Genomic DNA, 57671 nt, shown 5'->3' with positions numbered 1-57671 from the left:
TCTCAAGGACTGGAATCGCATCGAGCAGATGGCCGGCTTCGAAATGCCTGTGCTGATCACCACCGGTCAACATGATGAACTGACGCCAGCCTGTGCGATGCGCATGAAAATGGCGCTCAAGGATGTACAACTGAATGTGTTCCCCAACAGCAGCCACATGCCGTTCTACGAAGAGCCCCACGCCTACTTCCCGGTCCTGCTGGACTTTCTGCACCGCCATCGGAACTAGCCCATGAACCTGGCGCGCTACCGTTTCATACTGTCGCGCCCGCTACAGCTGTTGCCGGTGCTGTTTGGCATCAGCATGATCACCTTTGTGCTCGTGCGCTCGATCCCCGGGGACCCCGCCAGGGCGCTGCTGGGCTCGCGCAGCACGCCGGAGGCGCTGATCAGGATTCGCGCCCAGTACGGTCTCGACCAGCCCTTGTGGATGCAGTACTTCTACTTTCTCAAGAACCTGCTCAAAGGCGATCTCGGCCAATCGCTGCTCTACAAAGTCGACGCCTTGCAGCTGATCAGTACCCGCATTGAGCCAACCCTGTTCCTGGTGCTCGGCAGCGTACTGCTGGCGCTGCTGATTGCCGTGCCGCTGGCCACGGTAGCGGCACGCAACAAGAGCGGTTGGCAGGATCATCTGATTCGCCTGTTCACCACGGCAGGGCTCGGCATGCCGGCGTTCTGGCTAGGCATCATGTTGATCCTGCTGCTCAGTGTGCAGTTGGGACTGTTCCCGGTCTCAGGCTATGGACGTACAGGGTGGGACAAACTGCATCACATGGTTTTGCCGTGCCTGACCATTGCCTTGGCACTCTCCGCCGTTCTGGTGCGCAACCTGCGCGCCAGCATGCTCATGGAGCTACAAGCCGATCATGCCACCGCCGCACGGGCCCGGGGCTTGTCCGAGCGGGCGATATTTCGTCGGCATGTGCTGCCCAACTCCCTGGTACCGGCGGTCAACCTGCTGGCGGTAAATATCGGCTGGTTGATCAGCGGCACGGTGGTCATCGAAAGTCTGTTTGCCATTCCCGGCATCGGTCAATTGCTGGTACGCGGTATCTTTACCCGCGACTACATGGTGGTCCAAGGCGTGGCCATGGTGCTGGCCCTCGCCACCGTCACGGTCAATTTCCTCGCCGATGTGCTGACCGTGATGATTGATCCGCGGGTGAACATGCGATGAGCGGCCAGACCCTCAGTCCCGCCTGGCGTCTTGCGCTGCGCTTCGGCTTGCGCAACGGTCGCCTGGCCACCGTGCTAGGCCTGGCGATTCTGTTTGGCTGGCTGTTGCTCGCACTCTTGGCACCCTGGGTCGCGCCCTTCGATCCAATTGCCCAGGACACCGATATTCGCCTGTTGGGGCCGAGCCTGGCCCATCCGTTCGGCACGGACAATTTCGGGCGCGACGTTCTTTCCCGAGTGATCTGGGGTGCGCGCATCGACTTGCAGATTTCCGTGATCGGAGTGGTTTTCCCGTTCTTGATCGGCACTTGCGTCGGCGCCTTGGCCGGCTATATCGGTGGCCGGTTCGACACGATCTGCATGCGCCTGATCGATATTATTCTGGCCTTCCCCTTCCTGGTGCTGATGTTGGCAATCATGGCCATCCTCGGCCCCGGCCTGAGCAGCTTTTATATTGCGATGGCCCTGGTGGGTTGGGTGTCCTATGCACGGCTGATCCGTTCGCAGATCCTGGTGCTCAAGCACAGCGATTTCGCCCTGGCGGCCAAAAGCTTGGGCTTCGGCCATGGACGCATTCTGTTTCGGCACCTGTTGCCCAATGCCATGTTCGGTTCGATCGTATTTTCCATGTCCGATGCGGTACTGGTACTGCTCAATGGGGCGGCGGTCAGCTATCTCGGCCTGGGGGTTCAGCCCCCCACCGCCGAGTGGGGCACGATGGTCGCCGAAGGCCAGAGTTTTATCACCAGCGCCTGGTGGATCTGCACCTTCCCGGGACTGGCGATCGTTACCTTGGCCATGGGCTTCAGTCTGCTGGCCGACGGTGTCGCCGAGCACCTCGGAGAACGCCCATGAGCACACCAGTGTTGCACGTCGAGGACCTCAGCGTGATCGCCGGCCACGGTGAGGGCGAGGTCACGCTGGTGGATCGCGTGTCATTTGACTTGGCCGAAGGCGAAATCCTCGGTCTGGTGGGTGAAAGCGGCTCAGGCAAGACGATGGCCTGCCGGGCCTTGATGCGCTTGCTGCCCTCCGCAAACCTGCGGGTCCAAGGCAAGGCCGTGCGCCTTGCCGGCAAGGACCTGCTGACACTGGATGAAGCCGACATGCGGGGCATACGGGGTCGGCGGCTCGGGATGATTTTTCAGAATCCCGGCAGTCATCTTGACCCGTTGATGCGTATTGGCGAACAGATCGGCGAGGGCATACGCCTGCATCAGGGGGCGTCCAAACGTGAAGCACGGGCGAAGGCCATTGATGTGTTACGCCAGGTGGGCATTCCCGATCCGCTAACGCGGGTCGACAGTTATCCCCATGAGTTTTCCGGTGGCATGCGTCAACGCGCCATGATCGCCGTGGCATTGGGTTGCAACCCCCAGGTGCTGATCGCCGATGAGCCGACCACCGCCCTGGATGTCACGGTACAGGCACAGATCCTGCGCCTGCTCCTGGATTTGCGCGACCAACGTGGGCTGTCAATCATCATGATCACCCACGACCTGGGGATCGTCGCCCAGACCTGTGATTCCATCGCGGTGATGTACGCCGGTCGGCTCTGCGAGCACGGCAACAAGCTTGATCTGCTGGCTCACCCACGACATCCCTATACGGCGGCCCTGATCGACTGCCAACCGGCTACCAGCGCCGGCCATGCCATGCTCAAAACCATCGCCGGCCAGCCTCCTCTGCTGAATGCGCTGCCCACGGGTTGCCGCTTCAATCCTCGCTGCCTTCAACAGGGCAGCCAGTGCACGCGGCTGTTGCCACAGATGCAAGTCACGACAGAGGCACACCGAGTCGCCTGCCATTACCCGCTGCCTGTGGGAGCTTCGTCATGACTCTGTTGCATGTGAAAGATCTGCAGGTGCGCTTCGCCGCCCCTGGCAGTGGTCCGTTCGGAATCAACAGGCAATGGGTGAAAGCCGTCAACGGCGTGTCGCTGACTCTGGCCACCGGGGAGGTGCTTGGGTTGGTGGGGGAGTCGGGCAGCGGCAAGAGCACCCTGGGTCGGGCCATCTTGCGCCTCACTGAGGTCAGCGCCGGACAAATCCTGTTCGATGGCGTGGATATGGCCCGAGGCAAGCGGATCGACATCGAGCGACTGCGCCACGAAACCGCGATGATTTTCCAGGATCCCTATACCGCCCTCAATCCACGGATGAGCATTGGCGACACCCTGGCTGAAGTGCTGCGAGTACGCTGTGCGATTCCTGCCTCGCTGATTCGCCAGCGGGTCGATGAACTGCTGAACCTGGTCGGCCTGCGACCGGAGCTGGCCCACCGCAAACCGGGTTCGTTGAGTGGCGGTCAATGCCAACGTGTGGGGATCGCCCGGGCACTGGCCATCGAGCCACGGTTGATCATCGCCGATGAATGCGTGGCCGCGCTGGACGTTTCCATCCAGGGACAGATCATCAACCTGCTGCTGGAGCTGCGACAGCGCATGAACCTGGCGATTGTGTTCATCGCTCACGACCTGGCGATCGTTCGGCGGCTCTGTGATCGGGTCGCCGTGATGTACCTCGGCGAGATCGTCGAGCAAGGCCCCACGGAGGCCGTGTTCAGCAGCCCGCGGCATCCTTATACCGTCGCGCTGATCCAGTCCATTCCACACATCGACCCGACTCGACCGTTGCTGAGCGACCCCCTGCCTGGCGAGCCCCCCAGCCCCCTGAACCTTCCATCCGGCTGCGTTTTTCACCCGCGCTGCCGGTATGCACAACCCATCTGCGCGAAAACGCCGCCCCCCAGCCATGACATCAATGGACATCGTTATAGCTGCGTGCTCGGAGAGCCATTGCTCTAAAAAAATTCACCAATAGGGAGTTTGACCATGCGATCGAAATATTTGAAGTTGCTGACCGCCGCGACGTTGACCGCTTGCACACTGGCGGCCGGTGTCGCCCAGGCAGCAGGCGTGCTGACCATCGGTTGCCGTGAAGAAAGTACGACGTTCGACCCGATCAAAAGCGCGCAGAACCGTGATAACTGGGTGTTCTCCAATGTCTACGACGTATTGGTGCGCGTCGACAACACCGGCACCAAGCTGGTACCGGGGTTGGCCGAAAGCTGGCAGGTTTCCGACGATGGCATGACCTATACCTTCAAACTGCGCTCGGCCAAGTTCTCCGACGGCTCAGCGATTACCGCCAGCGATGCAGCGTTCAGTCTGTTGCGCATCCGCGACAACAAAGGGTCGCTGTGGAGCGACTCCTACAAGATTATCGACAAGGCCCAGGCAACCGACCCGCAGACACTGGTGGTGACACTCACGAGCCCTTCAGTGCCCTTCCTCGCGCAACTGGCGTTGCCCAACGTCTCCATCCTGTCGCAAAAGGCCATGGAGAAAATGGGTGAGGAAGCCTATGCCCAGGACCCCATCGCTTCTGGCGCCTTTATCGTCAAGGAGTGGCTACGCGGTGATCGCGTGGTGCTGGAGAAGAACCCCAACTTCTGGCAGGCCGACAAGGTGAGCCTGGATGGCGTGGAATGGATCTCCATCCCGGATGACAATACGCGGATGTTGAAGGTACAGGCCGGTGAACTGGATTCGGCGATCTTCGTGCCCTTCTCGCGCGTCGAAACCCTGAAGAAAGATCCCAACCTGGTCGTACACATGGATCCCTCCACCCGCGAGGATCATCTGCTGATCAACCATGAGCACGGACTGCTGGGCAAGCCTGAAGTACGTCAGGCCCTGGACTTTGCGATCAACAAAAAATCCCTGGTCGATACCGTGACGTTCGGCCATGGCCAGGTGGCTTATTCCTACATTCCCAAGGGAGCGCTTTATCACAATGCCGATAATCTGCAGCGCCCGTACGACCCGGAGAAAGCCAAAAAAATGCTGGCAGATGCAGGCGCTTCAGGCCTGAAGCTCAACTATGTGGTCAATGCGGGCAATGAAGCCGACGAGCAGATCGCCGTGCTGGTCCAGCAACAGCTCGCAGCAGTCGGCGTGACAGCCACCTTGCAGAAAGTCGACCCAACCCAGAGTTGGCAGATGCTGATCGACGGCGACTACGATCTGTCCGTGATGTACTGGACCAACGACATCCTCGACCCGGACCAGAAGACCACCTTCGTGCTGGGACATGACACCAACATGAATTACATGACCCGCTACAAGAACGACAAGGTCAAGGATCTGGTCGCGGCCGCGCGGGTAGAAGTGGACCCGACCAAGCGCAAGCAGATGTATACCGACCTTCAGGCAATCGCCAAGCAGGACGTCAACTGGATCGATCTCTACTACAGCCCGTACATCAATATTTCACGCAAGAACATCGAGCACTTCCAACAAAACCCACTGGGACGCTTCTCTCTTGAGGAAACAGTGAAGCGCTAGCGAGTAGTGGCTTTCATCCGAGTCGGATGGGGCCAGTGGCAACGCCTTGATCATGAATCGAGGCTTGCCGCGCAGGTCGAACAGAGGCCCCGCGCAGGCTTCGACCTTGGTACGCACGCTGATGCGTCTATCGGTTGACCGTTCCACCAGAAGGCCAGGGCATGACCCGCTTCGTGGAAGGCCGTGCTGCGCGGGCATTTGTTCATGATGGGGTCCGTCACGGCAGGCGCCGCTCATATCTGCCTCCCCCCCGGACGCCGATAAAAGTTTGTCCCTATCGAGCGTTAATACCGCGCCTATTAGCTATCTGCCAAAGGGGGACTAGCCTGAATTCAGGCTGGTGTAATCCGGCCCGTGAAACCTGACAAGAGATAGGAAGCGTTCAGAAACGTACTGGGCTTGCCGTGGGCCACCGCATTGGCAATTAGACGTTGCCGCGTGGCAGAACATGATCAGTTGAGCGAACTGTGAGCCCTGCGCCCTGTGTCATTTATTTCGCCTGTCGCTATTCGAAGCCCGCCGGGCCGGATAGCTGGATGAATACGACCAAAGGTAGCTTCTCATGGCAAACGAATCGAAATGCCCATTCAATCACGCCGCTGGCGGTGGCACGACGAACCGCGACTGGTGGCCGAACCAACTGAATCTGAAGATCCTGCACCAGCACTCCTCGCTGTCCGACCCAATGGGCGAGGATTTCAACTATGCCGAAGCGTTCAAGCGCCTGGACTTCCAGGCCTTGAAACAAGACCTGAATGCACTGATGACCGACTCGCAAGACTGGTGGCCAGCGGACTTCGGCCACTACGGACCGCTCTTTGTCCGCATGGCCTGGCACAGTGCAGGCACCTACCGCACCGGTGATGGACGTGGTGGGGCGGGTTCCGGCCAGCAGCGGTTTGCACCGCTCAACAGCTGGCCCGACAACGTCAGCCTCGACAAGGCGCGTCGGCTGCTGTGGCCGATCAAGCAGAAGTATGGCCGCAACATCTCCTGGGCCGACCTGATCGTCCTCACCGGCAACGTCGCGCTGGAGTCCATGGGCTTCAAGACCTTCGGTTTTTCCGGTGGTCGTGCCGATGTCTGGGAGCCGGATGAAGACGTCTACTGGGGTTCCGAAAACAAATGGCTGGGGGGCGATGTTCGCTACGGCAAGCCCGACAAAGCCGCCATGCAGGATCCCGGCGAAGGCCAATTAGTGGCCGAACCTGGCAACGAAGAAAGCCGCACTGACGAAGGACGCAACCTGGAGAACCCGCTGGCCGCCGTGCAGATGGGGCTGATCTACGTCAACCCGGAAGGCCCCGAGGGCCAGCCGGACCCGGTCGCCGCCGGGTTGGATATTCGCGAAACCTTCGCCCGCATGGCGATGAACGACGAAGAAACCGTGGCACTGATTGCCGGCGGCCACGCCTTCGGCAAGACCCACGGCGCCGGGCCTGCGGACAATGTCGGTGCCGAGCCCGAAGCCGCTGGCCTGGAGCTGCAAGGCCTGGGCTGGAAGAACACCTTCGGCACCGGCAAGGGGCCCGACACCATCACCAGTGGCCTGGAAGTCACCTGGACCACCACGCCCACCCGCTGGAGCAACAACTACCTGGAGAACCTGTTCGGCTTCGAATGGGAACTGACCAAGAGCCCGGCAGGCGCGCATCAATGGACGCCGAAGAACGGCGCAGGCGCGGGCATCATCCCCGATGCCCATGACCCGGCCAAACGGCGTAATCCAACGATGCTGACCACCGACCTGGCGCTGCGCTTCGACCCGATCTACGAAAAAATCTCCCGGCGCTTCCTGGAAAACCCGGAGCAGTTGTCCGACGCCTTTGCCCGCGCCTGGTTCAAACTGACCCACCGTGACATGGGCCCGCTCTCACGTTACCTCGGCCCGGAACTGCCCAACGAAGAACTGCTGTGGCAAGACCCTATCCCGGCGGTCGATCATCCGCTGGTCAACGACAGCGACATCGCCGCCCTCAAAGCCAAGCTGCAGGCCTCGGGCCTCACGGTTTCACAGCTGGTGTCCACGGCTTGGGCCGCGGCCTCCACCTTCCGTGGTTCCGACAAACGCGGCGGTGCCAACGGTGGCCGCCTGCGCCTGGCCCCGCAGAAGGATTGGCCAGCCAACCAGCCAGAACAACTGGCCCAAGTGCTGGCGACCCTGGAGAGGGTTCGGAGCGAGTTCAACGCCGCCCAAGCCGACGGCAAGAAAATCTCCCTGGCGGACCTGATCGTGCTGGCTGGCAGCGCCGGTATTGAACAGGCCGCGAAAAATGCCGGGCTCAGCGTGACGGTACCTTTCACGCCAGGACGCATGGACGCGAGCCAGGAGCAGACGGACGTCGAGTCGTTCGGTTTTCTCGAGCCCATCGCCGATGGTTTTCGCAACTACCTCAAGGGCCGGTATCGCGTGTCCGCCGAGGCGCTGCTGATCGACAAGGCACAATTGCTGACCCTCACCGCCCCGCAAATGACGGCACTGATTGGCGGCCTGCGGGTACTGGATACCAATGTCGGCCACACTGCGCACGGTGTCTTTACCCAGCGACCCGGGACCTTGAGCAACGACTTTTTCGTCAACTTGCTCGACATGGGCGTGGAATGGAAAGCCCTTTCCGACACCCAGGAAACCTTCGAAGCTCGCGACCGCAAAACCGGCCAGGTCAAATGGACCGGCACTCGCGTTGACCTGGTCTTCGGCTCCAACGCGCAGCTGCGGGCCCTGGCCGAAGTCTATGCCAGCCCGGATGCCCAGGAGCAGTTCGTCAAGGACTTCATCGCGGCGTGGGTCAAGGTGATGAACCTGGATCGGTTCGATGTGCGGTGAGAAGGGGCCAAGCCCATGACGTCGTGCAAGGACGCGGCCTCATGAACTTTTCTTCACCCCACGCCTGCGTGGGATTGGGTAAAGTCCCCTCGCTCATTCAAGAAACTAAGGTTTTAGCCCGCGCTCCCAGCGGGCTTTTTTTTGCCTGGCGTTCAGGCTGACGAACGTGTGCTGCCCAACGCAGGCAAGGCAGGCGTTGCCGTCGTTCGCTGTCGCGTCGACACAGGCTGCTCCAAGGCCGCTCGCCCATAAAACAGCAACGCCGTCAGCCAACAACTCAACCAGACGAAAATTCCCGCCCAGAACGTGTGGGACATGTAGTGCCACCCCTGCAGGACCCGGGTCGTGCCGTAGACAAACCCCAGGGCCAGCGCCCCATACATCAAGGCTTTCGAATGACGCCAGCGGTAGCGGCGGGCGACGAAATACAGCGCCAGCATCGTGAAGCCGCCGGACGCATGACCGCCGGGCCAGCAACGACCGTCACCGGCGACGTTCAGCAGGTCGAAGTTCTGGAACCATTCCTTGCGCTCGATCTTGCCGGCGTACTGGGTGGTTTCCACCGGGCAGTACACGCTGGTGTGGCCCTTGAGGTAATGGATCACCCCGGTACTGAGGGAAAAGGCGAAGACCACGTAGAGAAAGTCGCGACGATGCTTGTGGGCAAAACGTAATGGTTTGCCCAGTCGGGCCTTATCCAGCAGGCGAAGCAGCCCAGGGCGCTTTTCCGGTTTGAAGATCGGCCAGAAAAACGACAACAGCACCCCCACTATGGCCGCCTCGCCGGTCCAGTTCGGGACGACCCTCGCCCACTTGTGGGTGATTTGCTCGAAGAGCCGCACGTGCTCTAGCGGAAAGACCTGGTGCAGCGGATCGTAGAAAAGATCGCTGATGGCGATGTCGATGCGGGTCATATCGAACAGCAGGAACACCACGGCGGCACAGACCAAGGGAATTCCGAGGTTGAGTCCGTAGAAACGGGCGCGAGCAGACGTAAGCATGAGCGGTCCTAATCGTGGGAAAAATTACTGAAACGCCACCGAGTGCCAGTCAGAGGCCTCGATAAACCCAAGCAAGCGTGGCGCTTGGGGCTGGGCAGTGGAAACGAACAGCGAAGCGCCATAGCCGAACGCCGAAGTCGGGCGCTGGAGCGCGGTTTCCATGGCCTGCATGCATTCGCTGTGGGTGACCAGAATCAGGTTGCGCCCCGCCACCTTATGGGCCAGGGCATTACGCAGCAGGTCATGCCGGCAATTGATCAGCCAATCGTCACCGGTACTCACCTTGTTGAACATGTACCCCGCCGTCTGGGTCGCACGCACCAGCGGACTGTTGTAAAGGTCGACGTTGTCCAGGCCCAGTTGCTCGAACCGGGCACCGAGGCCCACCGCAACGGCACGGGCGCGGTCCGTGATGCCCTCGCGCTCATTCAGGCACGCGGCCTTGGAGTGGTCGCAGCGCTCGACATGGCGCACCAACACGATCATCTCGCCCTTGGCCCAGCCATCGGCCAAGGCCCGGGCACCGGCGATGTTGCCATGGGCCAGGTCCGGCACCGCTGCCGGGCTCAGCAGCCAGAAGGTCAACGGGATCACCAGCAGCGCCGAAGCCAGCACGACCAGAGTGTTTCGGTAACGGGCGAACCAGCGTGCATCGATCGAGCGCGTCAGGCCGAAAAGGCTCAGTCTCAGTTCCACATCAAGCCGCCCCGACGGCATCCACCCAGTCATTCGATGGCGCGACAGTAGAGAGGCCAACGTAGGCAGGCAGTGAAACCGATGTGAAAAAAAGCTTCAGATCCAGGCCCCCTCGCCGATACAGCCCTGCTACATGCTCTTGCTGGCTCTTAACAACAACAATCTTCCAGCCAATCGATGATCAAGCAGCACAACGTTTCTGGAGGAATTTGATGAATAGCTGGTTTGGCAACATTAGCGTCAACATGAAATTGGGCCTGGGCTTCGGCCTGGTGCTGGTCCTGACCTGCCTGCTGGCCCTGACCAGTTGGACCAGCCTGGGTGGGCTGATCGACCGTAGCAACTGGATGAGCGACATTACCCAGCTCAACGCCAGCCTGACCAAACTGCGCGTCAGCCGCCTGCAATACATGCTGACCAATGGCGACGAAACCGCTGCACAAAATGTGCAGACCACCCTCGATGGTTTCGTGGCACAACAGAACGCCCTGCTCAGCAGTTTCAAGAGCCCGGCAAACGTCAAGCTGCTCAAGGAGCAGAGCGCGGTCATCGGTGCCTATCAGGTGTCCTTGAACAAAATGCGCAGCGCCTATCGCGCCGGCAACAGCGCCCGCGATGTCATGGGCGCGAACGCCGAGGTCGCCTACAAACTGATCGAGGACCTCGACGCCGACGTGCGGCAAATGGCCCTCAGCGATGAACGTTTCACCCAGTTCCAGGCCATCACCGAGGCCAAACAGGCCTTCATGCTGGCCCGCTACGAAGTGCGCGGCTACACCGCCAACAGCAACGCCGACACCGAACGCAAGGCCATCGCCCAACTGGACGCCGCCATCGCTTCGCTCAAGCCGCTGAATGAACATTTCTCCAGCAGCCGCCAGGATGAACTGCGCCAGCTGGAAAACGCCCTGACCCAATACCGCAGCGCCGTGCAGGCCTTCAAAGTAGCCACCGCTGATGTGGTGCAGGCCCGCAAGGAAATGACCGACCAAGGCGCGACCATCGTGGCCTTGAGCGAACAGCTGTACCAGATCCAACTCGACCGCCGCGACGCTGAAAGCGCCGAGGCCCGCACCCTGCAACTGATCAGCACCTTGCTGGCGTTGCTGGTCGGCGTCATCGCGGCCGTGATCATCACGCGCCAGATCACCGGCCCGCTGCGCGAAACCCTGGCCGTGGTCGAACGCATTGCCAGTGGCGACCTGTCGCAGAATGTCATCGTCACCCGCCGTGACGAACTGGGTGTACTGCAACAAGGCATCGCACGCATGGGCGTGACCCTGCGTGACCTGATCAGCGGCATCCGCGATGGCGTGACCCAGATCGCCAGCGCCGCCGAAGAGTTGTCCGCCGTGACCGAGCAGACCAGCGCCGGGGTCAACAGCCAGAAAGTCGAGACCGACCAGGTCGCGACCGCCATGCATGAGATGACCGCCACGGTCCAGGAAGTGGCGCGCAACGCCGAAGAAGCCTCCCAGGCAGCCGCCGCCGCAGATGGCGAAGCCCGTGCCGGTGACAAGGTGGTCAGCGAAGCCATCGCCCAGATCGAACGCCTGGCCAGCGAAGTGGTGCGTTCCACCGACGCCATGACCGTGCTGCAACAGGAAAGCGACAAGATCGGCAGCGTCATGGACGTGATCAAGGCCGTGGCCGAGCAGACCAACCTGTTGGCGCTCAACGCCGCCATCGAAGCGGCCCGCGCCGGTGAAGCCGGGCGTGGTTTCGCCGTGGTGGCCGACGAAGTCCGTGGCCTGGCCCAGCGCACGCAAAAATCCACCGAGGAAATCGAAGGCCTGGTGGCCGGCCTGCAGAACGGCACCCAGCAAGTGGCCGCCGTGATGAACAACAGCCGCAGCCTCACCGACAGCAGCGTGGCCCTGACCCGCAAGGCTGGAGAATCGCTGGGAAACATCACCCGCACGGTGTCGAACATCCAGTCGATGAACCAGCAGATCGCCGCCGCTGCCGAGCAGCAAAGCGCCGTGGCCGAGGAGATCAGCCGCAGCATCATCAACGTGCGCGACGTGTCAGAACAGACCGCCGCCGCCAGCGAAGAAACCGCCGCCTCCAGCGTGGAGCTGGCGCGGCTGGGTAGTCAATTGCAGATGATGGTCAGCCACTTCAGGGTTTGATCATGGACAACGCCCGGTTCCGATGGGATACGGGCGTTATGGATGAAGCCCCCTTCAAGCGTTCCAGGGGTTGATGACTTCAACCCCTGAGCACTCGAAGTCTCGGGTATTGCGAGTTGCAATCAGCGCCCCATGAGTACGGCAAATAGCGGCAATCTGTGCATCAGCCAGGCCGGCCGTCCTCCCCTTGGCCTCGCATGACGCAACGAGGATCGCGTACTCAACCGCCGCATGGGCATCGAAAGGCAGGATCCTGCCAGCAAAATCCTCTTCGAACATTGCCATTGCATGGGCTTCAAGCTTTTGCTTGCGCTTGCCGGAAGGCAGCCGGGCGACACCATGAAGAATTTCCGCCACGGAAATAGCGCAAATGAGCAGTTCCATTGCAGGCTGCAAATCAACCCAGGCCAGGACCCTGGCGTTCGGCTCTGCACGCATGAACTCTGAAATCACGTTGGTATCGAGCACTATCATTCAGATAAATCCGCCGCATTGGCCTTTTCGTCACGCGCAGGCAGGTCCAGTTCCACACCGCCCAGGGCACTGAATCTGTTCCGGATGCGACTCCCCAATCCACCTTCAGGGCTCACTCTTGCCAAGGCACGCCCTAAAATCAGCCGAGCCTCTTCCTCCATGGAGTGGCCGTTATGGGCTGCCGCGATACGCAGTTGTTCCTTTATCTGATCGTCCAGGTTTCGAATAGTGAGGCTGGCCATAAAACACCTGCAATCAATGAAATCATTGATTTCAAGCTAGTTTAAAGCGCTCAACTTGTCTAGCGGCCACTCAGCCGCCCCCCGGGCCACCGTAATTAAAAACCGCCCACGCATCGCCCTTTCGTACACATCTTCCCCTGCTGTCCTACCGTTTTTTTCTGCGTGCTCCTGTACGGTTTTCTCCCGAAACGCACATTCCGTTCGAACAGGAGATAGACCCACATGGACGTTAGCAACGACTCGCTGTTGCACCGGCTCGTCGCCTTCCCTGCCGGCAACAAAACTTCAGAAACCAAATTCAGAACAGCCCTGCAGCACATGGGTGTGACGTCGGTATTCGACATCGTGCGCATGGACAAAACGCAGTTCGCCCTAGAACTCGCCAAGCACAGCGACGCGGATGCAGGACGGGTGTACGACAGCGCTGTGAGCTATGCCGGACAAATCAGCCGCCTGTACCAGGAGCACCGCGTATCACCCAGGAAGGACACCCAGCCAAGTTTCCGGCACAGCCTGGATTCGGATTCAACGCCAGCGTCCGTCGGTTATCAGGCACTCTTCGAAGAAAACTGGGATCAGTTCTGCAACGAAGGCGACATCGCCGCCATCGACTCACCGGTGGCGTATCTGCGCGCCCTGTACCTGTTCGCCCGGCAATTGGAGCAGCTACCGGCCCCTGTACAAGCGGCCAGGATCACCCTGGATGAGCGGCGCCCGGACCTCGGCAAGCTGATGCTCGATCGACAGAGCGCCTTCGCCACGCGCCCGATGCTCGACATCATCAACGACACCCTGCGCAGCAACATCGCGGCGCACCTGGCCAGTACCGGCAGGAACGAGACCGTGCAGCAGGTGCTGGCCGGTGAGCACTATCCCTTCTCGCTGCCCTACGACCTGCATCACCACCAATGTCTGCTTGGCTTGGGCGCAGGCAAACCCGCCCTCGGCGAGCTGAACTATCGGATCAGCCTGCAATTGCCATTTTCACGAGGCCCTTCGGCGTACGGGCGCGTCACGACGTCTCATCTCGATGCCCAAAAGCTGTTGTCCGGTCTCAGCCCGGAACAACAGAACCTGCTGCTCGCGCCAAGCGCTTCAAGCGCCAGGCCTGACGCGCTGAAGAAAAGCTATGGCACCCAGGACATCACACGCCTGGGTCAGCTCGATTTCTTCCAGGAACGCACCGGGCTGACGACGGACCAGGTGGAACAACTCTTGGCGCAAGGCCGCTACAGCCCTCGCAGCTCGGTCAACAGCCCGGACGCCACGCAGAGCGTTTATGGCGCCAGCTATATCAACGGGTCGGAAAGTACTCCCCCCCTGCGCATCGAAACCCAAGGGGCGTCGCGCGTCTTCCTGCACTATTCCGATGAACGTTTCGACCGTCTCCAGCGCATGATCCGCCTGCATCGCTGGACCGGTATCCCCGTGGCCGAACTGGACACACTGATCATCAACGCCCTGCGATCCGAGGGGAGCAACACGCTCAGTGCCAACACGTTACGAACCCTTGGCGTCTACCGGTACCTGAACCAACGTCATGGCATCGCGCCTGAAGAGTTTGCTTCTTTGCTGCACGACATGCCGGTTGAAGCCTGCGGGGAACGAGTCCCGTTGTTCGATCAGGTGTTCAATCGCACCCGCTTGCTTGAAAACCCCGTGTGGCAATACCCCAAGAAGCCACTGGCCGTCACCGACCAGCAAACCTTCAGCTACTTGAGTGCCGGCCTCGGATTGCCCATGACCCAGGACGCGTTGCTATTGCTTGCGCAACAGAGCGAACAATACCTGCCGGGGTTGGAACACGACCTGCCCACGGTTTCATCCCTCTACCGCCAGGCCCGCATCGCCCGGATGCTGGGCCTATCGCCGCTGGAGTGCACCGAGCTGGCCCGACTATTGGGCGGGGACGATTACGGCAAGGCACTGGCGACCGGACGACTGTCTCCCCCGGCATCCTCGACGCCCGACATTCTCGACGTACTGATGGCCCTGGATTGGGCCGTCGACTGGCTCAGGCAAAACGGTCTCGATGTGCTGCAGTGGTGTCGTCTGTTCGCTGAACCAGAAGCGGGCTTGCCGCTGAGCCAGAACCTTAAACAACGCCTGGCAAAACTTCGAGCGGACACCAACGCCGAGCACGACCCTCAGCACCTGATTGAAACCCTGCTGCATGACATGGCCGACCTTTCCACCGAGCTCGTCCCTCACGTGATGCAAATGGCCGACACCGATGCCGAGGCGCTTGTCGCGGCCATCAAGGCTGCCCCGGACATCATGCCGCAGGCGCTGGCAAAAGTACTTCGCACCGCCGAGGCTTGCCAGCATCTGCACCTGGGCAGCAGCACGCTGAACGCCTTGATGGAAAACCCGACATGGCTGGCCTCGAACACTTCCAGAGCCCTCACGCCCCAGACGCTGTATCTGCTCGAGCGCTTCAGTTATTGCGCCCGTCACCAGGCGCAGTCCGAAGAAAACCTGCTGCACTACCTGCATGTCGCCAACCAGAACGGCCAACAGGCGGAAAAAGAAGCCAACAGCCTGCTGGCCAGCCTCCTGAACTGGAACAGCGAAGAAGTGCAACGCCTCACGGCGCAATTGGAACCGCAACGTGCGACGTCAATGGAAACGCTGGACTGGGTCATGCGCTGCCAGGCGTGCTGCGTCAGCACAGGGTTGTCGGCAGAGCTGCTGCTCAAGGCAACCGCACTGAATACCCACAGCCCTGTTTCGGATTGGAAAACCGTCGGCGAAGCGCTGATCGCGGCCAGCCATTGACCACCCCACTTCAATATTCAAGGATCGAATATGACCGTTGCCCTGAAAAAGCAGCTCGATGAAAACCTGCGCGATGCCCTGCTGGCGTTTTACCTGAACAAGGTCGCGCCCGACCAGGCCACGACGAAAACCCGCCAGCTCAAGACAGCCCGGGACCTCTACGAATACTGGCTGCTCGATGTGCTGGTCAGCCAGGACGTGCCCACCACGCCCGTGGCCTGCGCCATTGCCAGCCTGCAGCAGTACATCAACCGCATCCTGATGAACCTGGAGCCCGGTTACGACCCGGCCAGTATCGGCGCCGAGCGTTTGAAAACATGGCGCGATGAGATGCATCAGTACCCCATCTGGGCCGCCCATCAAAAATTGCTGTACTTCCCCGCGACTTATCTCGACCCCGCCCTGAGGGCCAATAAAAGCGAGAACTTCCGGCAACTGGAAAACGAGCTCAGCCAGAACCAGATTCAACCCGATGCCGTTCAAACGGCGGTCATGGCCTACCTGACCCGCTTCGAAGAAGTCGCCAACCTGAACATTCTCAACGGCTACATCGACGGCTCGGACTTTGCCAACAGCACCTATTACTTCATTGCCAAATCCCGCTCCGAAAACAGCTACTTCTGGCGTTCACTGAACATGGCGCAACGCCCACTGGATGGTACGCCCCCGTCACCGCCAGCCAAAGCCCCCAAGCAGGACCAGCCAGATCCACACGCCTGGTCGGACTGGGAAAAAGCCGATGTGCCGATTCCCGAGAGCGCCGCCGAACAGACGATCCGACCGGTCTGGTTCAACAATCGGCTGTTCATTGTCTGGGCAGAATGCATTCATCAGGACCCATCAGCCGTCAGCACCGACGCCTCGAACGCCAACGCCGTTTCACCGACTGCAACCCATCCTCTATTACGCTTGAGCTATTGCTTCAAAAAGCAGGATGGCCGTTGGAGCACCGCGCGAGTTGGCCTACAAGGTTATTGCGACGTACTTGCCAGTCAGAGCCTGGAGGCAATCAGGCCGTTAATAGGTACCGTTGCGGTGCAGCTTCACAACACGGCACGAGACTCGCTCAGCCTCATACTGTGTGCCAAGCGCCCCAGTGCCGACGCCAACGCCACGTCGGTGAAGACTTTCAGTTTTAGCAAAATGGTTTGTGTCGATAAAAATCTCGGCCATGATCCGAACAACTCAGTATCTATCGAGCAAACGGAGACAGGAACAGAGCCCGGTCCAAATCGCAGCTCCGTTGGGGATGATCTCGTCGGTCTTCACGATCAGAGGATCCAAACCAAACTGTCCCTTGTGAAAATAGAAGGAGCTGACACAACCCTGCCAAAAAACATCGTTAATACGCTTCCCAACTTCGATGACCAGCTAAACGGCGTGATCGTCAGATCCGCCGACTCGACCCATTACCTGTCTTTCAACGCCGACAACGCATCGCTCCCCCCGACCGTGAGTAGAATTACACTCTACACAGGCACCATAAAGTTTAATCTAGTTCCGCCTCAAGAAAGCTTACCGTCCTCCGCCTATATTCCCCTGGTTGATGATTCGAAGCTCACGATGACACTCATCCCCGGGGCCTTCTATGACCAATATGTATTGTCCTTCGGCAATATGACGAATGTACTCATAGATGATGAAGAATCGCAGAGCCTTACGCTGCCATGGAATCGCGATTTAAGTGGCAAGCTCATTTCCGTCGCTGCGGTCCGATATTTGATCGCCGCCACCAAAAACAACCGTTTGGCTAATGTCCCTATGACCTTCCAAACACCAAAAGAGACTTTTAATATCCCGGCTATCGTTAATTACCAAGAAGAGCTTTTATATAGGAGATATCTTGTCTTCCGTCAGCCAGACACATTGGATCCCGACTCACTTACTTATGAAGACCTGAAACCTGTCGCGACGACGCCCTTAGTAACGCAGTTACCGGCTCTCTATGAATACCCGCTGCACATCGAAGAAATCACTGAACAGGGCGCTACTTTATTTTATGGGGTTGCGTTAGCCAGTCCTCGCGAACCGGAAAAAACAGTTTCCTTCGCCCTCAAAGCGATCACGCTCAACCTCGCCCCTGCACTCTCCCAGCCTCCCGGCATCACCTCCCTACCGACACCCAACCTGGGCACTACCCAATTCATCGATTTTTCCAAGTCCGCCATCAAGAACAGCGACGGCAGTAGCCAAAAGCGCCAACCGATCAGGCTGAACACCGTATTCGCCGAAGAGTTAATCCGGCGTACCGAAAACAGCCTGGACGAACTGTTTGACTGGACGACTCAACACCTGCCGGAACCCACGCTGCCCGATGCCCCAAGCAACAGAATGGACTTCCATGGGCCATACGGTCGTTACTTCACCGAACTGTTTCTCTACGTGCCCTGGCTGGTCGCCCATCGCTTGAACGCCGAGCATCGATATGAGGAAGCTGAACGGTGGCTCCGCTATGTCTTCGACCCGGGTCGCAAGAAGGCCGAATGCTGGAGAAGCGTCCCTTTGCTCGACGGTGACATACCGTCGTATTCCCACCAGGCCCCCCAAGATCCCCATCAGATTGCTCGCAGTCATCCCGTGCACTTTCGCAAGGCCCTGTACTTCCTGTACCTCGACATCCTGATCAACCGAGGCGATGCCGCGTACCGCGAGCTGACAACGGATAGCCTCAGTGAGGCAAAGCTCTGGTACGTCCGGACACTGGACTTATTGGGGCCACGTCCGACCGTTCAACCGGCCGATCACTGGACGGCCGTCAGCCTTAACGGCTTGAGCACCTCGAATAATGATGACCTACGCCGCTTTGAAAACCGGCTGCCCCTACCAACCGCCAGCCCGCCGTCGCTTGCGCAGGAAGGCCATTCGCAAGCGGCCTTGGCGGCGATCGATAACCCGTATTTGCGCGTGCCGTTCAACCCACAACTGCTCAAGCGCTGGGAGACGGCAGAAAGTCGCCTGTACAACCTGCGGCATAACCTCGACATGGCCGGCAAGCCGCTGCATTTGCCGATCATCGCGGCACCGCTGGACCCGCGCGCCCTCTCCAGCGCCAATGCCCTGAGTCTCTCGGACAGCCCATCGACAGGCCTGCCGAGCGTCACCATGCCCCACTATCGCTTCACCGTCATGCACAGCCATGCCCAGAACGCCGTGGAAAGCCTCAGCCAATTCGGCACCCTGCTGCTGTCGCTGATCGAGCGCAAGGAACAGGCCCAGTTGCAGGAGCTGCAACAACAGCAAGCCTGGGACCTGGCAAAAATCTCCGTCGACCTGCAACGCCAGGCCTTGATCATCGATCAGCACAATCGCCAAGCCTTGCTGGCCAGCAAGGCGATTGTCCAGGGCCGGATCAATCACTACCAACAATTGCTGGACAACGGTATCAGTGGCGCCGAGACCCTGGCCTGCCAGTTGTACTTGAACAGCGGCGCCTCCGAGCTCTCGGCATCGGACGCCCAGGTCACGGCTGGCGGCCTGATGATGGCTCCGAACATCTTTGGTTTCAGCAATGGCGGCATTCGCTGGGAAGGTGCCATGCACGCGGCTACCGCACTCGCCCAAGGCGCCGCCATCGACGATCGTACCGCGGCGGCTCATCTCGATCGCACGGCACAGTTCGATCGTCGCGGGGAGGAATGGACCCTGATTCGTGACCAGGCACAACTCGAACTGGCCCAGATCGACGCACAACTGGCACAATTCACCGAGCAGCAAACCGCCACTCGCCTGCAACTGCGGCTGGCCGAATCGACCCTGGGCCAAGCCAAGGCCCACTACGACTTCCTCAGCAAACGCTTTACCAAGGCACAACTGTATCAATGGCTCAACAGCCAGTTGGTCGCACTGTATCGCCAGGCCTACGACGCGACATTGAGCCTATGCCTGGCCGCCGAAGCCTGTTGGCAGTATGAAATCGCCGACTTCGACACCCGCTTCATTCAACCTGGCGCCTGGCATGCGACCTATCGCGGGCTTGGCGCTGGCGAGCGGCTGAAGTTGAACCTGTTGAAGATGCACGCCGGGTACCTGCAACGTCACGAGCGGGAGCTGGAGATCCGCAAGACAATATCCTTGCGACAACTCAAGGGCAAAACCGCTGCCAGCTTTCTCAACAAGGAGTGGGCGCAGTTGCACGCAGACCTGAAACAGGGCAGATGCGAGTTCGAGCTGACCCATCAATTGTTCGAAGACGACTACAAGGGCCAGCGACATTACCTGCGGCGCATCAAAACCATCAGCGTGACCCTGCCCACCGTCGTCGGGCCCTATGAAAACATTCGAGCCACGCTGACCCAGACCGCCAGCACCGTGTTCCTGTCGCCGGACGATCAAGGAGGAGCCATGGAGAGCTGGCGCGCCAACCAGCAGATCGCCCTTTCGACGGGTGTCGACGACAACGGTCTGTTCACCCTGAACTTCAACGATGATCGCTACCTGCCGTTTGAATACACCGGCGCGATTTCCAAGTGGCAGCTGACCTTCCCGAACCCCGAGGCCCAAAAAGACCTGCTGGAGTCGCTGACCGACGTCATCGTGCACGTGAGCTATACCGCCAGGGTTGGTGGAGGTGTGCAATGAATGAATACGCCCCGCTGCCTGTCACCGCACCGTCCCTGCCCAAGGGGGGCGGCGCCATCCAAAGCATCGGCAAAGGATCGAGCCCCGTCGGCGCCCACGGTACGGCCTCCTATGAGATTGCCCTGCCCATATCCCCAGGGCGTGGCTTTGCGCCGCCCTTGACCCTGAGCTATCTCAGCTCGCTCGGCAACGGTGTGTTCGGCATCGGCTGGGGATTGTCGTTACCCAGCGTGACGCGACGCACCAGCAAGGGTGTACCGGCGTATACCGAAGATGACGAGTTCGTCGGCCCCAGCGAGGTGGCGTGGCTAGCCGAACGCGATCCACAAGGTGTCATCACCGCCATCTACATCGACCGCTACAACGGTCTGGACCTGGGCACGCGCTATACCGTTACCCAATACTTTCCCAGGATCGAAAGCCACTTCGACCGAATTGAGCATTGGTCCTCGCAAGACGATAAGACCGGTTTCTGGCTGGTGCACGGTGCCGACGGCAGCCTCCACCTGTTTGGCAAGCACCTGTCAGCACGGCGCGCCGATCCCCAGGATACGAGCCGTGTCGGCGAATGGCTGCTGGAGGAAAGCCTGAACGCCCACGGCGAGCACATCCTTTACCAGTACAAGACAGACACCACGGCCCAACGCTATTTGAGCCAGGTCAGCTATGGCAATTTCGAGGCCGATGCACACCTTTACGGGTGGACAGCGGATCGGCTCGCGAACGTGCAATGGCACTTCGAACTGGTGTTCGACTACGGCGAACGGACCACCGCCTACGCAGGAAAACCGTCTTATGAGGGCCAGCAGTGGCAAGCCCGTGGCGATGCATTTTCCAGCTTCGCCTACGGTTTTGAGTTGCGCACCGAACGGCTGTGTCGCCAGGTCCTGATGTTTCACCGCTTCCCCGAGGAGTTGGGCACCGCCCCCGTCCTGGTGCGGCGCCTGCTGCTGGATTATCACCAGACATCTCTGGGTTACCCGCTCCTTAGCGCCGCCCATGATCAGGCGTTCGGCGAAGGTGAAGCCGCCGAAAGCCGGCCGCCCGTGGAATTCAGCTACAGCACCTTCCAGCTTGCGCCTGAACCCCGTGCCTGGCGGCGTTTCCAGGACATGCCGGGGCTCAACGATGATCGTGCCTATCAACTGGTGGACCTGTACGGCGAGGGACTGCCGGGGGTGCTCCATCGAACCGACAACGGCTGGCATTACCGCGAGCCCATGCGGGCCAATACCAAAGGCAACGACGTGACCTACGGCCCGTGGCGAACGCTGCCCCACATCCCGGCGACCGACACCGCCACACCGGTGCACCAGGCCCTGAGTGACTTCACGGGTGACGGTCGTTTGGACTGGCTCGTCGCCCAGCCGCAAGTGAGCGGCTTTTTCGCCCTCGATGCCGAACGAAGCTGGTCGGGCTTCGCCACGTTCAATGCACTTGCGCCAGAGTTTTTCAGCCCCCAAGGGCAGTTGGCCGACCTGATGGGTGCCGGGCTCGGCGACCTGGCGGTGATCGGCCCGCGCAGTGTTCGTCTGTACGCCAACCAGCGGGAACACGGCTTTTCGCCCCCCGTGGAAGTCCCTCGCGAGGAAAACGAAGACGCCCTGCCCCCATTCAGTGCCTCAGCCGGCGAACTGGTGGCTTTCAGCGATGTATTGGGCAGCGGCCAGCAGCACCTGGTGCGCATTCGTCACAACGAAGTGAAGTGCTGGCCCAACCTCGGCCGAGGGCGTTTCGGCAACGCCAGGGTGCTGGACTTCCCCGGGCTGGCCTACGACAGCTTCGACGCCGCGCGTATCCGCCTGGCGGACCTGGATGGCTCCGGCGCTGTGGACCTGATCTACCTGCAAGCGGACCGGGCCCTGATTTTCATGAACCGCTGCGGCCATGGTTTCAGCCCTGCGGTCGCCCTGCCCTGGCCGGAGGGCCTGCGCTACGATCCTCTGTGCCAGGTCAGCATCGCCGACCTGCAAGGGCTTGGTTGTTCCAGCCTGATCCTGAGCGCGCCGCACATGACGCCGCGGCATTGGCGCTACGACTTCGTCAGCGCCAAACCGTACCTGCTCACCGGCATCCACAACAACATGGGCGCCGACCAGCGCATCCGCTACCGCAGCTCGGCCCAGGAGTGGCTGGATGAAAAACTGCAGCGGATGACGGCCGGCAAACCCCTCACCTGTCGCTTGCCCTTGGCCCTGCACCTGGTTTGCGCTCAGACCCAAGTGGATGAAATAACCGGCAATCGACTGACCCAGGCATTCTCCTATCGCCAGGGTTACTACGACGGCATCGAACGTGAGTTTCGGGGCTTTGGCCTGTTGCTGCAAACCGACACTGAAGCGAGCCCCGGCGACATCGACGTCCAGGCCTTCACCGCCACCTGCCTGAAAAAGACCTGGTTTCACACCGGACGAAGGGTGAACCTGCCACGCAATGGCTATAGCCGCGCAGACAAGGAAGCCGTGCCGCTGGGCAAGACCGTGCTGTGCCACTGTCCGCCAGAGTCGTTGCAGGATCGCATCATTGCCTCGCCAGACGCGGCGACCGAACTGGAAATGGCTCGCGCCCTATGTGGCCGGGTATTGCGCAGCGAGGTCTTCGGCATCGACAGACAGTTGAAAACCACCCGTCTGTACTCGGTGGAGGAAAACCGTTATGGGCTGCGCCTGCTGCAAGCGCCCGACAGCGTTCGCCAGCAGGCCCGAATGTTGCCCCTGCTGCTGGAGTCCATCCGCTACCAGTACGAAGGCATTACCGATGACCCGCAATGCCGGCACACCCTGAACCTGCAACACGACCGGTACGGCGCGCTGACCCACAGCGTGGACATCCATTACGCCCGACGAAAAACCGCCAGCGATACACCACCGTTCAGCGAAGCCGACCCGCAACAGTGGTGGCGCGATGCGCATGACCCGGCGCAGCAGCTCTACTACCTGAACGAAACCCGTGCCGAATTCATCCACCTGCAGACACCCCAGCAATGGCGACTCGGCCTGCCTTATCGCCAACGCACCCAGGCGTTGCAGCGCCCCAAGCGCCCTGCGGACGAGGGGTTGACCCCACGGGACCTGTCTTTCGAAACGCTCAGCGAACTCACGCAACAGACCACCTGGAAAACCCAAGGCGTGCTGACCGGCCTGTCCGTGCAGCGCTACAGACACGCGTCGAGCGCAGCGACCCTGCCGGACGGCGTCGCGGATTTTCAGGCCCTGGTCGACCATCTGGAAAGCGCCGAGCTGGATGAAACCGCCCTGGGCGCCTTCCAATTACTGCCACAGGACAGCCGGCCCAAAGGAAAACTATTGGAGCGAATGGGTTATCACCGAATGAGCGATTTTCTTCTCGACACCTCGCCGGAGAAAAAACTCTGGTCAGTCAAAAGCGCTTTCACCACCTACGCGCCATTGGCGGGCTTCTACAAAACCAGAACCGTACAACCGAGCAAAAGCCAAGGCATATACGAGATGAGCCATGACCCGTACGCTTGTCTTGTCACCACCTTCAAACTGCCCGACGGCTGCACCACCCAGGCGTTTTACGATTACCGCTCACTCCAGCCCCTGCGCATCATCGACCCCAACGGTAACGTACAAGAAGGTCTGTTCGGTGCGTTCGGCCAAGTATTGGCCACCTCTTTTCATGGGGACGAGCACCACACGCCCGTGGGTTTCAAGCCGCTCGCACAGTTCAAACGGCCATCGTTCAGCAGCCCGGCAGACGCTATCAACCAAAGCAGGGATGCTCTGCAAGATGCCGCCATGACCCTCTATTACGCGCCCTTCAGTTGGATGGGACGTGTTTCGACGGTTGCCCGGTCGGACAGCGACTGGCTGGCGCGTTGCGTGGACAACGGCGACCTGCTGCCCTCCGGCCATATCCGCGCATCGGCCCGAGCCCGCCTGGCGGAGCTCCAGACACCCTCCGCCAACGACCTCAAGCTGAAACACGAAGTCGAGGCCGCGCCCCGTGAACCGATACACATCGCCACGCTGGTCGCCGACCGCTTCCCGGATGCCCCCCGAAGACAAATCCGCATCGCCGTCAGTGGCTTCGATGGCTTCGGGCGAACCCTGCAAAGCAAGCAACTCGTCGAACCGGGCCAGGCTTACGTCGTCGACGCCAAGGGCGATCTGACACTGACGGATGGAAAGCCCAAGGAGCAGATCGCAGCCAGGCGCTGGCGTGTCAGCGAACGGGTGGAATACAACAGCAAGGGCCTGGCGGTGCGTATCTACCGCCCTTATTTCGCCGACCGGCACAGCCACATCAACGATGCGTCCTTGCGCCAGTCCGGGCATTTCGATCAACACTTCTACGACCCACTCGGACGCCCCAGCCACGTGTTACTCGCCAAGCAAAATGGCCTCGCCTACATGCGTCGGCATACACGTCATCCCTGGTACACCGTGGACGAGGACGAGAATGACACGCTGCAGGAAGTCCTGTCCGAACACGCCACCAAGACCGGAGGTGGCGCATGAACCCACGCCTTCATCACAAGACGCCCACGATCAATGCCCTCGACGGTCGTGGCCTGCCCGTGCGGCAAATCGCTTACTACCGGCGCGACGCCCAGGCCCCCTCCCAGGCGCGCATTGTCCAGAAAGACTATGACGCGGCGGGACGAGCGGTGGCGCAGCGTGATCCCCGACTGTTTGCTATGGCGACCGGCGGAGCGAACCTGCGGACGGTCTTCAGCTTGTCCGGCAAGACGCTGTTGCTCGACAGTATCGATGCTGGTTGGCGCCTGTACCTGCCTGGCGATGCCGGACAGCTATCGCACTGCTGGGATCAGCGAGGCACCTATTGGCGAACCACCTACGACACGCAACTGCGCATGACGGCCGTTCATGAGCAAGCGGCCGGCGACGTGCCGCGCAGGGTCGAATGCCGGCACTACGGCGACAATTCGCCGGAGTCTGCGGTGCATAACCGCTGCGGTGCGCTGATCCGTCACGATGACAGCGCCGGCACCCTGCTGATCCATGACTATGGGCTTTGCGCCAAACCTCTCAGCCAGACCCGGCACCTGCTGGCCACCGCCGAACGCCTGGATTGGCCGGCGCAGGAGATAGACCGTGATCGCTTGCTGGAACAGGGGAGCGGCTACACCACGAGCTGGCGCTACGACGCCCTCGCCGGGATCATCCAGCAGACCGATGCCGCCCAACACCAGCAGCGCTACTCGTTCGATATCGCCGGTCAGCTCAAGTCCGTGGGCCTGCTGTTAAGCAACACAGCGACCGAAAAAGTCATCATGAGCGATCTGGTCTATAACGCGTCCGGCCAGATCGAATCCCAGACGGCCGGCAACGGGGTCGTCAGTCGCGCCGTGTTCGATCCGGCCAACGGTCGATTGACCGCCCTGCGCACGTCGCGGGCGGCCAGCACCTTGCAGGATCTGCGCTACACCTACGACCCGGTGGGCAACGTGACGCATCTCGAGGACAAGGCCCAACCGGTGCAGTTCGGCAGTAACCAGCGGGTCGAAGCCGCCAGCACATTCACCTACGACAGTCTTTACCAATTGATCAGCGCAACGGGCCGCGAGGCCGCCGGATTGACCGGCCCCCCGGACCTTCCAGCCCCCGGCAAAACACCCATCGACCCGAATCAGCTGTTCAACTTCACCGAACACTACGAGTACGACGCCGGCGGCAACCTGATCGAATTGCGCCATCGTCGCGACGGCAACCACTACACCCGGACCCTGAACGTGGCCGCCGCGAGCAATCGCCTGCGTGCTTGGAACAAAGGCCAATCGACGCCCGACATAGCAGTGGACTTCGATGCCAACGGCAACCAGCGGACGCTTGCCCCGGGCCAGGCGCTGACGTGGAACCTGCGCAACCAGCTCGACGGCGTGGTGTTGGTGCGGCGTGAAAACGCTGCCGATGACATCGAGCGCTATCGCTACGACAGCGGCGGCCAACGGGTACGCAAGCTCCAGACAACCCTGGGCGCAACACGAATTCATACCCGGGAAGTCCGTTATCTGCCGGGCCTCGAAATTCGCACGCGCGATAATGAACGCCTGGAAGTCATTACCCTGCAAGCCGGTCGCTACAATGTGCGCTACCTGCACTGGACCGAAGGCCGACCGTCCGGTATCGCCGCCAACCCGATTCGCTATAGCCTTGGTGACCACCTGGGCTCCAGCTCACTGGAACTCGACGACCAGGGCGGCCTGATCAGCCAGGAAAGCTACCTGCCCTACGGCGCAACCGCTTGGCAGGCCTCCCGCTCGGCCGTGGAAGCCGACTACCGGACCCTTCGCTACTCCGGCAAGGAACGCGATGCCAGTGGCCTGTATTACTACGGGCAGCGGTACTACGCGCCGTGGTTGCAACGCTGGATCAGTCCCGACCCGGCAGGAGCGGTCGATGGCTTGAACCTGTATGGCATGGTGGGAAACAACCCCCTCAGGTTTGTCGACCGTCAAGGGTGGATGAAGGAGGATTTCATCCAATGGATGAAAGAGGATGGCCACGCCCGCTCCCTGAAAATGATGCAGCCGCCACCGACGAAACACGCTAAAAAACGTGCCGGCACTCATCAGGAAGGTCCTCCAGACCCCGACGCCAGCCCCAGTTTCAGCAAAACCAAACGCAAGGAGCTGGTCGTTCACTCCCATGGCTTGGTCGAGGGCTTGGGCGTGGGCCTCAACGAGTTCTACAACCTCACCGGGCCTAAATCCGGCCCGGAGGGATACCGTGGCGTAGACAAGACGTATGGCGGCACCGCCCAAAGCGAAAGCTTCTACCTGAAGTTCGGCAGCTACAGGATTGGCAATACCCATGAATACCTGGCCGACCTGGCCGAACGATACAGCGCGACGAAAAACGATCCGATCCATAAAATCGAACTGGACCTTGACGAGTTAAAGAGCGACCCGACGCTGAGCAGGACTGTCGAGGACGTCCATGAACTTCAGCAATACACCCAGAACCTCATCGCCAAGCACATCGAGAAATCCGACAACATCATTCCCACGCTCACGGGCGGGCCAGGGGCGCACGGAGAAGTCCGCCTGATCAACTCGGTCGTTGCGCTCTACCCGGGTCAAGCTGAAATGAAGCTGTCGAACACGCAACTGTTCACCCACAAAATAACCGGCGTGGACGAACCGAAACCTTTCATTGCCTGTTTCAATTGCAGCGGCATCATCCCGGAAAGCGTCAGTATCCAGACGGGACGCCACGCTATGGACTATGCGAAATACAACGAGCATGTCTTGGCTATCAATCGTGCTCCGCGCCCTGGTCTCGGTCCCTGACTGCACCTGGCCAACTCAAACCCGCTCGGATCCTGCCAGGCCTGGGGAATTCGAGCGGAGGCGCCTCTCAGACAGTGATCGCATTGGTAAACACCAACCGGTTCCCAAACGGATCGACCACCGTCATGTCCTGGCTCCCCCAGGGCATGGCCTGGATCTGGGGGTGAGCGTAGCGATACGCCTTGTCCTGCAATTGCTGCTGGAACGCCTCTAGCTCATCGGTCTCGATCCGCAGGGCCGAGCCCGGCGTGCAATCGCCATGGTGCTCGCTCAGGTGCAACACGCAGTCGCCACGGGAAACTTGCAAGTACAACGGGAAGTGATCACCGAAGCGATGTTGCCAGTCGACGGTAAAGCCCAGGAAGTCGACATAGAACGCCAACGCCTTGGTTTCATCGAAGATCCGCAGGATCGGGGTGGTTTTACCGAAGCTCATGGGTTGCTCCCTGGCTGAAAAGACCCAGTTTAGAGGGTTGACCCCAATGCTTCGGCCTTGGGTCCGGCTTCTTTAGTGTCGCAGTGCCATTATTGTGACGTCAATTTACACAATATCAGCCGCTTACACGCCATTCGCGGGACCAAACCCCCGGCGCAAGTCGCCTTCCCGCGCCAGGAATCGCCCTTTCCGGCACCCGTTTGCCTGGCCTTCGCGGTAGCTCAAGACACCATTGACCCACACGCCATCAATCCCTTCGGCAGCCCGTTGAGGTTGGTTGAAATCGGCCACATCGCGAATGGTGTGTGGATTGAACAACACCAGGTCCGCCCAATGGCCTTCGCGGATTTCCCCCCGTTGCTTGAGGCCGAAACGCGCCGCTGAAAGGCCGGTCATCTTGTGCACGGCGGTGTGCAACGCAAACAGCCCGACATCACGACTGAAATGGCCCAGCACCCGTGGGAATGCGCCCCACAAGCGCGGATGGGGAAACGGGTCTTCGGGCAATCCGTCGGAGCCGACCATGGACAGCGGATGGGCGAGGATCCGGCGGACGTCGCCTTCATCCATGCCGTAGTACACCGCACCGGCCGGTTGCAGGCGCCGCGCCGCTTCCAACAGCGACACCGCCCATTCGCGGGCGATGTCGGTCAGGTCGCGCCCGCCCATTGACGGGTGCGGTGTCGACCAGGTGATGGTGATGCGATGGGCATCGGTCACTTGCTTGAGATCCAGGGTCGAGGAGCTGGCCGCGTAGGGGTAGCAGTCGCAACCGACCGGATGGGTTTTCGCCGCGTTCTCCAAGGCCGCGAGCACCTGCGGGCTTCGCCCCCAATTACCGGCGCCCGCGCATTTGAGGTGGGAAATGATCACCGGGCTCTGCGCATGACGACCGATCTGGAACGCCTCGTCCATGGCCTCGAGCACCGGCTCGAATTCGCTACGCAGGTGGGTGGTGTAGACCGCGCCGAATGCACTCAACTCTTCGGTCAGTTGCATGACTTCGTCGGTGGACGCCGAAAATGCGTTGGCATAGGCCAGGCCGGTGGACAAACCCAGTGCACCGGCCTCCAGGCTTTCGCGCAATTGCCGACGCATGGCAGCGATTTCTCCCACCGAGGCAGTGCGCAACAAATCATCCATGTGATTGCTGCGCAACGCCGTGTGCCCGACCAACGCGGCCACGTTGACCGCCGGCTTCGCCGCCTCTACCGCCCCACGATAATCTCCGAAGCGCGGGTAGGCGAACGCCTGGGCCGTGCCGAGCAGGTTCATCGGGTCCGGTGGATCGCCCCGCAGGCTCACCGGCGAAGCGCTGATGCCGCAGTTGCCGACGATCACCGTGGTCACGCCCTGGCTGAGCTTGGGCAGCATCTGCGGTTGGCGAATCACCACCGTGTCGTCGTGGGTGTGCACATCGATGAACCCTGGCGCCAGCACGCGGCCGCCGGCGTCGATTTCTTCAAGCGCCCGGGCATCATCCAGCTCGCCGATGCGTTCGATGCGCCCGGCGCGAATGCCGACGTCGGCGTGGTAACCGGGGCTGTCGCTGCCGTCGATGACCAGCGCATTGCGGATAAGCGTGTCGTACAGCATGTCAGTCTCCCAGCGGCAAGTGATCGTCGCCGCCGCGGTAATCGTCCAGGGCGAGTTTGACTCGCCGCAGGCGCTCTTGATTGTCTTCGGGGTGGGCCAGCGCCAGCTCGGTGGCGAGCACGTCGATGGCCAGCAGCATGCCGTAGCGCGCCGCCGTGGGTTTGTAGATGAACGAGGTTTCGGCGCCTTGCAGGGGCAGCACGCAGTCGGCCAGTTGGGCCAGTGGCGAGTCGGCGCGGGTGACGGCCAGGATCGCCGCGCCGTAGCTGCGGGCCAATTCAACGGCACTCAACAGCTCCGGCGTGATACCGGTCAGTGAACAGGCGATGACCAGGTGCTGGTCACTCAGCGAAGTGGCGGTGATGCGCATCATCACCGGGTCGCGACAGGCGGCAATCGGGTAACCGAAACGCACCAGCCGTACCTGCAACTCCTCGCCGCACAGCGCCGACCAGCCACCGAGGCCGAACGCATGGATCATTCGCGCCTTGCCGATCATCCGCACGGCATCGCCGAACCGCGACTCTTCGAATGCCGACAGATGCTGGCGCAGAGTCGCTTCGATATCGCCAACGATCTGTCCATAAAACGCCGATTGCTCCGGCGCACCGGCCGGGTCGAGGAAACGGCTGCCGACACCACTGGCCTGGGCCAGTTGCAGGCGCAGGTCGCGAAGATCGCGGCAACCGACAGTACGAGCGAAGCGCGACAGGGTAGCGCTGCTGACTTCCGCCCGTTGGGCCAGTTCATCGAGGCTGGCGGAGGCGGCGAAGCCGACGTCTTCGAGCATCAGCCGGGCGATTCTTCCTTCGCCGGCGCTGAAGGAATCCTGGCGGGAACGGATCTGGTAGAGGATGTCCATGGCGGCTCCTGTTGGGGTGCGTTGCGCTCAAAGCAAGCGTGAAAGCCCGAGGGTCAAGGCGAACGCGACCACGGAAATCAGCGTTTCGAGCACCGTCCAGGTCTTGAAGGTTTGCGTGACGGTCATATTGAAGTATTCCTTGATCAGCCAGAAGCCGCCGTCGTTGACGTGGGAAAAGATAACCGACCCGGCCCCGGTGGCCAGCACCAGCAGTTCGGGGTGGGGATAACCCAGGCCAATCGCCACAGGCGCGACGATGCCCGAGGCCGTGGTCATCGCCACCGTGGCCGATCCGGTGGCAACGCGCATCAGCGCGGCGAACAGCCAGCCCATGACCAGCGGTGACAACTGGAACTCCTGGGCCAAGCCGACAATCTGTTGCGTGACCCCGGCGTCCACCAGGATCCGGTTCAAACCACCGCCGGCACCCACCAGCAAAGTGATGCTGGCGGTCGGCGCCAGGCATTCGTTGGTGAACTTGAGGATCGATTCACGGTTGAAGCCCTGGGCCAGGCCGAGGGTCCAGAAGCTGAGGATGGTCGCCAGCAGCAAGGCGATCACCGAGTTGCCGATGAACAGCAGGAACTGGTTGAAACCGCTGCCCGGCGTGGAGATCAGGTTGGCCCAGCCGCCGATCAACATCAGGATCACCGGCAGCAGAATGGTCCCCAGGGTCACGCCGAAACCCGGCAGCCTGGCGCGCGGCTCGCGGTCGAGGAATTGTCGCTCCAGCGGGTTCTCGACCGGTAGCTGGATGCGCGGCACGATGAATTTGGCGTACAGCGGGCCGGCGATGATCGCGGTGGGAATGCCGATCAGGATCGCGTACAGCAAGGTCTGGCCCACCGAGGCCTGGAATGCCTGCACCGCCAGCATCGCCGCCGGATGGGGCGGCACCAGGGCATGAACCACCGAAAGCCCGGCGACCATCGGCAGCCCCACCATCAGGATCGACACGCCCACACGCCGGGCGACGGTGAAGGCGATGGGCACCAGCAGCACGAAGCCGACTTCGAAGAACAACGGCAAGCCCACCAGGAAGGCAATGCACACCATCGCCCAGTGGGCGTTGCGCTCGCCGAAGCGTTCGATCAGGGTCTGCGCCATCCGCTCCGCCCCGCCGGACTCGGCCATCATCTTGCCGAGCATCGTGCCCAAGGCCACCACCAGCGCAATGTGCCCCAGCGTCTTGCCGACACCCGCCTCGTACGCCCCCACCACACCCGACGGCGGCATCCCGGCCAGCAACGCCAGGCCAATGGAAACCAGGGTAATCACGATGAACGGATTGAGCCGATAACGGGCGATCAGAACGATCAGCGCAATGATGGCGATGGCCGCGTAGACCAGTAGCCAATAACCGAAAGCAGGGGCCATGCGTTACTCCTCGAATGGGGTCACGTCAATGTGTTGTGAAACTCATAAATCATTTCGACGAGGATTCTTCAAACCCACTGAAAGTAATTTTCGCCCACAGGCAAGAAATGTCGCTAATGGACATCGCGATGCAGCCGCTATGAAAATCCAGCGCCGGACTTTCATACAGAACCCTTCTCTTGTGGCGAGAGGATAAATCCCCTCACCACAGACGGCTGGCCGCCCCGCACTCAATTCCGTACCATCCGCAGCTGTTTTCGCACCACGCCCCGGCAGCCGACGCTCCACCGGCGCCCAGTCAGGTAAATCATGAAACCAGCACGCCTTCGCGCCGATGCCCTCGCCGGCCTTACCACCTCTTTCGCCCTGCTCCCCGAGTGCATCGCCTTCGCCCTGGTGGCTCACCTCAACCCGCTGATGGGGCTGTACGGCGCGTTCATCCTCTGCACGCTGACCGCGTTGTTCGGCGGTCGCCCCGCGATGGTGTCAGGCGCGGCGGGATCGATGGCGGTGGTGATCGTCGCGCTGGTGGTGCAGCACGGCGTGCAGTACCTGTTGGCGACCGTGCTGCTGGGCGGGCTGATCATGATGGCGTTCGGATTGTTGCGCATGGGCAAACTGGTGCGGATGGTGCCGCATCCGGTGATGCTCGGCTTCGTCAATGGCCTGGCGATCGTCATTGCCCTGGCCCAGCTGGAACACTTCAAGAATGGCGAGGCCTGGCTGAGCGGCCCGCCGCTGTACCTGATGGCCGGCCTGGTGGCGCTGACCATGGCCATCGTCTACCTGCTACCGCGCCTGACCCGCAGCGTGCCGCCGGCGCTGGTGGCCATCCTCGGTGTTGGCCTGGCGGTCGACCTGCTCGGCCTGCCGACCCGAACGCTGGGCGACATGGCCCACATCGCCGGCGGCTTGCCGACCTTTGCCCTGCCGGACATTCCCTGGAACCTGGAGACCCTGCAAATCGTCGCACCCTATGCGGTCATCATGGCAATGGTCGGTTTGCTGGAAACCTTGTTGACCTTGAACCTGACCGATGAAATCACCGAGAGCCGCGGTTATCCGGACCGTGAGTGCGTGGCGTTGGGCGCGGCCAACATGGCCTCCGGCTTGCTCGGCGGCATGGGCGGTTGTGCCATGATCGGCCAGACGATGATCAACCTCAGCTCGGGCGGACGCGGGCGGTTATCGGGCGTGGTGGCCGGGGTGATGGTGTTGCTGTTCGTGTTGTTCCTGTCGCCGCTGATCGAGCGCATCCCGCTGGCGGCGCTGGTGGGGGTGATGTTCGTGGTGTCCCAGCAGACATTCGCCTGGGCCTCGTTGCGGGTGGTCAACAAAGTGCCGGCCAACGATGTGCTGGTCATCGTCGCGGTGACGGTGATCACGGTGTTCACCGACCTGGCCGTGGCCGTGCTCTGCGGGATCATCATCGCGGCGCTCAACTTCGCCTGGCAACAAGCCCGGGAGCTGTACGCCGACACCCACGAGGAAGCCGACGGCAGCAAGCTTTATCGCTTGCACGGCACGCTGTTCTTCGCCTCGTCGACGCCGTTCCTCAACCAGTTCGATCCGGCCAACGACCCGGCCCTGGTGACCCTCGATTGCCGTCACTTGCGCTTCGTCGACTACTCGGCCGTCGCCGCGCTCAAGACCCTGCGCGAGCGCTACAGCAAAGCTGGCAAGCACCTGCGGGTGTTTCACCTGTCCGAGCGCTGCAAGCAAATGCTCAAGCGCGCAGGCGTGCAGCACGACTGAAGCAACACCCAACAAAAACCTGTGGGAGCGAGCTTGCTCGCGATAGCGGTGGGTCAGCCAACTTCAGTACTGACTGACCCGACGCCATCGCGAGCAAGGGTGCTTATTCTGCTGGCACCATCGATGTCACTCACACCATCTCATCAAGAATCCACTCCACCACCGACGTCCGCTTCGGCGTCCAGCCCAGCAGCTCACGGGCGTTCGTGCCTCGCACACGGCTGTTGGAACCCAGGCCATAGTTGGCCATTTCGTAACCCCATTCGGCCTCGGCTTCGGCCAGCGGCCAATCCTGCGGCTCGCCCAGCCCCAGCGCTCGGGCCATGGCAGTGGTCATGTCGATGAACGAGGCCTCGCCGCTTTCAACGAAATAGAACGTGCCGGGTACGTTACGGGTCAGGGCCAACGTGTACAGCTCGACCACGTCTTCGATGTGCACGTTGGACCAGATGTTCTGCCCCGGTCCCACATGCCGCACCACCCCGCTTTTACGCGCCTGCTTGAGCAGGCGTGGCAATTGCACACTGTCACGCTTGACCCCCAGGCTGTGGCCGTAGATCAAGGTGTTGCAGATCACCGCCGAATTCACGCCTTGCTGGGCGGCATTCAGGACAAGATTGTCGATGGCGACACGGGCCGCTTTGTCGATGGTGGGTTGCGGCAGCTTGCCTTCGTAGTAGATGTCCTCGCTGGAGCGACCGCCCGACGCATCGCCGACAATGCTCGAACCGCTGGTGTGCAGCAGCACTTTGTTCGAACCCTTGAGCCCTTCGATCAAGGCCTCTGCCGCACCGCGGTGATCGCTGCTGGCGGCATTGATCACCGCGTCGGCAGCACGTGCCTGTTCGGTGAGCAGCTTGCTGTCTTCGAGGGTGCCGATGACCGGCTTGATGCCCAGTGCAGTCAGCTCGCCCGCCTGTTCGGCGCTGCGCACCAGACCGGTGACTTGATGCCCGGCACGTACCAGGCCGGTGGCGATGGAACCGCCGATAAAACCGGCAGCGCCGGTGATGAATACGTTCATGGACGAACTCCTTGGCAAATCAGTGATGGGACGAGTATCGGGGACCGATCCTTGGCGAAACAGTCCACATTGCCCAAATCACTCTTGCCTGGAAGTCACGAATCAGCCCTTGAATTCCCGCGAGGCGTATTCAGCGAGCTTGCCCTGGATGAAGTCCAGGAAACACTGGATCCGCAACGCCAATTGCGAGTTGCGGTAGTACACCGCATTGATCGGCTGGCGGTATCCGCTGTTGGCGTCGGCCAGCAACACCTTCAGCCGACCGGCCTGGATGTCGTCACGGGTCATGAAATCCGACAGGCAAGCGATGCCCTGCCCTTGCAACGCCAGGTGGCGCACGGTTTCGCCACTGGAGGCGCTGATGGCGGGTTGGATCGGCCAGCGATCGCCGTGTACATGGCGCAGCGGCCACTGATTGAGCACCTCGTTCTGGGCAAAGCCCAACAGCGCATGACCTGCCAGCTCGGCGACGCTCGAAGGCGTGCCGTGCTGCTTCAGATAAGTTGGACTGGCCAGGATGTGCAAGGGGCTGCACCCCAGGGACCGGGCATGCAGCGTCGAGTCAGTGAGGGTGCCGATACGAATGGCGATGTCGGTGCTTTGCTCCAGCAAATCGATGATCAGGTCGTTGCTGTTGAGTTCGAGCTGGATGTCCGGGTAGAGCCGGCGAAACTCTTCGATGTGCGGGACGATGGCGTGCAGCATGAACGGTGACGCCGCGTTGATCCGCAAGCGTCCCGCGGGATTTTTCTGGCGGGACGACAAGCGTTCTTCCAGTTCATCCATCTGGTCGAGGATGCCTTTGGCCTGTTCGAAGAAATATTTTCCCTCCTCGGTCAGGTCCATGCGCCGCGTGGTGCGGTTGATCAGCGTGATGTCGAGCTTGGCCTCCAACCGCGACAGCGTGCGGCTGACCGCCGATGGCGTCTGCCCGACCTGTTCGGCGGCAGCGGAGATCGATCCGCACTCGATCACGCAGACGAAAATCTGCAACTCGTCGGATCTGGCTTTCACAGGCGTCCTCTCATGACATGCAACTCAATGTGGCAGGGCTTGCCACAGATGCATCATTGCCTTCAGGTAGGTCCCGATAGTAGCCGGATTACCGCGAAAGGCCGAACACCTCGATCAAATGCCGCTCATACCGCGCCACATCCTCTTCGATGTTTGGGCGCTTCATCACGTCCACGCACAGGAAGGTTGGCAGGCCGGTCATGCCGAGGAACTGATTGGCCTTGTGGAACGGGAAGTACACCGCGTCCACGCCCTTGGCTTCGAAGAAGTCGGTCGGGTCGTCGAAGGCTTGCTGCGGGGCGTTCCAGGTCAGGGACAACATGTACTGCTTGCCCTGGATCAGGCCGCCGCTGCCATATTTCTGGGAGGCATCGGAACGGGTCCGACCGTCGCTGGCATAGAGGCTGCCGTGGCCTTCGGTGAAGACTTCGTCGATGTATTTCTTCACGGTCCACGGTGCGCCCATCCACCAGCCTGGCATCTGGTAAATGATCACGTCGGCCCAGAGAAACTTGGCGACTTCCTCCTGGACGTCGTAGCCGCCGTCGATGAAGGTGGTTTTCACATCGAAACCGCCACGGTCCAACACGCTGAGCGCCGTGTCGTGGAGGGTGGCGTTATAGCGACCGTCGGAGTGGGCGAATTGTTTGCCGCCGTTGAGCAACAGGACTTTTTTCATGGGGAGCCTCATCGGGTTCCACGGCGTGGGCCGTTGGAGGGCCGCTGCATGGAAAGGTTGAAAATGATGGCGGCAGGGTACCGACGAGCTTCGCGCGGAATAAGCACCGCAACGGCAAAACTGATTTGACCTATACGCAAGAATGGAAGGCCGATTATTGCCGTAAGCTCCGACACCTCTTTTATTCAGGAGCCCCCTCGATGAGCGAACTGCACGGTTTCATCCTGCATGCCAAGACCCGCCCGGAAAAAGCCGAAGCCTTCGAAGCGCTGTTTCGCGCCTACGTCGAGCCAAGCCGTGCCGAGCCCGGTTGCATCGAATATCACATGCTGCGGGACCAGCAGGATCCAACGCTGTTCATCTTCTATGAAATCTGGGCATCCCAGGCGCACCTGGAGGTGCACTCGAACCTGCCGCACATGCGGCAATTCTTCGAGCGACGCATGGAGTATCTGGAGCGCGACTTCGACATCCGCCGCGTCGACATGCTCAGCCCGGCCTCGGCTAGCCGCTGATCAGCAGATGGCCGCCGAGCACGCCAAGGCCAATGAAAAATGCCCGTTTGAACCACACGGCGCTGATCCGCTGGCGCAACCATTGCCCCAGCCACATCCCCAGCAGCGCCGGTGCCAGCGCCAGTAACGAAGCGCTCAATTCGCCGCCGCCCAGTTCGCCGCGCCACAACAGGCCGGCGGCCAGGGCCAGTGTAGAAACGGTGAAAGACAGGCCCAGGGCCTGCACCAGTTCATCCTTGCTCAAGCCCAGCGCTTGCAGATAGGGCACCGCCGGAATGACGAACACACCGGTGGCGGACGTGATCAGGCCGGTCAGCAGCCCACAAAGCGGAGCGATCCACGATTCGGCATCGGGACCGACCCGCAGCGTTGGCAGCAACAGCCCGCTCAATGCATACAGCAACAACGCCCCGCCCAAGGCCCGCACGACCCAAGCCCCGCCCGTCATACCGAGCCACAGCGTACCGAGCCCGGTGCCCATGAAAATCGCCAGCAGCAGCGGCCACAGGCGCCGGATCAGGGCTTGCAGATGACCGCCGAACGCCAATTGCCAGAGATTGGTCAGGGTTGCCGGGATAATCAGCAACGCCGCAGCCTGCGCCGGTGCCATAGCCAGCCCGAGCAAGCCCATGGAGATGGTCGGCAGCCCCAGGCCGATCACACCCTTGATGGTGCCGGCCAGCAGGAAGGTGACAAGGACCAGCAGGGAAAGGGCCAGGCCGAGGTTTTGGTAGAAAGCGACGAGTGTGTTCATGGGGGTATCGTGCGCCCCGGCACCTGGCTTGAAAATCTGCCATATACTGAGGCTGCCTCTCTTGTGGCAAGAGGCTGTTCATTCGCTGATGCTGCCGACGCTATCGCGAGCAAGCTCGCTCCCACAGTTTGAAATGCAATCCCACTGTGGGAGCGAGCTTGCTCGCGATGACGATGTACCAGACACCAGACAAACCCGGCACAGGATCACCAGCCCATGCACTTCGACCTCACCGACCTGCGCCTCTACCTGCACATCCTCGACACCGGCAACATCACCGCCGGTGCGGCCCGCAGCCATTTGTCCCTGGCCGCGGCCAGTGCGCGGGTCCGGGCCATGGAAGCTTCCCTGGGCATCGATCTGCTTGAGCGCGGACGGCGTGGCGTAACCCCAACGCCCGCTGGCAGGGCCCTGGCCGAGCACGCCCGGGCCCTGTTGCAACAGGCCGAACGCCTGCAACAGGACCTGGCCGAATACGCCAAGGGCGTCAAAGGCCGGGTGCGATTGTTGTGCAACACCAGCGCCATGACCGAGTACCTGCCCGAACTGCTGGCGGGCTTTCTCAAGGCCCATCCCCACCTCGACATCGACCTGCAGGAATTACCCAGCTCACGGATCACCCATGCGCTGCGCCAGGGCGCGGCGGACCTGGGGATCGTTTCCGACGCGGTGGACACCAACGGCCTTCAGGCCTGGCCGTTTCGCGACGATCCACTGGTCTTGATCCTACCGACCGGGCACCCACTGGCTGACGGTCGAGCGGTGCGTTTCAGCGAGACCCTCAGCCACGACTATGTCGGCCTGAACGCCTCCAGTGCCCTGGCGATTCACCTGGAAGAACAGGCCCTGCACATCGGCTCGCGCATGCAAATCCGCATTCGCGCCGATGGTTTCGACGGCATGATTCGCATGGTGGCCCATGGTGCGGGCATTGCCATCGTGCCGAAGGCGGCCATCGACCGGCGCCCGCCCGAGCCTTCGTATCACTGCGTCCCGCTGCAAGAGGCCTGGACCCACCGGGCGCTGCTGCTGTGCGCCCGCAATTTCGACGGTTTGCCGGCCTACGCCAGCGCCCTGGCTCGACATCTGGCCGATTGATGCGCGCTTCTGGATAGCTCGATGTCGACCACAGGCATCTACCCGCCCGGGCCACGCGTTAGGGTGCCTGTTCTCTTCCGCCCTTTCGGAGTTCACATGACCGCCCCCATCACCGTCCTGCGCGACACCCATCCACTGCCCGTACTCGATGCCTGCAAATGGGAAAAACTCGAAGGCGACCCGCACACCGTCAACCTCAACGCCTACACCAGCGAAGACGGCAGCAAGATCATGGGCACCTGGATCTGCACACCCGGCAAATGGTATGTGGAATACGTGAAGTGGGAGTACTGCCATTTCCAGGAAGGCTACTGCATCATCACCCCAGAGGGCCTGGAGCCGATCCATCTGCGCGCCGGTGACATCTTCGTCATCGAGCCAGGCATGAAAGGCACGTGGGAAGTGGTCGAGACCGTGCGCAAATATTTCGTCTTCGCCTGAAACAAAAAACCGAGAGACCACCCGACATGGTCTCTCGGAAAGCAACTTCTGGAATGCATCTCTCGCCACAAAAGCTTCAGAGCACCGCAGGTTTATTGCGGCTTGCGATAGCTGTTAACAATCGCCGAAAAATCCTTGCCGCCCTCGCCTCGCTGGCTCATCGCCTGGTACAACTGCTGCGCCACCGCCCCCAGCACCACTGGCTGATGGACCTGCCGCGCGGCTTCGGTCGCCAGGCCAAGGTCCTTGAGCATCAGGTCGGCGCCAAAGCCACCCGTGTAGCCACGGGACGCCGGCGCCGTTTCGATCACGCCCGGCCACGGGTTGTAGGTGTCCGAACTCCAGCAACGACCCGTCGAGCTGTTGATGATCCCGGCCAGCACCTGGGTGTCGATCCCCAAGGCATCGCCCAGGGCCATGGCCTCGCTGACGCCCACCATGGAAATGCCCAGCAGCAGGTTGTTGCAGATCTTGGCGATCTGCCCGGTGCCGACTTCGCCACAGTGCACGATGTTGCGGCCCATTTGTGCCAGTACCGGTTGCAAGGTGGCGAACAACTCAGCCGTGGCGCCGACCATGAAGGTCAACGTGCCCGCCGCCGCACCGCCGGTGCCACCCGAGACGGGCGCATCGGCCATCGCCACCCCTTGTTTCGCAGCGGCAGCCGCCACGTCGCGAGCGGTCTGCGGATCGATGGTGCTGCAATCCACCGCCGGCGTGCCAGCGGCGATACCGGCCAGCACACCGTCCTCACCCAGCCAGACGCTACGCACATGGGCGGCGGCCGGCAGCATGGTGATCACCAGCCCGGCGCCCTGGGCCGCGTCGCGAGGCGAGGCGCTGATCGTACCGCCCAATGCCGCCAGCTCGGCCAGCACCGTCTGGTTCAGGTCGAACAGGTTCAGCGAATGGCCGGCCTTGAGCAGGTTGCGCGCCATGGGGGCGCCCATGTTGCCCAGGCCGATAAATGCGATGTTCATGTCCGGCTCCTTAACGCAGATTGATGGTGGTGTTCACACCGTCATTGACGCTGTCATCATCGAACCAGCGCGCGGTCACGGTCTTGGTCTGAGTGTAGAACTGCACCACTTGTTTGCCGTACGGGCCAAGGTCGCCGAGTTTCGAACCGCGGGAACCGGTGAAGCTGAAGAACGGCACCGGCACCGGGATCGGGATGTTGATGCCCACCTGGCCAACGTCGATTTCGCTCTGGAATTTGCGCGCCGCCGCACCGCTCTGGGTGAACAGGCCGGTGCCGTTACCGAATGGGTTGGCGTTGACCAGGGCAATCGCCTGATCCAGGGTGTCGACTTCCAGCACCACCAGCACTGGGCCGAAGATTTCCTCGGTGTAGATGCGCATCTCGGTGGTCACACCGGAAAACAGGGTCGGGCCGACAAAGTTGCCCTGCTCGAAGCCCGGCACGCTGATGCCACGGCCATCGAGTTCCAGCTTCGCGCCTTCCTTCACGCCGCTCTCGATCAACTCGAGAATCCGTGCCTTGGCCCGCTTGGAAATCACCGGGCCGACGTCGGTGCCCGGCTCACTGCCGGCGTTGACCTTGAGTTTCTGCGCCAGGGCCTTGAGCTCCGGTAACCATTGTTTGGCCGCGCCCACCAGCACCACCACGGAGGTGGCCATGCAACGCTGGCCCGCCGCGCCGAAACCGGCGCCGACCAAGGCGTTGAGGGTCTGCTCACGATTGGCATCGGGCAATACCACCGCGTGGTTCTTGGCGCCCATCATCGATTGCACGCGCTTGCCATGGCGACCCGCCAGGTCATACACGTGGGTGCCGACCGCCGTCGAACCGACGAAGGAAACCGCCTTGATGTCCTTGTGGGTGCAGAGCGCATCCACCACGTCCTTGCCGCCGTGTACCACGTTGAGCACACCCGCCGGTACGCCGGCCTCGATGGCCAGCTCCACCAGCAGCATGGTCGACAGCGGATCCTGTTCCGACGGCTTGAGCACAAAGGTGTTGCCGCAGGCGATGGCCATCGGGAACATCCACAGCGGAATCATCGCCGGGAAGTTGAACGGCGTAATGCCCGCGCACACCCCGATCGGTTGGCGCAGCGTGTAGGTGTCCACGCCACCGGCGACGTTCTCGGCGAACTCCCCCATCTGCAGGGTGCCGATGGAACAGGCGTGCTCGACCACTTCCAGGCCGCGGAAAATATCGCCCTCGGCGTCAGCGATGGTCTTGCCCTGTTCGGCGCTGAGCACCGCGGCGATGCGCTTGGAATGCTCGCGGATCAGCGCCTGGAGCTTGAGCATGATGCGCATCCGCGCACCGATGGGCGTCAGTTTCCAGGTCTGGAACGCACGCTGGGCAGCGGCAATGGCGGCATCGACTTCCGACGCCGTAGCGAATGGAACCTTCGCCAGCACCTGCTGGGTAGCCGGGTTGACGATGTCGTGCCATTCGCTGGATTGGGATTCGACCCACTCGCCATCGATCAACAGTCTGACGGTTTGCAGGGTGGTGTCGCTGGGCGTAAGGGAAACGTTCATGCTGGCCTCCGGGATTGTTCTTATAGAGAGCGCTGGTTCAGCAAAGACCAAGGTGCATGGGCACGCATGGTGATGAGACGGTTTTTGGAGTATAGATGTGCAAACTTCTAATAAGAATGCACATAAAAGCCGGTCCATCATGCAAAAAAACATCACCTCCCTGGGGTCGCTGAATTGGGACGACCTCAAGTTTTTCCTCGAAGTGGCCCGCACCCGCAAGGCCAGCACAGCCGCCAAGCGCCTGGCTGTCGACTACACCACGGTGTCGCGACGCATCAGCTCGTTGGAAGCCTCGCTGGGTACGCTGCTGTTCGAGAAATCCCGGACCAACGGTTTTGTCTTGACGGCCGAAGGCCAGCGCCTGCTGGGTTACGCCGAATCGATCGAAAGCACCCTGCACATGGCCTGTGAACAGGTCTCGGGCTCTGGCGTGGCGCTGTCCGGCCATGTACGCATGGGCTGCACCGAAGGCTTCGGCAGCTTCTTCATCACCCCGCAACTGAGCCATTTCGTCGACGCCTACCCGGCCATTTCGGTGGACATCCTGCCGCTGCCGCACTTCATCAGCCTCTCCAAGCGCGAAGCCGACATCGTCATCGCCCTCGAACGCCCCGAACATGGCCCCTATGTGTGCTGCAAATTGTGCGACTACCGGCTGCAGCTCTATGCCACCCAGCCCTACCTGGACAATCACCCACCGATCCAGCGCCCGGCCGACCTGAGCAAGCATTCGTTCATCAGCTACGTGGACGACCTGGCGTTCAGTTCCGAATTGCTCTACCTGGCCAACGTCCTGCCCGGCGCCAACGCCCACCTGCGCAGCACCAGCGTGATCGCGCAATTCGTGGCCGCACAGCAAGGGCGCTCACTGGCGATCCTGCCCTGCTTCCTCGCCGCCCAGGACCCACGGCTATTGCCGGTGCTGCCGGAGGAAATCACTGTCACCCGGCAGTTCTGGATGTACTGCCGGGAAGACCTGCGCAAGCTCAAACGAATTACGTTGTTGTGGGATTACATCCGCGAGGTGACCGAGCAGAATCAGCCATTGTTGATGGGCGACAGCCGGGAGATGGTATTCGCCGATTAAAAATTTTCAAGGAATCAGGTACCGACATACTAATTAGGTCAACCGGCCCTTTCCAGCAGCTTGTAACAGGAATTGGAACGTAATTTGTAACACAGAGAGACCTTCGCAGACACCGGAATGGAACAACCTCAAGGAGACCCTCCACTAGCGCAATAAGGCTCCGAAATGGAGACGCCTGATATTGCTCAGGAGCAAAGCCCGCATTAGGCGGGCTCTGGTGTGAAAAGACTTGTGATTTTCAGCACGTCTTTAGGGCACTATGGAGAGCTTACAAGGTTACACTTCGGATCAATCAATTACCTAATAGATAGCCAGACAGAACAACGCCTCATTAAACAGCGTAACATTTCTTTATTAATCACTAAACTTGGGTTGTTAGCGACCACCTTGCACTAGGCCCATTACCTTTTCGATTAACATACGATGCCTCCCGAAGAAATGCACTAGTATGAGTGGCGCTTTTATGCCCAAGCAATTCGGTAATATTTTCGTTTGACGCCTCTTTAAACTCATGCAAGTAGTCAAATAATTTTACATGCTTTGCTGATGTCTGGCTAATCTTTAGCGCTTTTCGGACTTGAAAGAAATTTGCCCAAACCGGCTTGAACCTTACAAAAACCCCTTTATTCGTGCCGCACAACTCGAGTTCGCCATGCTTAGATACAGAGTTTTTTATCGCAGTCCAGCCATTAGCTTCTAACCCAGAAATTCGCTTCATTATCTCAGTGACATCCATGTAGCCGACCCGATATAGGCTATTAAAGATAATAAGATCAGCCAGATTGAATTTTGTGGGATTGCCTTGAACTCTTACGAAAATCTCAGGAATTATCGCTTTTGCTGAAAGAGTAACCTCAACAGTATCATGCACCTCCTTAAAGACAGGAAATTCTCTGCCGTAAGCAAGTGACCCGAAACTCATCCTTTTAACACCCATCCCCGCCCTGTCAACTAACTGGTAATTCATCAGAAGCTTCGCGAGAGCTTTGTTTCTATGGCGTGGCTGATGGGTATTGATATTTTGAGCGGTTACTCCGCCGTAGAATACTCCGGGGTTAGTTACAACCATTCTCTCATAATTGTAATCTACCACCACCATTCCTTCTATGGAGTAGTCTCTATGAACCAAAGCATTCATGAAACCTTCATGAAAAGCTGGAGCGTCGAATGTTTTGCAGGTGTATTCCTTATCTTTATAGTTGACCTTCACATCCTTATTGCACCGACCAAATAACTTCTTTGTTCACTCAATTGTTTCCCAAAGATTCTCATCCCAAACTTCATTATGAACCAGCTCTCCTACCTGATCACGCCATGTGAAGCGATATTCGTAGATACCAAGCCATTTCGAAATTTCTTGAGGTTTGCCTAAAAACAGTAATCCCGACTTCGTCAAGCAGCCATTGGTAGTGGCACCGATGGCTTCTAAAAAAGCTTGTGTGCTGGGCAGTTGCTCTTTAGTGTATTCCTTTCTACCACAGTAGTCGTCATAAGCAGCTTGGACGGAAGAGAGTTGCAGGGATGACTCGTTCAGGTTTTCCATAATCTCGGCTGTCCAGTCGTAATTAACTAGACCTGAAACGGCAAGTCTGATCTCTTCAGGCTGCATCGGCCTGCTAGAGCGACCATCTCTTATGCATGTTTTACCACTTGATGTAGAGACAAGTGTATCCCTACGAGTAGGAATATGGATGGCTAAGAAATGCTTTCCATCTAAGGACAAATACTGGGCTTTGATATCGAGTAAGGGCTTCAACTTGCCTTTGATTCTTTGCTCGACTTCCAAAGTGTCAGCCAATTCGAATCCTACTAGCTGGGATGCCCATTGTTTGTTATTGACGTTACTACCGTCTCGAATTCCGACGATCAGAACCCCTCCTCGCTTGTTGGCGATTGCGGATATTTCTTCCGCGAGCTCCTTGCTGCCATGAAGACTGGTTAGACTGTTGAACTCTTTGAATTCAATTTCCTCGCTTTCAAGCATCTCACTATCTACGTGCTTACACGCTTCGATAATTTTTAGGATATCTTCTTCAGTCTTCATTAACATTTGTCAGTCTCCTTTTGCAGTACAGATGTCCATATGGCGATATGCTGACATCAAAATGACAGCATCTCAAATTTCATTATGGGATGCAAGCTCACTCGCTACCCATAACGACTGCAATTAAATTGAGGAGTTATTCTTTCATCGTAGTCACAGGAGCTGTGCTCAACATAACCATCTTGTTCGCGCTCCAAGTCCAAGCATCATCTATAAGGGGCCACAAAATCACACACCCTGCTGGTGCGATTACAGGTACGGATACCGAAGCCCCTTCTTCGGATTTAAAAGGACGTAGAAACCTGCTCACGGAATCGGAATGGCTATCATGCAATGCTCCCCACACTTGCGTTACACCGCGACGCCCAGACTCAAACACCTCCTCTGAGACCAAGCGGAAATATTCCTTCAGTTCGCTCCAATGAGCGTCCGGGTTCTCCAAATGAAACGCCCTGACAAGCCTTGTTAGCTGCTCTGAAGCGTCCAGTGCATCACGCCTGTTGATGGTCTGAAGAGAAACCGCAGCAGCCTCAGTGGCGCTACCCGTAGCCCTGAGACGCATGTAGTAAATACCGTTGCGTCTGTAGTGATAGGGCTTAGCGAGCCTTGTGGTCGGCTTCGAGGGAAAAGCGAGGGTTGTAACGGTACTTGTAACAGCAGGTCGAACTTCAAAGATACTCATGGCGGTTAGCCCCCGTAATCATTGGGTTAACCTGAATTCCTTGAAGTTCTGGATGTACTGCCGGGAAGACCTGCGCAAGCTCAAACGAATTACGTTGTTGTGGGATTACATCCGCGAGGTGACTGAACAGAATCAGCCACTGCTGATGGGTGATAGCCGAGAGATGGTGTTCGCCGACTAGTCGGCGATGACCACGATGGCGACGCGGCGGTTTTCGGTGCGGCCGCTGGCCGTGTCGTTGGAGGCGACCGGTTTGCTGCTGCCCAGGCCGCGCAGCTGGACGTTCTCTTCGCGCATGCCAACGCTTGTCAGCACCTTGCCCACGCTGGCGGCCCGGCGCATCGACAGTTGTTCGTTGTAGACCTGGGAACCCGATGCGTCGGTATGACCATCGACGCGTACCCGCTCGATGCCCGCCTCCAGCAACGCCTTGCCGATGCGCTCGACGATTTCGGTACTGGCCGGGTTGAGGTTTTCCACATCGCTGCCGAACAACACCTTGCCCGACAAACCGAAGGCCCAGCCATCCTCAGTCAATTCGAAGCCTTGTTGCTTGAGTACGGCAATTTGCGCCGGGGTCAGGCCTTTCGGCGGAGCCGTCTGGCAACCGCTCAGCGCCAAGATGGCAAGCAAGAAAAGCGCCGCGAACCAGCGCAGGGAAAATTGAGGGTATGAACGCACGAGTCAGCTCCTGGTTTGAAGATCAGCGACGGAGTGATCCGACCCCGCCGTATGTTGACCGCCTCGAGCGAGGCGTTTGGCTTGATACATTGCCGCGTCGGCGGCGTGGAGCAGGGTGCCCGGTGTGGCACCATGATCCGGGTAGACGGCAATGCCGATACTGAGGGAGGTCAACACGGAGGCGTTGCCGGGCAATTGAATCGGCACTTCCATGCTGGCGATGATTTTTTCAGCGATCCGCTCGGCATCCTCGGCCTTGTGCAGGGGTGCCAGTAGCACGGCGAATTCATCGCCCCCCAGGCGCGCGACCAGGTCATCCTCGCGCAACTGGGCCCGGACCCGGGTCGCCACGGCCGTCAGCACCGCATCACCGGCGGCATGGCCGAAGTTGTCATTGATGCCCTTGAACCGGTCGCTGTCCAGGTACAGCACGGCCACTTGCTCGTTGAGCTTGCCGGCATTGCGCAAGGCGCGAATCAGTCGGCCCTCGAAAAACGCCCGGTTCGGCAAGCCGGTCAAACTGTCGTGGCTGGCCTGGTGCGCCAGGGTTTCGTTTTCGCTTTGCAGGTGGGTCTGCCAGGACTCCAGTTCATCGAGCAAGGCGTTGAAGTCATTGGCCAGGTTATCCAGTTCAGCAATGGCCGCCGGCGGCACGCGTCGGTCCAGGGCCCGTTCGCTGCGTGCCGCGTGGGCCACCTCGGCCAGGCTACGCAGTGGCCCGGTGATCGCACGCAACTGGCGCCGTGCCAGATAAAGCGCCACCCAGGCACTGACCGCCGTGCACAGGATGATCCCCGCCAGGCCGCTGAGCAAAAAGCGCAACAGGCTACCGCCATGCCCCGCCAACACGATACGGCCGACGTTCTGCCCTTGATGAACGATGGGCAGGCTGATGGGCTTTTCCAGGAACGCCTTGGCAATGTGTACTTCCAGTTCCGACAACAGGCCGGTTTGCGGTCGCTGCCAGCGCGCCAACAGACGGCCATGTTCATTCAACACCTGGGCATCGGCGACTTCCTCGGTGGAGGCGATCAAGGCCAGTGCTTCGGTGGCCGCGGCCGAATCATCGAAGACCACGGCGGCTTCCACGGTGTAGTTGATCGAACGGGCGATCAGGTGCAGGTTGTGATCGGCGTAGACCCGCAACGCCAGCAGGCCGAGCAGGGTCAGGGAAACACTGGCCATGGTGATGGCCACCAACGCGACGATCAGATGGCCACGACCGATGACCGAGCCCAGGGTGGGACGGACCCTTGGTTTGCGCTGTTTCATGACGTCGCCGGCCTGCGACGGGAAAGCTGCAGCACACTTGGATGGATGCGCACACCACTGCGCGCCACAGAGTCGAGGTTGACTTCGAAAGACACTTGTTCATCGCCGACCCGCAGGCAGAACAGGCTACCCACGGTGCACTGGTCGCCGCCTTCGCTGATGCTCAGCACCGGCTTGCCGATCAAGGACGCAAACAAACGGGTGTGCTCATCGTTGGTCAGCCTGCCGACATAGACCGCGTTGCAGTCAGTGGCGATATCAGGATGATCGGCCAGTAGCCGCTGCACCGTCACCGGCCGCCCCGTGGCCTGGGTGGTGCCCTTGACCAGATCGTCGGTGTATTGGGTTGGCCCGACGATGCACAGCTTCAGTTGGGTGGGCTCCACGGGCCAACGGGCGTAGCTGAGAATGCCCAATACCACCTGGGTCACCGCTTCGGCCCGCTGCTGGGCCTGGGTCGTAGTGACTTGCTCCTGGGCCATCGCGACAGGCAGCAGCAGACACAAAAGGCCGGCCAGCAGAACATGCCCCCACCCCTTGCTACGCACTGCCTCTCGTACAGGCACTTCCATGGAAAATCTCTTGATCCAGATGACAAGTGCCGGAACGATAGCACAGTGCCAAAAAGCCAGCGAGACCACGTATTACGCAGACTTCGGAGCGAAACAGGCAAAATTGCCGTGGGGCATGAACCATTAAAAGCTGATGATTCAGTCAGCCTGCTCCAACTCCAGCATCAACCCGCTCAAGCGCTTGACCTTGCGCCGCACCGCCTCCTCGAAGATGCCCACTCGCGGTTCGATCAGGCTGAACCATTGCTTGCCCCGGGTAATGGCGGTGTACACCAGTTCCTTGGTCAAGACCGGGTTGAGCGCATCCGGAAGGATCAACGCGGTATGGGTGAATTCCGAACCCTGGGATTTGTGCACCGTCATGGCATACACGGTTTCCACGTCATTGAGTCGGCTGGGCAGGACGAAACGCACACCGCCCTGGCCGTCATTACGGGGGAAGGCGACCCGCAGGACCTGCTTGCCGGCATCGGGGCCGTCACGCTCGGGCAGCTTGAGGGCGATGCCGATATCGCCATTCATCAACCCCAGCCCATAGTCGTTACGGGTCATCAGCACCGGGCGTCCTTCGTACCACTGATGATCGCTATCGATAAGGCGGGCCTTGAGCAATGCGGCGGTGATCCGTTGGTTCAACCCTTCAACGCCCCACGGGCCTTTACGCACCGCGCAAAGCAATTGGAATTCGTCGAAGGCCGCCAGTACCTCCCGAGCCCAATCGGCCCAACAACCGTCTTCCAAGGGGCGGGAAATGGCCGGGCGACGCTGCCGCAGCAGGCTCAGGTAATGCCGATACCCCTGGGGCCCTTCTGGCTTGCCGTCGAGCAACAGCTTTTCCAGCTTGGTGTCGTGCTCACTCGCCAATTTCAGGGAGGACAGATCGGCATATTGCCCTTGCTCCAGCAACTGTCGGGCTTTTTCAGGCTGCTGCTGGTTGACCCAGCGAGCCAGTTGGCCGATCCCACTGCCTTCGCCGAAGCGCCGGGAATGCCTGAGCATGACCACTTGCTGCGCCAGGGGATGAGTGCCGTCGAGGTCTTGCCGCAAGTCACTGGCCGCCAGGTTTTCACCACTGACCAACTCAAGCCAGGCTCGGGTCCGGGGGCTGTACCAACCGTCCTCGGCGTCTCGACACAAATCCCCCAGCACCGCACCGGCCTCTACAGAAGCCAACTGGTCCTTGTCCCCCAGCAACACCAACCGTGCATGGGCCGGCAGCGCATCCAGCAGATTGGCCATCATCTCCAGGTCGATCATCGACGCCTCATCGACCACCAATACATCCAACGGCAAGCGATTGCCTGCATGGTGGCGAAAATGCCGGGTGCCGGGGCGGCTGCCCAGCAAACGATGGACCGTCGTAACGTCGCACGGAATGCGTTCGCGCACAGCCTCATCCACGTCCAGGGTCCGGACCTGCTGGCTGATGGACTCGGTCAGGCGCGCCGCCGCCTTGCCAGTGGGCGCAGCCAGGCGAATTCGCAGCGGCTTCCCAATCTCGACGGCCGGAGCCTGCAGTAACGCCAGCAGGCGCACAACGGTGGTGGTCTTGCCGGTACCCGGGCCGCCGGTCACGATGCTGAAGGCCCCACGAGTCGCCAGCGCGCAGGCCAACTTCTGCCAATCGATCGGGCCGTTGGCATTGGCCGGCCCGAACAACCCGTCCAAACGCTCGCGCAGATCCCCAGGCGCCGCTTCATGGTCAATCAGCCGTTGGCGCAACGCCTCGTCGATCCGTCGTTCATAACCCCAGTAGCGGCGCAGATAAAGACGCTTGCCGGACAGTACCAACGGACGTTGCTGCGCCTCTTCGCTCCCATCCGCAGCCAGGGCCACCAGCCGGCTGGACGCCAGGGCCTTGCACCAATGGGCGCCGTCCAGTGTCTGCAATATTTGCGAGGGCAACAGCATCACGCCTGGCTGCAGGTCGCCCTCGGGGGGCAGCGACAGGGCGAAGTCCGGCTCCTTGAGGGTCTCGAACACATCCAGGCAAACATGCCCGTGGCCCAGTTGATGACTGGTCAACGCAGCGGCGAGCAGGACCAAAGGATCACCGTCCGGAGCCCGTTCATGGAGGAACGCCACGAATGCCTTGTCCAGGGCGCGCAACCAGCCGCGCTCGACCCAGCGCGTCAGTAACGACAGCAGGTCCTGGGCACGGCTCAAGGGGGCCAGGTCAACCGGGCTCTCGTCGTCGGAGGCCTTGGGCAGCAGGTCGGCAAAGGAACGACTCATAGCAGTTCTCCCTGTACCCACGCCGGCTCGGCCTTGGGTTCGGGCGCGCCCTGGAACAGCCGGTCCAGTTGTTCGATCAAGGCCCGTGGCGGCTTGGTGAAATACACGCCCTGGCTGGTTGAACGGGTGCCGCGAAGGAACAGGTAGAGCGCGCCGCCGACATGCCGGTCGTAGTCGTAACCAGGAAGCCGCGCCTTGAGCTGGCGATGCAGGGCCAACAGGTACAGCACGTATTGCAGGTCGTAGCGATGGTCCAGGATCGACTGTTCCATGGCCTGTACGGTGTAGGCCATGTCATCGACACCCAGCCAGTTGGATTTGTAGTCGGCCACGTAATATCGACCGTCGTGTTCGAACGTCAAATCGATGAAGCCCTTGAACATGCCGTTGAGCAGCACCGGCTCCGCCGCGACGCGGGACACACCGCCATGGGTGAACCGGCAAACCAGTTGATCAAGCTTTTGCACATCGACCTTGTGGCTGGCGAACCAGAACTCCATCTCGACCTGGAAGCGGGTCAGTTGTTCGAGCACCACCGGCGCCTGGTCGTCGCCGACGGGCATGGGCATTTTGATCAGGTGCTGCAGCCAGTCGCTCAATGTGGCGATCCAACCTTTCCAGCCTCGGCGATTGCAGCGTCGGGCAATGGCATCCTCGATATCCGCCGGCGCAGATGAAAAACCTTCCCCCGCGGCCCACTCCAAGAGGCCATGGAGGAAAGTGCCGGGGCCGGGACCACGGGGAAAACGGTGGATATCGCCACCAATGGCGTTGGTCTCCCTGGGAGCGTCCGGGTCCAGTCGCTCATCGTCGAACAGCTTCTGGGCCTGCGGACTCTCTGGCGCGGTATCGCTGCCTTCGCTCAGGCTTTCGCCGATGCGCAGGGCGCTGTAAGACGCGATCCACCAATTTTCGCTGGCTTTTCGCAAGGGCACCAAGGGTTCGAGCAACACAGCGTCGTTGCGCGGCGGCCGGTAGCGCTCGTCGGTGGCTTCGGGCACTGGCTGGCAACTCACCGCGACGCTGCCTTGTTGCAGGTCTTCCAGCCAATGCCTCAGCTCCACCGACTCGGCCAACGGCACACCGCCGCCCAACAGATAACCCAGCGCGGACACATGCAGGATCGAGCTGTTGCTGTTGCCCCGCTTGAGGTCCGCCACCCCCAGCCAGCAGGCATGTTGCGCCCGGGTCAGTGCCACGTAGAGCAGACGCAGGTCTTCGGCCAGACGCTCGTCATCGGCCTTGGCGATCAATTCGGCGGTGGGCGTGAGGCTGATCTGCGCCTTGTTGGCCTCATCGTGGTAATGCAACGGCAATCGACTGCCATCCACCGGTTTCGTCGAACAGATGAAGGGCAAGAAAACCAACGGATATTCAAGGCCCTTGGACTTGTGGATCGTGACCACCTTGACCAACTGCTCATCGCTTTCCAGGCGCAGGATCTGCTCCTCCCCCGCCTGCCCGGACAAGGCCAGGTGCTCGGACAAATGCCGGATCAAGGCTTGTTCGCCATCCAGTTCACCGGCGGCCTGCTGCAACAGTTCGCAGAGGTGCAGCAAGTTGGTCAGCACCCGCTCGCCATCGCTGCGCGCCATCAAGGCCTGGGGCAGTTCGAAATCATGCAGCAGGCGTCGCAACATCGGCAGCACGCCCTGGCTGCGCCAGACCGAGCGATAACCACGAAACTGCATGACCCGGGCTTCCCAGGCCAGCTCATCCTGATTGAGGCGCTCCAACTCCGTCAGCGGCAGGTTCAACGTGATGCTGGCCAGCGCTGCCCGTAGCGGTCGCTCCACATCCGGCTCGGCGCAGGCCCTGAGCCAAGTCAGCAAATCCCGCGCCTCTTGCGAAGCGAAGACCGAATCCTTGTCGGACAGATAGACACTGCGCACACCCCGCGCGGACAGCTCGGCGCGCACGGCCTGCGCTTCTTTACCGTCGCGCACCAGGATGGCGATATCCGCCGGGCGCAACCCGCGCAACGTTTCGCCATCGACCGTGAAACCGTCGCGTCCCGACTGGCCACCGTTGAGCAATGCCGTGATCTCGCTGGCGCAGGCGGCCGCCATGGTTTGCCGGTACACCGCACCGGAAAGCGGCTGCTCCGATGGCAGGTGCCAGATGTTCAGCGCCGCAACGGCCTGTCCTGCCACCTGCAAGGACTCCTTGCGCCCCTGGGACTCAACGGACAGGAACGGCACCGGGTTCTCACCCGAAGGTTCACGGAACAGAAAAGCGCCGCGCCCCTTCGGACGGGACTCGGCCTTCTGGAAAATATGGTTTACCGCACCCACCATGGCATGGCTGGAACGGAAATTCGTGCCCAGCGTATGCAACCTGCCGGCCGTGGCCTGGCGAGCACGCAGGTAGGTGTAGATATCGGCACCGCGAAAAGCGTAGATCGCCTGCTTCGGATCGCCTATCAGGAAAAGCCCGGTCTCAGGGTCGTTGTCTTCGATGCGGTAGATGCTTTCGAAGATCCGGTATTGAACCGGGTCGGTGTCCTGGAACTCATCGATCAGCGCCACCGGGAACTGCTCGCGGATCAGGCTCGCCAGACGCTCGCCCCCGTCGGCCTGCAACGCCGCGTCGAGACGCAGCAGCATGTCGTCGAAGCCTATTTCGGCGCGGCGACGCTTCTCGGCTTCGAAGCGCGCCCCGACCCATTGCGCGGCATGCTGCAACACGGCGGCATCTGGCGTGGGCAACGCATCCAGGCTGGCCTTGAGACCGGCCATGGCGTCCAGCCCGGGATGGTTGGGCACTTCGCCTTTCCAGGCTTCGGCCATGCCCTCGGGGGTCAGGCGCGTGAACCCGGTGCCGATGTCCAACAGTTCAAGGCTTTCGTCATCGACCCAGGCGGTGATTTTCTGAAACCACGGTTCGAAGTAACGCGCCTGTATCTTGCGCCCATCGACAGACTTGCTGGCGACGCCTTGCTGGCAGATCTCCAGCAGCTCAACGGCCCACTGTCGCCATGGCGCCTTGAGATCGAGCAAGGCAGCACTGCGCTCCTGCAGGGAGGCGGCGATGAGTTCCGCAGGCTCAAGCCCGTCAGCGTCGCCACGCTCGCTGGAAAACAGCCCCCTCACCCGTGGCAGCAGCGCAGCCGGCCCTCCCCAATGGGTACGCACCCAATTCAGCGCCTCGCCTTGCATCGAATAGCAGAACAGCCGCCAGTAATCGCGCAATACCTCGCCCAGCAATTCACTGTGGTCGGTTTCCAGGGTCTGGGTAAACAGGCTGCCGCTGTCGAAGGCATGCTCACGCAACATGCGCTGGCACCAGCTATGGATGGTCGAAACGGCCGCTTCGTCCATCCACTGCGCGGCGATGTCCAGCCGGTTCGCGCAGCCAGGCCATTGCTCGGCACTGAATTCATCGCGCAATGCAGCGATCAGTGAATCCGGGGCTGGGATCTCTTCGCGAAAGAAACGTGCGGCTTCGGCCAGACGGGTTCGAATTCGTTCACGCAATTCTTTGGTGGCAGCGTCCGTAAAGGTCACCACCAGGATTTGCGGCGGAAGCAGTTCGCGACCAAAACCGGACGCCGAACCGCCGTGCCCCAGCACCAGACGCAGGTACAGCGCCGAAATGGTGAAGGTCTTGCCGGTACCGGCGCTGGCCTCGATCAGTTGGCTGCCTCGTAGCGGAAAAGCCAGGGCCAATGGTGTCTGCCGACTCATGAACGGGCCTCCTCGCCGGCCGATGAACGCCATTGGGCTTCGAGCAATGGCCGATAAAGCGCATCGCACCAGTCGGGAAATGTTTCGTCAGCCATCAAGGCCGCGAAATCCGGAAACTGTCTAGCCAAGGCCGGGTTTTCCCGCCGTTCGCCTTCAAACGTCTGTCCATCGCCTTCATAGGCTTTGCGCGCCGCGGCTTCGGCCTTGAGCGGATCACTCTGGCCGAGCCAGGCGAAAGCCGTCTTCACCGCGATCGGCAACGGCTGGCGCATACCGGTCTGCCAAGCCAGCAGCATATCGCCCAGCAGCTTTCGTGCGACAGGCTCTTCGAAAGGTGCCAACAGCAAGCTGTCATCACTGGCCACCAGCGCCGTCGTCAACGACAAGCCGTTAGCGCAGGCCACGAGATGGTTGACCCAAGGCCGTATCAGGCGATGCCACTTGCGGGTCTTGGTGGAGCCGATGCTATTGGGTATAGCCGTGATGGCGAGGACCGCACCGTCGGCGCGCTGGTGCAGGCCACTGAGCCACCCTTCGACACTCACGCCCTGCAAGTGCAGGCTGACGGGCACGGCACTGGTCAGCGGTGTGGGCCATAACGCCAGAAGCTGTTGGTAACGCTGGAGCAGATCCGGCAAGGGTTCGATCAATTCGCGCTGCATGCACTCTCCGAACCCGGCCATCGGTAACAGGCCGCTGTTCTGGAGTCTCTGGGCGTGGGCGGCCAGGGCCAGATCCGGCTGGTCCAGGCGTACCAGCGCAGCCTCGAGCAGGCTGTCACTCAGGGTGTAGCGTTGCAGCGCATCGAGCACGAAAGGTTCGTCATCGGCCAGAGGCGCCTCTATGGCTTCGAAGAATACTTTCAGCCGCTGGCTGAAAAAGTGGCGAACGGGATTGCGCAGGAAGTCCTGCAACTGACCGAGGCCCAAGGGTTCTTCCTGGACGTAAGGTGCCAGCACCTGGGTTTTATCGGTGTGATCGGAAGTGTCGTGGAGCATTCGCCATTCGCTGGCGTAACTGAACAGCTCGTCACCTTGATGAAAATAACGCGCACTGAACGGTTGCAGCGGATGCTCCTGGGTCAGGGCATCGAGAAGACTCTTGCTGTCATCGGCCAACCGCCAGCCACTGGCGAGATGATCGCGCAGCTGGCCGATCAACACCGATGCCGGTCGTTCACTGTTGTCGCGGATGCTGCGCCCCACCCAACTGATGTACAGCTTTTCCCGGGCCGAAAGCAGCGCTTCCAACAACAGGTAACGGTCATCCTCACGGCGGGAACGATCGCCCGGGCGATAATCGCCGCCCATCAGATCGAAGTCCAAGGGGGGCTGGGCTCGCGGGTAATCACCGTCATTCATCCCCAGCAGGCACACCAGCTTGAAGGGAATCGCGCGCATTGGCATCAAGGTACAGAAGTTGACGGCTCCGGCCAGGAAGCGTTGGGACAGCCGCCCTTGATCCAACCCGGCCAACCACGCTTCACGCACCACCGTCAGCGGCAATTCATCTTGCAGCCCCACCGACTCACAGGTTTCCAACCAGGTTTCACGCAAGTCTTCGAGTTGGGCCAGCAAATAGTCGTCATGCTCGTTGCTCGCCTGGAAAAACAGCTGCATCAGGTCGTGCAGGCGCGAACCCCATTGCTGCGGCGATGCCGGCTGGGTGAGTTCCTGATGAGCGACCTCCAGGGCATCCAGCAACGCAACCAGCGGACCGATCAATGCCGCGTCCAGGCCGCCGATCTCGTCGTAGGGCTCGATGCCGTCATAGGCCTGCGAACTGCCGACAGCGTACCCCAGCAACATGCGACGCAAGCCGAAACGCCAGCTGTTCTGTTCAAGCTCCGCGGGCAAGCCCAACCCGGCACGGTGTTCGGCGCTCATTCCCCAGCGAATCCCCGCCCCTTCTATCCAGCGGTGCAATGTCGGCAGGTCGGCCTCATCGATGCCAAACCGTTCGCGCAACGCCGGAACATCCAGCAGATCCAGGATTTCGCTGACCGGGAAACGACTGTCCGGCAACTTGAGCAAATGCTCGACGGCGATCAGCAGTGGATCACGTCCACGCTGGCCCTGGTCCGTCAGCGTGAATGGAATGAAACGAGGGTCGCTCCTGTCGAGCTGTCCGAACACCGCGCGAATGTGCGGCGCATAACTGTCGATGTCCGGGACCATGACGATGATATCCCGTGGGCGCAGAGACGGATCCGTACTGAAGTGGGCCAGCAACTGGTCATGGAGAATCTCGACTTCACGCTGGGCGCCGTGGGCCACATGAAAGCGGATCGAGCCGTCTCGCTGCGTATCGACGACAGGCCAGTGTTCCCGGGTTTCGTTCAGGGGGCGCAGTTCCAGGATGTCATCCTGCAACTGACTGAGCAGGGTCGTGGGGGTCCCATCCGTAAACAGGTCGATTCTCCCATCGCGAAATACCGCGCGGTAGCTGCTGGGGTCGTCGTAGCTGTCGAGCAGGTTGATATAGTCGCGCCCCTGCTTGCCCCAGGCAGCCAATAACGGATGGGCATGTTGATGCAGGGTTTGCGGATCGAGGACGGCGGGCATGCCGGTCTTGCGGGCCTGACGCTTGTATTGGTGACGCAGAAGATCCTTGTCGGCGACGATGTCTGCCCAATGATGACGACACGGGTTATGCACGCAGAGCAGAACCTGGCTGAATCGGGAAAGACCGGCAAGCGCCTCGAGGACTTGGGCAGGCAACGAAGAAATACCGAATACGATGACCCGCGCCGGCAAGCCTTTCGGAGCGACTTCCAGGTTGTTGATACGCTCGATGTAGCGCTGGTGGACGCCGGCACGGCTTTGCGCCATGCCTTGCTCACCCACATCCAGCAACAGGGCACGCCACAGCTCCGCTTGCCAGCAATTCGCTGGCGCGAGCGGCTTGATTTCGCCTCGGACATTTCGTGTCTGGTGTCGACCTTCAGCCCAATCCTCGAGCCAGTCGGCCCGGTACACCTGGTACTGGTCGAACAGATCGGCAAGGCGCTCGGACAGTTGATAGCGCTTGCGCAGGTCGGTGTCGTGGGTAAGGAATCGTCGCAAAGGTTCGAAATGAGGCTGCTCGATCAACTGCGGCAACAGGCGCATCAGACGCCAGGTCAGCGGAGCCTTGTCCAATAGGGACTTGGCCGGAATCTCGTCACGCCCCAGGACTGTTCGATAAAGCTGCCACATGAAACTGCCCGGCAGTTGCACATCGATGGCCGCCGCAATACCGCAGCCGCCGGAGTCATCATCTTCCGGGTCTTCGGCCAGTGCGAGCTTGAGCCATTGGGCAATGCCGTTGCTTTGTACCAAGGCGATTTCATTTTCAAGGGGAGCCAGCGGGTAGCGCCGCATCAAGCTGATCACCAGGCTGCGCAACTCATCGAGGCGATTCCCGTGAACCACCATGAAAGCTGGGCTAAGGGACGTTGCGTCCGGCATGAAAGGCATCCTTGAAAATGCAAAAGCTAGGGCAGAACCTTAGCACTGTCGGGGGGCTGTGACAGCCGGGAGCTGTCCGCGCTTGTCGTAAGAACTTTCCTGCGGGCAAAACAAAACCCCTACCTGCGTCAGCAGATAGGGGTTTCGGAATTTAATCTTGACGATGACCTACTCTCACATGGGGAAACCCCACACTACCATCGGCGATGCATCGTTTCACTTCTGAGTTCGGGATGGGATCAGGTGGTTCCAATGCTCTATGGTCGTCAAGAAATTCGGTAGCCAGCGCGTGCCTTGCGGTCACGTTCCAGCGAATGGGTATGCGATAGTTTGTGCGTTGCAGTCGAGCGTCTCGAACTTT

Annotated in this window: 39 protein-coding genes, 1 rRNA gene and 2 pseudogenes (1 of these 42 running past the window's edge); 19 read left to right on the top strand and 23 right to left on the bottom strand. The window is 60.6% G+C overall.

Annotation, left to right across the window (positions count from 1 at the left end):
* From BM321_RS16815 to katG, 7 genes are all read left to right on the top strand, one after another.
* Positions 1-229, top strand: the 3' end of a protein-coding gene (locus BM321_RS16815; RefSeq protein WP_092443454.1) for a proline iminopeptidase-family hydrolase. It extends 659 nt beyond the left edge of the window; the window shows 229 of its 888 coding nt (coding positions 660-888); its start codon lies beyond the left edge, outside the window; it ends in the stop codon at positions 227-229.
* Positions 230-232: 3 nt separating this feature from the next.
* Positions 233-1180, top strand: coding sequence for an ABC transporter permease (locus BM321_RS16810; RefSeq protein ID WP_060739260.1), 948 nt, complete (start codon positions 233-235; stop codon positions 1178-1180).
* Positions 1177-2034 carry an ABC transporter permease gene (locus tag BM321_RS16805; RefSeq protein ID WP_092443452.1) on the top strand — a complete coding sequence of 286 codons (858 nt, stop codon included), beginning with the start codon at positions 1177-1179 and terminating at the stop codon, positions 2032-2034. Before BM321_RS16810 ends, BM321_RS16805 begins: the two co-directional genes overlap by 4 nt.
* Complete coding sequence (locus BM321_RS16800) at positions 2031-3017, top strand: ABC transporter ATP-binding protein (protein WP_092443450.1); 987 nt, start codon at positions 2031-2033, stop codon at positions 3015-3017. Before BM321_RS16805 ends, BM321_RS16800 begins: the two co-directional genes overlap by 4 nt.
* Complete coding sequence (locus tag BM321_RS16795) at positions 3014-3985, top strand: ABC transporter ATP-binding protein (RefSeq protein ID WP_092443448.1); 972 nt, start codon at positions 3014-3016, stop codon at positions 3983-3985. Before BM321_RS16800 ends, BM321_RS16795 begins: the two co-directional genes overlap by 4 nt.
* 27 nt (positions 3986-4012) lie before the next feature.
* Positions 4013-5527 carry an ABC transporter substrate-binding protein gene (locus tag BM321_RS16790; RefSeq protein ID WP_092443446.1) on the top strand — a complete coding sequence of 505 codons (1515 nt, stop codon included), beginning with the start codon at positions 4013-4015 and terminating at the stop codon, positions 5525-5527.
* Between the two features lie 562 nt (positions 5528-6089).
* A complete protein-coding gene (katG, locus tag BM321_RS16785) occupies positions 6090-8354 on the top strand; it encodes a catalase/peroxidase HPI (RefSeq protein ID WP_092443444.1) in 2265 nt (754 codons plus the stop codon).
* Between the two features lie 152 nt (positions 8355-8506).
* Here katG and BM321_RS16780 read toward each other — a convergent pair whose 3' ends face one another.
* Together BM321_RS16780 and BM321_RS16775 are read right to left on the bottom strand one after the other, a co-directional pair.
* The gene (locus tag BM321_RS16780) at positions 8507-9355 is read right to left on the bottom strand and encodes a phosphatase PAP2 family protein (RefSeq protein WP_092443442.1); all 849 of its coding nucleotides are present in this window, start codon (positions 9353-9355) and stop codon (positions 8507-8509) included.
* Positions 9356-9379: 24 nt separating this feature from the next.
* A complete protein-coding gene (locus BM321_RS16775; RefSeq protein WP_092328754.1) occupies positions 9380-10051 on the bottom strand; it encodes a lipopolysaccharide core heptose(II)-phosphate phosphatase PmrG in 672 nt (223 codons plus the stop codon).
* 212 nt (positions 10052-10263) lie between these two features.
* Here BM321_RS16775 and BM321_RS31325 point away from each other — a divergent pair.
* A pseudogene (locus tag BM321_RS31325) lies at positions 10264-11277 on the top strand (methyl-accepting chemotaxis protein); the annotation flags it as partial.
* Positions 11278-11319: 42 nt separating this feature from the next.
* Complete coding sequence (locus tag BM321_RS31320; protein ID WP_371856630.1) at positions 11320-12183, top strand: methyl-accepting chemotaxis protein; 864 nt, start codon at positions 11320-11322, stop codon at positions 12181-12183.
* Between the two features lie 54 nt (positions 12184-12237).
* On the opposite strand, the gene BM321_RS16765 is transcribed toward BM321_RS31320, so the two are convergent.
* Together BM321_RS16765 and BM321_RS16760 are read right to left on the bottom strand one after the other, a co-directional pair.
* Positions 12238-12657, bottom strand: coding sequence for a type II toxin-antitoxin system VapC family toxin (locus BM321_RS16765; protein ID WP_092443438.1), 420 nt, complete (start codon positions 12655-12657; stop codon positions 12238-12240).
* Positions 12654-12899, bottom strand: coding sequence for a FitA-like ribbon-helix-helix domain-containing protein (locus BM321_RS16760; protein ID WP_060739269.1), 246 nt, complete (start codon positions 12897-12899; stop codon positions 12654-12656). The genes BM321_RS16765 and BM321_RS16760 overlap by 4 nt, the downstream gene beginning before the upstream one ends.
* 222 nt (positions 12900-13121) lie before the next feature.
* On the opposite strand from BM321_RS16760, the gene BM321_RS16755 reads away from it, so the two are divergent.
* Genes BM321_RS16755 through BM321_RS16740 form a run of 4 tightly spaced genes read left to right on the top strand, consistent with a single transcriptional unit; the run spans position 13122 to position 27534 of the window.
* Complete coding sequence (locus BM321_RS16755; RefSeq protein ID WP_092443436.1) at positions 13122-15677, top strand: Tc toxin subunit A; 2556 nt, start codon at positions 13122-13124, stop codon at positions 15675-15677.
* Between the two features lie 30 nt (positions 15678-15707).
* On the top strand, positions 15708-20255 hold the full coding sequence (locus tag BM321_RS16750; protein WP_092443434.1) for a Tc toxin subunit A-related protein: 4548 nt from the start codon (positions 15708-15710) through the stop codon (positions 20253-20255).
* Positions 20252-24739 carry a SpvB/TcaC N-terminal domain-containing protein gene (locus BM321_RS16745; protein WP_092443433.1) on the top strand — a complete coding sequence of 1496 codons (4488 nt, stop codon included), beginning with the start codon at positions 20252-20254 and terminating at the stop codon, positions 24737-24739. The genes BM321_RS16750 and BM321_RS16745 overlap by 4 nt, the downstream gene beginning before the upstream one ends.
* Complete coding sequence (locus tag BM321_RS16740) at positions 24736-27534, top strand: RHS repeat-associated core domain-containing protein (RefSeq protein ID WP_092443431.1); 2799 nt, start codon at positions 24736-24738, stop codon at positions 27532-27534. Before BM321_RS16745 ends, BM321_RS16740 begins: the two co-directional genes overlap by 4 nt.
* Before the next feature lie 67 nt (positions 27535-27601).
* On the opposite strand, the gene BM321_RS16735 is transcribed toward BM321_RS16740, so the two are convergent.
* The 4 genes from BM321_RS16735 to BM321_RS16720 all read right to left on the bottom strand — a co-directional run bounded on the left by BM321_RS16735 (position 27602) and on the right by BM321_RS16720 (position 31805).
* Positions 27602-27970 (bottom strand): glyoxalase superfamily protein, encoded by a 369-nt coding sequence (locus BM321_RS16735; RefSeq protein ID WP_092328704.1) that lies wholly within the window; start codon positions 27968-27970, stop codon positions 27602-27604.
* 123 nt (positions 27971-28093) lie between these two features.
* Positions 28094-29566, bottom strand: a complete 1473-nt coding sequence (locus BM321_RS16730) for an N-acyl-D-amino-acid deacylase family protein (protein ID WP_092443429.1) — start codon at positions 29564-29566, stop codon at positions 28094-28096.
* Position 29567: 1 nt separating this feature from the next.
* Entirely contained in the window at positions 29568-30428 is an 861-nt protein-coding gene (locus BM321_RS16725) for a MurR/RpiR family transcriptional regulator (protein ID WP_072411014.1), read from the bottom strand.
* A gap of 27 nt (positions 30429-30455) precedes the next feature.
* Positions 30456-31805 carry a GntT/GntP/DsdX family permease gene (locus BM321_RS16720; protein WP_092443427.1) on the bottom strand — a complete coding sequence of 450 codons (1350 nt, stop codon included), beginning with the start codon at positions 31803-31805 and terminating at the stop codon, positions 30456-30458.
* Between the two features lie 309 nt (positions 31806-32114).
* Here BM321_RS16720 and BM321_RS16715 point away from each other — a divergent pair, with 309 nt between their 5' ends.
* Complete coding sequence (locus BM321_RS16715; protein WP_092443424.1) at positions 32115-33560, top strand: SulP family inorganic anion transporter; 1446 nt, start codon at positions 32115-32117, stop codon at positions 33558-33560.
* Between the two features lie 130 nt (positions 33561-33690).
* Here the strand turns inward: BM321_RS16715 and BM321_RS16710 are convergent, their stop codons facing one another.
* The 3 genes from BM321_RS16710 to BM321_RS16700 all read right to left on the bottom strand — a co-directional run bounded on the left by BM321_RS16710 (position 33691) and on the right by BM321_RS16700 (position 36277).
* Complete coding sequence (locus BM321_RS16710) at positions 33691-34584, bottom strand: NAD-dependent epimerase/dehydratase family protein (protein WP_092443422.1); 894 nt, start codon at positions 34582-34584, stop codon at positions 33691-33693.
* A 102-nt stretch (positions 34585-34686) separates the two neighbouring features.
* Complete coding sequence (locus tag BM321_RS16705) at positions 34687-35598, bottom strand: LysR family transcriptional regulator (RefSeq protein ID WP_092443420.1); 912 nt, start codon at positions 35596-35598, stop codon at positions 34687-34689.
* A gap of 88 nt (positions 35599-35686) precedes the next feature.
* On the bottom strand, positions 35687-36277 hold the full coding sequence (locus BM321_RS16700) for an NADPH:quinone oxidoreductase MdaB (protein ID WP_092328719.1): 591 nt from the start codon (positions 36275-36277) through the stop codon (positions 35687-35689).
* Positions 36278-36477: 200 nt separating this feature from the next.
* Here BM321_RS16700 and BM321_RS16695 point away from each other — a divergent pair, with 200 nt between their 5' ends.
* On the top strand, positions 36478-36792 hold the full coding sequence (locus BM321_RS16695) for a putative quinol monooxygenase (RefSeq protein ID WP_092328721.1): 315 nt from the start codon (positions 36478-36480) through the stop codon (positions 36790-36792).
* Here the strand turns inward: BM321_RS16695 and BM321_RS16690 are convergent.
* Complete coding sequence (locus BM321_RS16690; RefSeq protein WP_092328724.1) at positions 36782-37546, bottom strand: sulfite exporter TauE/SafE family protein; 765 nt, start codon at positions 37544-37546, stop codon at positions 36782-36784. The genes BM321_RS16695 and BM321_RS16690 overlap by 11 nt on opposite strands.
* 216 nt (positions 37547-37762) lie before the next feature.
* Between BM321_RS16690 and BM321_RS16685 the strand changes: the two genes are divergently transcribed.
* Together BM321_RS16685 and BM321_RS16680 are read left to right on the top strand one after the other, a co-directional pair.
* Entirely contained in the window at positions 37763-38644 is an 882-nt protein-coding gene (locus BM321_RS16685; protein WP_092443418.1) for a LysR substrate-binding domain-containing protein, read from the top strand.
* A gap of 96 nt (positions 38645-38740) precedes the next feature.
* Positions 38741-39085 (top strand): cupin domain-containing protein, encoded by a 345-nt coding sequence (locus tag BM321_RS16680; protein ID WP_060739285.1) that lies wholly within the window; start codon positions 38741-38743, stop codon positions 39083-39085.
* 92 nt (positions 39086-39177) lie between these two features.
* On the opposite strand, the gene mmsB is transcribed toward BM321_RS16680, so the two are convergent.
* Together mmsB and BM321_RS16670 are read right to left on the bottom strand one after the other, a co-directional pair.
* Positions 39178-40065, bottom strand: a complete 888-nt coding sequence (mmsB, locus tag BM321_RS16675; protein WP_092443416.1) for a 3-hydroxyisobutyrate dehydrogenase — start codon at positions 40063-40065, stop codon at positions 39178-39180.
* 10 nt (positions 40066-40075) lie between these two features.
* Positions 40076-41602 (bottom strand): CoA-acylating methylmalonate-semialdehyde dehydrogenase, encoded by a 1527-nt coding sequence (locus tag BM321_RS16670; RefSeq protein WP_092201974.1) that lies wholly within the window; start codon positions 41600-41602, stop codon positions 40076-40078.
* Between the two features lie 139 nt (positions 41603-41741).
* Between BM321_RS16670 and BM321_RS16665 the strand changes: the two genes are divergently transcribed.
* Positions 41742-42689: a LysR family transcriptional regulator gene (locus BM321_RS16665; RefSeq protein ID WP_053181727.1), complete on the top strand. Its 948-nt coding sequence runs from the start codon at positions 41742-41744 to the stop codon at positions 42687-42689.
* 361 nt (positions 42690-43050) lie between these two features.
* Here the strand turns inward: BM321_RS16665 and BM321_RS16660 are convergent, their stop codons facing one another.
* A complete protein-coding gene (locus BM321_RS16660) occupies positions 43051-43827 on the bottom strand; it encodes an ATP-binding protein (RefSeq protein ID WP_092443414.1) in 777 nt (258 codons plus the stop codon).
* Positions 43828-43932: 105 nt separating this feature from the next.
* Positions 43933-44733 carry an AlbA family DNA-binding domain-containing protein gene (locus BM321_RS16655; protein WP_175535174.1) on the bottom strand — a complete coding sequence of 267 codons (801 nt, stop codon included), beginning with the start codon at positions 44731-44733 and terminating at the stop codon, positions 43933-43935.
* A gap of 725 nt (positions 44734-45458) precedes the next feature.
* On the opposite strand from BM321_RS16655, the pseudogene BM321_RS16650 reads away from it, so the two are divergent.
* Positions 45459-45596 (top strand): annotated as a pseudogene (locus BM321_RS16650) (LysR family transcriptional regulator); the annotation flags it as partial.
* On the opposite strand, the gene BM321_RS16645 reads toward BM321_RS16650, so the two are convergent.
* The 7 genes from BM321_RS16645 to rrf all read right to left on the bottom strand — a co-directional run bounded on the left by BM321_RS16645 (position 45593) and on the right by rrf (position 57581).
* Positions 45593-46096, bottom strand: a complete 504-nt coding sequence (locus tag BM321_RS16645) for an outer membrane lipoprotein YfiB (protein WP_092443408.1) — start codon at positions 46094-46096, stop codon at positions 45593-45595. The pseudogene BM321_RS16650 and the gene BM321_RS16645 overlap by 4 nt on opposite strands.
* 3 nt (positions 46097-46099) lie before the next feature.
* On the bottom strand, positions 46100-47368 hold the full coding sequence (locus BM321_RS16640; RefSeq protein ID WP_092328736.1) for a diguanylate cyclase DgcN/YfiN: 1269 nt from the start codon (positions 47366-47368) through the stop codon (positions 46100-46102).
* On the bottom strand, positions 47365-47940 hold the full coding sequence (locus BM321_RS16635) for a regulatory sequestration protein YfiR (RefSeq protein ID WP_092443406.1): 576 nt from the start codon (positions 47938-47940) through the stop codon (positions 47365-47367). Before BM321_RS16635 ends, BM321_RS16640 begins: the two co-directional genes overlap by 4 nt.
* Positions 47941-48078: 138 nt before the next feature.
* A complete protein-coding gene (gene recD, locus BM321_RS16630; RefSeq protein WP_092443404.1) occupies positions 48079-50175 on the bottom strand; it encodes an exodeoxyribonuclease V subunit alpha in 2097 nt (698 codons plus the stop codon).
* Positions 50172-53861: an exodeoxyribonuclease V subunit beta gene (gene recB, locus BM321_RS16625; protein ID WP_092443402.1), complete on the bottom strand. Its 3690-nt coding sequence runs from the start codon at positions 53859-53861 to the stop codon at positions 50172-50174. The genes recD and recB overlap by 4 nt, the downstream gene beginning before the upstream one ends.
* Positions 53858-57310: an exodeoxyribonuclease V subunit gamma gene (gene recC / locus BM321_RS16620; RefSeq protein ID WP_092443400.1), complete on the bottom strand. Its 3453-nt coding sequence runs from the start codon at positions 57308-57310 to the stop codon at positions 53858-53860. The genes recB and recC overlap by 4 nt, the downstream gene beginning before the upstream one ends.
* Positions 57311-57465: 155 nt before the next feature.
* A 5S ribosomal RNA gene (rrf, locus tag BM321_RS16615) occupies positions 57466-57581 on the bottom strand.
* Positions 57582-57671: the final 90 nt, after the last annotated feature.

It is taken from the genome of Pseudomonas sp. NFIX10 (assembly GCF_900111955.1).
GTDB classification, from domain to species: domain Bacteria; phylum Pseudomonadota; class Gammaproteobacteria; order Pseudomonadales; family Pseudomonadaceae; genus Aquipseudomonas; species Aquipseudomonas fluorescens_AA.
The sequence above is the reverse complement of the archived record's forward strand: the minus strand, read 5'-3'. Positions and strand labels throughout refer to the sequence as shown.

Excerpts from the sequence above, each read along its gene's own strand:
- BM321_RS16810 (WP_060739260.1), top strand. The coding sequence starts at position 233 with ATGAACCTGGCGCGCTACCGTTTCATACTGTCGCGCCCGCTACAGCTG.
- BM321_RS16805 (WP_092443452.1), top strand. The coding sequence starts at position 1,177 with ATGAGCGGCCAGACCCTCAGTCCCGCCTGGCGTCTTGCGCTGCGCTTC.
- BM321_RS16800 (WP_092443450.1), top strand. The coding sequence starts at position 2,031 with ATGAGCACACCAGTGTTGCACGTCGAGGACCTCAGCGTGATCGCCGGC.
- BM321_RS16795 (WP_092443448.1), top strand. The coding sequence starts at position 3,014 with ATGACTCTGTTGCATGTGAAAGATCTGCAGGTGCGCTTCGCCGCCCCT.
- BM321_RS16790 (WP_092443446.1), top strand. The coding sequence starts at position 4,013 with ATGCGATCGAAATATTTGAAGTTGCTGACCGCCGCGACGTTGACCGCT.
- katG (WP_092443444.1), top strand. The coding sequence starts at position 6,090 with ATGGCAAACGAATCGAAATGCCCATTCAATCACGCCGCTGGCGGTGGC.
- BM321_RS16780 (WP_092443442.1), bottom strand. The coding sequence starts at position 9,355 with ATGCTTACGTCTGCTCGCGCCCGTTTCTACGGACTCAACCTCGGAATT.
- BM321_RS31320 (WP_371856630.1), top strand. The coding sequence starts at position 11,320 with ATGGGCGTGACCCTGCGTGACCTGATCAGCGGCATCCGCGATGGCGTG.
- BM321_RS16765 (WP_092443438.1), bottom strand. The coding sequence starts at position 12,657 with ATGATAGTGCTCGATACCAACGTGATTTCAGAGTTCATGCGTGCAGAG.
- BM321_RS16760 (WP_060739269.1), bottom strand. The coding sequence starts at position 12,899 with ATGGCCAGCCTCACTATTCGAAACCTGGACGATCAGATAAAGGAACAA.
- BM321_RS16755 (WP_092443436.1), top strand. The coding sequence starts at position 13,122 with ATGGACGTTAGCAACGACTCGCTGTTGCACCGGCTCGTCGCCTTCCCT.
- BM321_RS16750 (WP_092443434.1), top strand. The coding sequence starts at position 15,708 with ATGACCGTTGCCCTGAAAAAGCAGCTCGATGAAAACCTGCGCGATGCC.
- BM321_RS16745 (WP_092443433.1), top strand. The coding sequence starts at position 20,252 with ATGAATGAATACGCCCCGCTGCCTGTCACCGCACCGTCCCTGCCCAAG.
- BM321_RS16740 (WP_092443431.1), top strand. The coding sequence starts at position 24,736 with ATGAACCCACGCCTTCATCACAAGACGCCCACGATCAATGCCCTCGAC.
- BM321_RS16735 (WP_092328704.1), bottom strand. The coding sequence starts at position 27,970 with ATGAGCTTCGGTAAAACCACCCCGATCCTGCGGATCTTCGATGAAACC.
- BM321_RS16730 (WP_092443429.1), bottom strand. The coding sequence starts at position 29,566 with ATGCTGTACGACACGCTTATCCGCAATGCGCTGGTCATCGACGGCAGC.
- BM321_RS16725 (WP_072411014.1), bottom strand. The coding sequence starts at position 30,428 with ATGGACATCCTCTACCAGATCCGTTCCCGCCAGGATTCCTTCAGCGCC.
- BM321_RS16720 (WP_092443427.1), bottom strand. The coding sequence starts at position 31,805 with ATGGCCCCTGCTTTCGGTTATTGGCTACTGGTCTACGCGGCCATCGCC.
- BM321_RS16715 (WP_092443424.1), top strand. The coding sequence starts at position 32,115 with ATGAAACCAGCACGCCTTCGCGCCGATGCCCTCGCCGGCCTTACCACC.
- BM321_RS16710 (WP_092443422.1), bottom strand. The coding sequence starts at position 34,584 with ATGAACGTATTCATCACCGGCGCTGCCGGTTTTATCGGCGGTTCCATC.
- BM321_RS16700 (WP_092328719.1), bottom strand. The coding sequence starts at position 36,277 with ATGAAAAAAGTCCTGTTGCTCAACGGCGGCAAACAATTCGCCCACTCC.
- BM321_RS16695 (WP_092328721.1), top strand. The coding sequence starts at position 36,478 with ATGAGCGAACTGCACGGTTTCATCCTGCATGCCAAGACCCGCCCGGAA.
- BM321_RS16690 (WP_092328724.1), bottom strand. The coding sequence starts at position 37,546 with ATGAACACACTCGTCGCTTTCTACCAAAACCTCGGCCTGGCCCTTTCC.
- BM321_RS16685 (WP_092443418.1), top strand. The coding sequence starts at position 37,763 with ATGCACTTCGACCTCACCGACCTGCGCCTCTACCTGCACATCCTCGAC.
- BM321_RS16680 (WP_060739285.1), top strand. The coding sequence starts at position 38,741 with ATGACCGCCCCCATCACCGTCCTGCGCGACACCCATCCACTGCCCGTA.
- mmsB (WP_092443416.1), bottom strand. The coding sequence starts at position 40,065 with ATGAACATCGCATTTATCGGCCTGGGCAACATGGGCGCCCCCATGGCG.
- BM321_RS16670 (WP_092201974.1), bottom strand. The coding sequence starts at position 41,602 with ATGAACGTTTCCCTTACGCCCAGCGACACCACCCTGCAAACCGTCAGA.
- BM321_RS16665 (WP_053181727.1), top strand. The coding sequence starts at position 41,742 with ATGCAAAAAAACATCACCTCCCTGGGGTCGCTGAATTGGGACGACCTC.
- BM321_RS16660 (WP_092443414.1), bottom strand. The coding sequence starts at position 43,827 with ATGAATGCTTTGGTTCATAGAGACTACTCCATAGAAGGAATGGTGGTG.
- BM321_RS16655 (WP_175535174.1), bottom strand. The coding sequence starts at position 44,733 with ATGAAGACTGAAGAAGATATCCTAAAAATTATCGAAGCGTGTAAGCAC.
- BM321_RS16640 (WP_092328736.1), bottom strand. The coding sequence starts at position 47,368 with ATGAAACAGCGCAAACCAAGGGTCCGTCCCACCCTGGGCTCGGTCATC.
- BM321_RS16635 (WP_092443406.1), bottom strand. The coding sequence starts at position 47,940 with ATGGAAGTGCCTGTACGAGAGGCAGTGCGTAGCAAGGGGTGGGGGCAT.
- recD (WP_092443404.1), bottom strand. The coding sequence starts at position 50,175 with ATGAGTCGTTCCTTTGCCGACCTGCTGCCCAAGGCCTCCGACGACGAG.
- recB (WP_092443402.1), bottom strand. The coding sequence starts at position 53,861 with ATGAGTCGGCAGACACCATTGGCCCTGGCTTTTCCGCTACGAGGCAGC.
- recC (WP_092443400.1), bottom strand. The coding sequence starts at position 57,310 with ATGCCGGACGCAACGTCCCTTAGCCCAGCTTTCATGGTGGTTCACGGG.